The sequence below is a fragment of the Pseudomonas sp. R3-41 genome (genome assembly GCF_054161485.1).
In genome coordinates, this window is the sequence record NZ_CP096421.1 from 3,157,400 (window position 1) to 3,215,070 (window position 57,671).

39 protein-coding genes and 1 pseudogene (2 of these 40 running past the window's edge) are annotated in these 57,671 nt (G+C 63.1%); 16 read left to right on the top strand and 24 right to left on the bottom strand.

Annotation, left to right across the window (positions count from 1 at the left end; genetic code table 11):
• The 12 genes from M1D99_RS14140 to M1D99_RS14195 form a co-directional block, all read right to left on the bottom strand.
• Positions 1-610, bottom strand: partial view of a VWA domain-containing protein gene (locus M1D99_RS14140; RefSeq protein ID WP_434576005.1) — the start only. The gene continues 1,127 nt to the left of window position 1, outside the view; 610 of the gene's 1,737 nt are visible here — the first part of the coding sequence; its start codon is at positions 608-610; its stop codon lies beyond the left edge, outside the window.
• Entirely contained in the window at positions 607-1,686 is a 1,080-nt protein-coding gene (locus M1D99_RS14145) for a vWA domain-containing protein (RefSeq protein WP_434576007.1), read from the bottom strand. The genes M1D99_RS14140 and M1D99_RS14145 overlap by 4 nt, the downstream gene beginning before the upstream one ends.
• Entirely contained in the window at positions 1,679-2,173 is a 495-nt protein-coding gene (locus M1D99_RS14150) for a DUF4381 domain-containing protein (RefSeq protein ID WP_186704893.1), read from the bottom strand. The genes M1D99_RS14145 and M1D99_RS14150 overlap by 8 nt, the downstream gene beginning before the upstream one ends.
• On the bottom strand, positions 2,170-3,114 hold the full coding sequence (locus M1D99_RS14155; protein WP_434576009.1) for a DUF58 domain-containing protein: 945 nt from the start codon (positions 3,112-3,114) through the stop codon (positions 2,170-2,172). Before M1D99_RS14155 ends, M1D99_RS14150 begins: the two co-directional genes overlap by 4 nt.
• Positions 3,115-3,123: 9 nt before the next feature.
• Positions 3,124-4,083, bottom strand: coding sequence for an AAA family ATPase (locus M1D99_RS14160; protein WP_039589986.1), 960 nt, complete (start codon positions 4,081-4,083; stop codon positions 3,124-3,126).
• A gap of 445 nt (positions 4,084-4,528) precedes the next feature.
• Positions 4,529-6,244 (bottom strand): ATP-binding cassette domain-containing protein, encoded by a 1,716-nt coding sequence (locus M1D99_RS14165; RefSeq protein WP_458132058.1) that lies wholly within the window; start codon positions 6,242-6,244, stop codon positions 4,529-4,531.
• Between the two features lie 33 nt (positions 6,245-6,277).
• On the bottom strand, positions 6,278-7,450 hold the full coding sequence (locus tag M1D99_RS14170) for a YcaO-like family protein (RefSeq protein WP_458132059.1): 1,173 nt from the start codon (positions 7,448-7,450) through the stop codon (positions 6,278-6,280).
• Between the two features lie 569 nt (positions 7,451-8,019).
• Positions 8,020-8,997: an NAD(P)-dependent oxidoreductase gene (locus M1D99_RS14175; RefSeq protein ID WP_186728545.1), complete on the bottom strand. Its 978-nt coding sequence runs from the start codon at positions 8,995-8,997 to the stop codon at positions 8,020-8,022.
• A gap of 15 nt (positions 8,998-9,012) precedes the next feature.
• Complete coding sequence (locus M1D99_RS14180) at positions 9,013-10,311, bottom strand: MFS transporter (RefSeq protein ID WP_434576014.1); 1,299 nt, start codon at positions 10,309-10,311, stop codon at positions 9,013-9,015.
• A gap of 85 nt (positions 10,312-10,396) precedes the next feature.
• A complete protein-coding gene (locus M1D99_RS14185) occupies positions 10,397-11,377 on the bottom strand; it encodes a sugar kinase (protein ID WP_434576015.1) in 981 nt (326 codons plus the stop codon).
• A complete protein-coding gene (locus tag M1D99_RS14190) occupies positions 11,370-12,152 on the bottom strand; it encodes a sugar phosphate isomerase/epimerase family protein (RefSeq protein WP_434576017.1) in 783 nt (260 codons plus the stop codon). The genes M1D99_RS14185 and M1D99_RS14190 overlap by 8 nt, the downstream gene beginning before the upstream one ends.
• An 86-nt stretch (positions 12,153-12,238) precedes the next feature.
• Positions 12,239-13,270 carry a LacI family DNA-binding transcriptional regulator gene (locus tag M1D99_RS14195; protein WP_458132060.1) on the bottom strand — a complete coding sequence of 344 codons (1,032 nt, stop codon included), beginning with the start codon at positions 13,268-13,270 and terminating at the stop codon, positions 12,239-12,241.
• A gap of 233 nt (positions 13,271-13,503) precedes the next feature.
• Between M1D99_RS14195 and M1D99_RS14200 the strand changes: the two genes are divergently transcribed.
• Entirely contained in the window at positions 13,504-15,657 is a 2,154-nt protein-coding gene (locus M1D99_RS14200) for a WG repeat-containing protein (RefSeq protein ID WP_434576020.1), read from the top strand.
• A gap of 206 nt (positions 15,658-15,863) precedes the next feature.
• Here the strand turns inward: M1D99_RS14200 and M1D99_RS14205 are convergent, their stop codons facing one another.
• The gene (locus tag M1D99_RS14205) at positions 15,864-16,217 is read right to left on the bottom strand and encodes a hypothetical protein (protein ID WP_434576022.1); all 354 of its coding nucleotides are present in this window, start codon (positions 16,215-16,217) and stop codon (positions 15,864-15,866) included.
• A 429-nt stretch (positions 16,218-16,646) separates the two neighbouring features.
• Between M1D99_RS14205 and M1D99_RS14210 the strand changes: the two genes are divergently transcribed.
• Complete coding sequence (locus tag M1D99_RS14210; RefSeq protein ID WP_434576024.1) at positions 16,647-21,515, top strand: NAD-glutamate dehydrogenase; 4,869 nt, start codon at positions 16,647-16,649, stop codon at positions 21,513-21,515.
• 186 nt (positions 21,516-21,701) lie between these two features.
• Here the strand turns inward: M1D99_RS14210 and M1D99_RS14215 are convergent, their stop codons facing one another.
• From M1D99_RS14215 to pdxR, 3 genes are all read right to left on the bottom strand, one after another.
• On the bottom strand, positions 21,702-22,106 hold the full coding sequence (locus tag M1D99_RS14215) for a cupin domain-containing protein (RefSeq protein WP_434576026.1): 405 nt from the start codon (positions 22,104-22,106) through the stop codon (positions 21,702-21,704).
• A gap of 301 nt (positions 22,107-22,407) precedes the next feature.
• Positions 22,408-22,701, bottom strand: coding sequence for a putative quinol monooxygenase (locus M1D99_RS14220; RefSeq protein WP_122566412.1), 294 nt, complete (start codon positions 22,699-22,701; stop codon positions 22,408-22,410).
• Positions 22,702-22,822: 121 nt separating this feature from the next.
• Positions 22,823-24,256: a MocR-like pyridoxine biosynthesis transcription factor PdxR gene (gene pdxR / locus M1D99_RS14225; RefSeq protein WP_434576028.1), complete on the bottom strand. Its 1,434-nt coding sequence runs from the start codon at positions 24,254-24,256 to the stop codon at positions 22,823-22,825.
• A gap of 195 nt (positions 24,257-24,451) precedes the next feature.
• Here pdxR and M1D99_RS14230 point away from each other — a divergent pair, with 195 nt between their 5' ends.
• On the top strand, positions 24,452-24,892 hold the full coding sequence (locus M1D99_RS14230; protein ID WP_186704905.1) for a carboxymuconolactone decarboxylase family protein: 441 nt from the start codon (positions 24,452-24,454) through the stop codon (positions 24,890-24,892).
• 136 nt (positions 24,893-25,028) lie between these two features.
• Here the strand turns inward: M1D99_RS14230 and M1D99_RS14235 are convergent, their stop codons facing one another.
• Entirely contained in the window at positions 25,029-25,370 is a 342-nt protein-coding gene (locus tag M1D99_RS14235; protein ID WP_434576030.1) for a hypothetical protein, read from the bottom strand.
• 205 nt (positions 25,371-25,575) lie between these two features.
• Between M1D99_RS14235 and M1D99_RS14240 the strand changes: the two genes are divergently transcribed.
• Genes M1D99_RS14240 through M1D99_RS14250 form a run of 3 tightly spaced genes read left to right on the top strand, consistent with a single transcriptional unit; the run spans position 25,576 to position 27,729 of the window.
• Positions 25,576-26,208: a secretin and TonB N-terminal domain-containing protein gene (locus M1D99_RS14240; protein WP_186704980.1), complete on the top strand. Its 633-nt coding sequence runs from the start codon at positions 25,576-25,578 to the stop codon at positions 26,206-26,208.
• The gene (locus M1D99_RS14245; RefSeq protein WP_053119708.1) at positions 26,205-26,750 is read left to right on the top strand and encodes a sigma-70 family RNA polymerase sigma factor; all 546 of its coding nucleotides are present in this window, start codon (positions 26,205-26,207) and stop codon (positions 26,748-26,750) included. The genes M1D99_RS14240 and M1D99_RS14245 overlap by 4 nt, the downstream gene beginning before the upstream one ends.
• Before the next feature lie 37 nt (positions 26,751-26,787).
• Positions 26,788-27,729 carry a FecR family protein gene (locus M1D99_RS14250; RefSeq protein ID WP_458132140.1) on the top strand — a complete coding sequence of 314 codons (942 nt, stop codon included), beginning with the start codon at positions 26,788-26,790 and terminating at the stop codon, positions 27,727-27,729.
• A gap of 211 nt (positions 27,730-27,940) precedes the next feature.
• Here M1D99_RS14250 and M1D99_RS14255 read toward each other — a convergent pair whose 3' ends face one another.
• On the bottom strand, positions 27,941-28,552 hold the full coding sequence (locus tag M1D99_RS14255; protein ID WP_458132061.1) for a PulJ/GspJ family protein: 612 nt from the start codon (positions 28,550-28,552) through the stop codon (positions 27,941-27,943).
• A 13-nt stretch (positions 28,553-28,565) separates the two neighbouring features.
• Positions 28,566-29,000, bottom strand: a pseudogene (gene gspH, locus M1D99_RS14260) (type II secretion system minor pseudopilin GspH); the annotation flags it as partial.
• A 117-nt stretch (positions 29,001-29,117) separates the two neighbouring features.
• On the opposite strand from gspH, the gene M1D99_RS14265 reads away from it, so the two are divergent.
• On the top strand, positions 29,118-29,561 hold the full coding sequence (locus M1D99_RS14265) for a type II secretion system protein N (protein ID WP_434576034.1): 444 nt from the start codon (positions 29,118-29,120) through the stop codon (positions 29,559-29,561).
• Between the two features lie 131 nt (positions 29,562-29,692).
• Here the strand turns inward: M1D99_RS14265 and gspI are convergent, their stop codons facing one another.
• Positions 29,693-30,067, bottom strand: a complete 375-nt coding sequence (gene gspI / locus M1D99_RS14270) for a type II secretion system minor pseudopilin GspI (RefSeq protein WP_434576036.1) — start codon at positions 30,065-30,067, stop codon at positions 29,693-29,695.
• A 148-nt stretch (positions 30,068-30,215) separates the two neighbouring features.
• Here gspI and gspG point away from each other — a divergent pair, with 148 nt between their 5' ends.
• From gspG to gspF, 7 genes are all read left to right on the top strand, one after another.
• Complete coding sequence (gspG, locus tag M1D99_RS14275) at positions 30,216-30,665, top strand: type II secretion system major pseudopilin GspG (protein ID WP_186704911.1); 450 nt, start codon at positions 30,216-30,218, stop codon at positions 30,663-30,665.
• Positions 30,666-30,673: 8 nt separating this feature from the next.
• The gene (gene gspK, locus M1D99_RS14280; protein ID WP_434576038.1) at positions 30,674-31,660 is read left to right on the top strand and encodes a type II secretion system minor pseudopilin GspK; all 987 of its coding nucleotides are present in this window, start codon (positions 30,674-30,676) and stop codon (positions 31,658-31,660) included.
• Positions 31,657-32,829 (top strand): type II secretion system protein GspL, encoded by a 1,173-nt coding sequence (gene gspL, locus M1D99_RS14285; protein WP_434576040.1) that lies wholly within the window; start codon positions 31,657-31,659, stop codon positions 32,827-32,829. Before gspK ends, gspL begins: the two co-directional genes overlap by 4 nt.
• Complete coding sequence (gspM, locus tag M1D99_RS14290; RefSeq protein ID WP_186704914.1) at positions 32,822-33,391, top strand: type II secretion system protein GspM; 570 nt, start codon at positions 32,822-32,824, stop codon at positions 33,389-33,391. Before gspL ends, gspM begins: the two co-directional genes overlap by 8 nt.
• Positions 33,388-35,754, top strand: coding sequence for a type II secretion system secretin GspD (gene gspD, locus M1D99_RS14295; RefSeq protein WP_434576042.1), 2,367 nt, complete (start codon positions 33,388-33,390; stop codon positions 35,752-35,754). The genes gspM and gspD overlap by 4 nt, the downstream gene beginning before the upstream one ends.
• Positions 35,755-35,923: 169 nt before the next feature.
• On the top strand, positions 35,924-37,342 hold the full coding sequence (gene gspE, locus M1D99_RS14300; RefSeq protein WP_186728561.1) for a type II secretion system ATPase GspE: 1,419 nt from the start codon (positions 35,924-35,926) through the stop codon (positions 37,340-37,342).
• A complete protein-coding gene (gspF, locus tag M1D99_RS14305; RefSeq protein ID WP_434576044.1) occupies positions 37,342-38,553 on the top strand; it encodes a type II secretion system inner membrane protein GspF in 1,212 nt (403 codons plus the stop codon). Before gspE ends, gspF begins: the two co-directional genes overlap by 1 nt.
• A gap of 496 nt (positions 38,554-39,049) precedes the next feature.
• Here gspF and M1D99_RS14310 read toward each other — a convergent pair whose 3' ends face one another.
• On the bottom strand, positions 39,050-39,556 hold the full coding sequence (locus M1D99_RS14310; RefSeq protein WP_434576046.1) for a toxin-activating lysine-acyltransferase: 507 nt from the start codon (positions 39,554-39,556) through the stop codon (positions 39,050-39,052).
• Positions 39,557-40,055: 499 nt separating this feature from the next.
• On the opposite strand from M1D99_RS14310, the gene M1D99_RS14315 reads away from it, so the two are divergent.
• A complete protein-coding gene (locus M1D99_RS14315) occupies positions 40,056-41,237 on the top strand; it encodes a substrate-binding domain-containing protein (protein WP_434576048.1) in 1,182 nt (393 codons plus the stop codon).
• 279 nt (positions 41,238-41,516) lie between these two features.
• Positions 41,517-53,978, top strand: coding sequence for a filamentous haemagglutinin family protein (locus tag M1D99_RS14320; RefSeq protein WP_434576049.1), 12,462 nt, complete (start codon positions 41,517-41,519; stop codon positions 53,976-53,978).
• 288 nt (positions 53,979-54,266) lie between these two features.
• Here the strand turns inward: M1D99_RS14320 and M1D99_RS14325 are convergent, their stop codons facing one another.
• The 3 genes from M1D99_RS14325 to M1D99_RS14335 form a co-directional block, all read right to left on the bottom strand.
• Positions 54,267-56,840 carry a bifunctional diguanylate cyclase/phosphodiesterase gene (locus tag M1D99_RS14325; RefSeq protein WP_434576051.1) on the bottom strand — a complete coding sequence of 858 codons (2,574 nt, stop codon included), beginning with the start codon at positions 56,838-56,840 and terminating at the stop codon, positions 54,267-54,269.
• A gap of 107 nt (positions 56,841-56,947) precedes the next feature.
• Positions 56,948-57,628, bottom strand: coding sequence for a DUF2238 domain-containing protein (locus M1D99_RS14330; protein WP_434576053.1), 681 nt, complete (start codon positions 57,626-57,628; stop codon positions 56,948-56,950).
• Between the two features lie 11 nt (positions 57,629-57,639).
• On the bottom strand, positions 57,640-57,671 hold the final stretch of the coding sequence (locus tag M1D99_RS14335) for a thiamine pyrophosphate-requiring protein (RefSeq protein ID WP_186704922.1). The gene runs 1,768 nt beyond the window's last position; only the last 32 of its 1,800 coding nucleotides appear in the window; its start codon lies off the right edge, out of view; its stop codon occupies positions 57,640-57,642.

The window sequence follows — 57,671 nt, forward strand, 5'->3', positions numbered from 1 at the left end:
TCAACGACGAACCGATCAGCAGGATCCGACCGTGGCCGAGTTCACCCTGGTCCAACAGGGCCATGGCCTTATGGACCGCCAGGTCGGCGCGATGACCGCCTTGGGGCATGATCGACGGCGCGAGGGCTTCGAGCAGGTTGGCGCTGGTGGCCAGGTCGTCGGACAGCGGCACCAGCGTGTGGGCGCTGCCGGCATAGACAATGATCGCGGTTTGGGCATCGCTGCGGTTCTGCAGCAGGTCCAGCAACTTGCGCCGGGCCTGTTCCAGGCGCGTCGGCGGGACGTCGGTGGCGAGCATTTCCGGGGTCAGCTCCAGTATCACCACCAGCGGATCGGCGGGTTTCTGGCTGGTCTGCTCGACCCGCGCCCAGCTCGGCCCCAGCAACGCCAGCACGATCAACAGCCAACCCAGTCCCAGGGCGATCCATGGCAGCCGGCTTTCCCGACCCGTGCCACCGCTGAGCAGCACGGCGTGGAAGGCCGGGGGCAAGATCATCTGCCAGCGGCCCACTCGCTTCTGTCGATGCCACAGTTGCCAGAGCAACCAGCCCAGCAACGGCAGCAGCAACACGAACCAAGGGCGCAGCCAGTGTGGCCAGAGGGCGATCATCGACGCCTCCGCAAGCGCAGCCGCTTGAGCCGTTGACGCCACTCGGTGTGTTGGGTCGGTTTGAACAGCGCCTGGTTGAGCAGGCGCTGCAGTGGATTGTCCGGCCAGCGCACCCGGGCCGCCAGCAGCACGCTCAGCAACAGCGCAACGGTCAGGGGCCAGTGATACAGCGCCAGGGCAGGGCGCGCTTGGGTCGGTTGCTGGGTCACCGGTTCGAGCTGGTCGAGGGTGGTCTTGATCGCCAGCAGTTGCTCACCATCCTGGGCGCGGAAATAACGACCGCCCGTGACCTGGGCAATGTCCTTGAGGGTCGGCTCGTCGAGGTCCAGGCTCGGGTTGACGCCGAGGAAGCCCGCCGTGCCGCTTTGTTCCGGGTCGGCACCGATGCCGATCGGGTAGATTTTCACGCCTTCGTCGGCGGCCAGCTGCGCCGCAGTCAATGGATCGATTTCGCCGCCGTTGTTGGCACCGTCGGTGACCAGGATCAACACGCGACTGTGGGCCGGACGCTGGCGCAGGCGCTTGAGGGCCAGGCCGATGGCGTCGCCAATCGCGGTATTCTTGCCGGCGATACCGATGCGCGCCTCGTCGAGCCAACGCCGCACGGTGCGACGGTCGAAGGTCAGCGGCGCCTGCAAGTAGGCCTGGCTGCCAAACAGGATCAGGCCGACCCGGTCACCTTCGCGGCCTTCGAGAAAATCCCCGAGCATGTGCTGGACCAGCGTGAGGCGGCTGACTTCTTCGTCCTTCCACTGCATGTCGGGAAAGTCCATGGAACCCGAGACGTCCACCGCCACCAGCAGGTCGCGACCGCTGGCGGCAATGGGCAACGGTTCCCCCAACCACTGCGGCCGGGCGGCGGCGATCAGCAACAGCAGCCAGAGCAGGATAAAGGGTGCCTGTTGTCGCCAGGTCGGCAGATTGGCCCGGGCCCGACGGCCCACCAGGCCTTCCAGGTCACCGAGGAAACTGACCTTGAGCGCCGGCTCGCCGCTGTCGGCCGCCGGCAGCACCAGGCGCATCAGCCAGGGCAGTGGCAACAGGGCGAACACCCACGGCCAGGCGAATTCAAACATGTTTGCGAATCCAGATTTCCACCGCCTGGGTCAGGCCGGCGATGGCTTTGTCGTCGAGCTTGCATTCGGGCTTGTAGGCGCCTTCCACCAGTACCATCCAACGCGTCAGGCCGGCGGCCGGGCAACGGTTGTCGAGGAAGGCCAGCCATTTGCGCCCGTTGAGGGTGTGGCTCTGGCTGTAGGGATAGTGATTGCGACACAGGCGCTTGAGCAACCCGTTGAGCTGCTGCAGCCAGGCACCGGCCGGCGCGCCGTCGTAGGGTTTGGGCAGCCGGGCGAGTTCGGCCAGGGCGGCCACGCGCACCGGGTCCAGGGGTTGCTCATTGCGGTCCGTGGTGCGCTTGGCGGGAATGAAGCGGCGCAAATGCCACAGCCCCAGACCCAACAGCGGCAACAGCACCAGCAGCAACCACCAGCCCGGCGCGGGTGGCCAGAAGCCGATGGGCGGTGGCGCCATCAACGGTTGCAGTTGATCGAGACTGCTCATCGGCTTTTCCCGGCCCGCTTGGGGTTCAGGTATTCGCGCAATTGCTCGACCATGTCACCCTGGGTGCTCAGGGGCATCATCAGGATTCGCAGCTTCTGCGCCAGCAGCTCCCAACGTTCCTGGCGACCGTCGGCCTGGGCGCGATAGGCCTGGCGCAACTCGACATTCAGGGTGTCGAGCTCCAGTTGGGCATCGCGCTGGGCGAAGCGCAGCAAGCCGGCGGCGGGCAGGGCGTGGTCCAGTGGGTCCGACAGCGGCAGCAGCAACAGGTCGCAATGGCGCGACAGCAGGCTCAGTTGCTGCTCGGCGCTGTCGGACAAGGCGCGCTCGTCGCAAATCACGATCACCAGGCTGCCGGGCCGCAGCACTTCCCGGGCTCGACGCAGGGCGATGCCGAACGAGTCGCGATCCGGCTCGCCCTCGGTGTGCAGCGATTGGTTGACCCGCACCAGCCGGTTGAGCAATTGCAGAAGGCTCTGTTTGCTGCGCCGTGGCTTGACCTCGTAATGGGTGTTGTTGCCGAACACCAGGCCGCCGACCCGGTCGTTGTGCCCCAGCGCGGCCCAGCCGATCAGGCTGGCGGCCTGGGCGGCGAGCACCGACTTGAACATCAACCCCGAGCCGAAGAACAGCCGGTGGCTTTGCTCGATCATGATGAAGATCGGCCGCTCGCGTTCTTCGTGGAACAGCTTGGTGTGGGGCTCCTGGGTCCGGGCGGTGACGCGCCAGTCAATGGTGCGCACGTCGTCGCCGGCCTGGTAGACCCGCACCTGGTCGAAATCCACCCCGCGTCCACGCAGCTTGGAGTGATGCAGGCCGATCAGCGGGCTGCGTTGGCCTGGTGTCGAGAACAATTGCACCTCGCGCACGCGATGGCGCATCTCGATCAGCTCCGAAAGGCTGACGCGGATGCCCGGTGCGGGCGCCAGGGGGTTATTCATGACGCATGCTCAAGCGACAGCGACGACGTCGAGAATCCGCTGCACGACCCGGTCCTGGTCGATGCCGGCGGCCTCGGCTTCGAACGACAGGATGATGCGATGGCGCAGCACGTCGAACAGCACGGCCTGGATATCTTCCGGGCTGACAAAGTCGCGTCCGGCCAGCCAGGCATGGGCGCGGGCGCAGCGGTCGAGGGCGATGGAGCCCCGCGGGCTGGCGCCGTAGGCGATCCACTCGGCCATCTCCGGGTCGAACTTGGCGGGGTTGCGGGTGGCCATGATCAGTTGCACCAGGTATTCCTCCACGGCGTCGGCCATGTACAAGCCGAGGATTTCCTTGCGTGCGGAGAAGATCGCCTGCTGGCTCACGCGACGTTCGGGCTTGGTCTCGCCGTTCAGCGCTTCACCCCGGGCCTGCTGGAGAATGCGGCGTTCCACGGCGGCATCGGGAAAACCGATCTTGACGTGCATCAGGAACCGGTCGAGCTGGGCTTCGGGCAGCGGGTAGGTGCCTTCCTGCTCGATCGGGTTCTGCGTGGCCATCACCAGGAACAGCGGCGACAGCTCATACGTGCTGCGCCCGACACTGACCTGACGCTCGGCCATGGCTTCGAGCAGGGCCGACTGGACCTTGGCCGGGGCGCGGTTGATTTCATCCGCCAGCACCAGGTTATGGAAGATCGGCCCTTGCTGGAACACGAAACTGCCGGTTTCCGGCCGGTAGATTTCGGTGCCGGTGATGTCGGCAGGCAGCAGGTCAGGGGTGAACTGAATGCGATGGAACTGCGCTTCGATGCCCTCGGCCAGCTCTTTGATGGCCTTGGTCTTGGCCAGCCCGGGCGCACCTTCCACCAGCATATGACCGTCGGCGAGCAGGGCGATGAGCAGGCGCTCGATGAGTTTTTCCTGGCCGAGAATCTGCGTTGAAAGAAAGGTTCGCAGCGCCAGCAGCGCTTCACGATGTTCCATCGATGACTGTTCCTGGAAAGGGTGGCCCCAGGCGTTCGGATAACGCCGGGGCTGGGGGCGTTACTTTAATGCATGGCAGGGGGTGGCGACTAACGGGATTTTGTCTGGTGTGCGGATTTGTGATCGGTTTGGAGTCGTTGTGGGAGCGGGCTTGCTCGCGAAGACGCAGTGTCAGACAACATTTTCGTCGACTGACACACCGCTTTCGCGAGCAAGCCCGCTCCCACAGGGATCTGTGGTGTACACCCGAGATCAGTGTGGGAGCCGAGCTTGCTCGCGATGATGGCGGCACATCCAGCATCGTCGTCCCAGGCAGACTGCCATCGCGAGCAGGCTCGCTCCCATAGGAGATCTGCGGCATATGCGAATCCTGAGGCCACTCCAAAACAACTGTGGGAGCCGAGCTTGCTCGCGATGACGGCGGCACATACAACTCCAATCTTCGCTAGTTTTGCATCCGAATCTCATCCACCAGCAGCTTGATTGCTGGTCTGTCGACCAGCTCCCGCCACGGACCATCCTCCACGATTGCCCCAGCATGCATCACAATGACCCGGTCAAACCGATGCAGGTGATCAACGTCGTGGGTGACACATATCAATCCCTGCCCGGCAAAAACCTCGAATAACAGGTCCCAAAGGGGCGTGGTCAACCTGGGTTCGATGGATGCGCTTGGCTCGTCGAACATATTGAATTTTCCAGGCTTGTTGATCAGGCGCAGTAGCGATAGGCGTTTGGCTTCGCCTCCGGAGATATTCGATGCATTTTCGCTGACCTGCCGTGTAGCCACGATCTCATCCAGTTCCAGTTGTCGTATGGCTCTGGATAAAATGGGCGATGCGCTGCTTCCGAACAGAACCGATTGTTCAAAAGAGCCTTCCAGGAACCGTGGTTGTTGGGGGCAGTATCTCAAGGCGCCCAAGTGAGCTTGACCGGTCAAAAGTGAGACCGGTACCGAGTCGATACTCAGTTGGTCACGCATTGATGCATCAAGCCCGGCGAGGACTTCCAGAAAAGTGGTTTTGCCTGCGCCGCTAGGGCCCGTAACAGCCACTGACTGCCCTTGGGCAAATGCCAGGGAGCGCTTGATCGACAGGCGAAGCGGTCCCGTTCCCGTCACTTCGCAGGGGCCGAGTTCCAGAACTGAGGACCGCTGGAAATCAACCCAGGCCAGCCGATTGCTGCGATCGAAATCCGGAAGCGATAGCAGACCCTGAAATTGACGCTGGTCTGCAAGAAACTGATCGAGAACACGATACCCTTCAGTCAAGGTTGAAATACTGAGCAGGTAGCTCCCCGCGATTGAAAAAATGGCAACCAGCTGCCCGACACTGATACTGGGCTGGCCCGAAAGCTGGTCCACGACGCCCCAGTAGAGCAATCCCCCAGTGGAAAGACTTACGAACAGTATCTTGGCGGTGCTCAGCAGGCCGCCAGATGATGCCGTAGTCACTGCGGCGTTGGCATAACGTCCGAACGCCGCGTTCAACGGGTGCAGGGCAGTAGGTACGGCACTTTCCAGTTTTATGATTTTTCCCGCGTTGAGGGTGTTGTAGAGGTGAGCGCTTAATTCATCTTCCTGTTCATTGACTGCGTCGATGTGCTTTCTCCGCCATCTGATGATTTTATGGGTGGCAGCCAGATAGATAATTCCGAACGCAGTCATGCTCAAAAAAATTTCACCGCCTCCAATGTAAATAAAAGCAGTTCCAACAACTATGAATTCCAAAAGTACGGGAAGTGCAATGGTCACAATGAAAGTGAGTAGTTGTTCGTGCGCAGTAATTCCGCGCTCGACCGATTTGATGAAATGGCCGATTCTCCAGGAGTTGAATGACGAAAACTCTTTGCCGATGAGTTCTGTGATCCACCCAATGGAAGCGTTCATGATAATGTTTTGTACCAACTTAGACAGCGCGTGGATTTGCAGAGGAGTGATGGCGGCATGAATGCATCCCGCGGCAATCAGGCCTGCCGTCAGTGCGAGCAGGGTGCTGGATGCTGGATTTACATTGCCTTGCAGCGTGTCGATGATGGTTCCGAGTAATAGCGGAGGGGCAAGTGTAATCAGTTTAAGTGCGATGATGGTGATTATAGTTATCATCAGAAGTTTGGTGTGTTCTTTATAGGCGTTTTTTATCATTGTCCTAATGCTGTGCATGCACTCGCTCCTGGTTGCTTTGTGTTCGATAGTTCAACCGCGTAATACGTACTGAGGCACCACCAGGCGACCGTTTCTAATGATATTGAAGCGCTCAAGTCCTGGGATGTAGATTTGAGTGACGATGCTGTTGCCTGAAAAGCGAGCCACCGTTCGGTGGAATATTTTCATTCTTTTGCTTGATAGGTTTTTTTGCAGTTTTTCTAATTGTTCGGAGACTGTCGGGGAGTCGATATGTGCAGGGGAGTCAATTGTGGGAAGTGTCGCTCTTATGAGTGGTGCGAAGTCAATCAGGTGTTTCAGATGCCTTGATTTAGATAGTAGGTCAAAGGTTTCTCTATCTATGGATTCTTCAGTGGCATCATATAATTCCTCGGACTGGAACTGTTCAGTAACTGCCCTCTGAATGGCGGTATGGATTTCAAGCGAGCATCCGGAACCGATGGGTGAAAGATGGTGACCTCCAGGGCCCGCCTTGGGAAATGCCACTGCAAAATAAACTGACAGTACGTCCTTGATGATGATCACTTGCAGTTTGTTCACTGACGCCAAGGCGGCGGGGTGGCTCCTCAGCGCTGTTTGGAGCAGCGCGGCAGAAGGTGTGTATAGTTTCATTGCCGGACCGAGGCCGCAGACAGTCATGTAGAGAAGAGACAGGATATGCCTCTCGATTGTTTCGTGGGCACCATGTAACAGTGCTTCGTTCTCTGTGCAACCAAAAGCAATTCCTGAATTTGATGAGTAGCGAGATAGAAAGCGCAGTGCGGAATTCGAATCTTCGTGGATGTTTTGTGTCGTTTCAGGGCATAGAAGGACGCACGGCGCGAATAGCTCTTCATTATTGTTGAGCGAGGTAAGTCTGAAACATTCGATTAATCTTTCGGTGTGAGGCAGGCTGGTAAAGATTCCATCGTCTGTAACTGCTTTTTGAGTAGCTATCTTATCGGAGCGGTATCGTATGGGAGCATCAGCAAGAGGCTGAAACGTGCTGAAGTGTTCAATGCTTTCTGCCAGCGCGCCTATTAGTGAGTCAGGCCCCTTGCCAGCCCCCGATTCAACGAGATTATCGTTGCCATCAAACAGTTCGGCAGTCGCCACTAGCTTGGATGGTGTCGTGTACCGTGTTACGGCACTGAGGCCCAGTGCATGGAGCGTGGACATTATATTGAATAGCGCTTCGGTGGGTGATAGTTCTCGTTCTGACATGTGGGTCTCCTTTAAAGGATGCCGAAAGGAGATCCTTTCGGCATCTGTTCGCCGATATTTAATCGGTCACTGATTTAGTTAGTCAGCGACGCAAAAAAATCGGCTTCCGTTGCGAGGAGATCCTCAGAAAGCCCTAATGCCTGTGGCAGGCCAAAAAAGGTGTTATTTATTTCAGAGCGTTTTCTGCCCATGTCGATTTACTCCAATGTAGTTAATGAGCGTCGCGACGCGAGCGCCCAACTTGCGTGTGTTCGCAAGTGATTAATTAATAACATTGGGGTTGGGTGAAGGCTATTGCGCGACTTCCGAGGCTGACGTAGGTTCGTTCTTGCCGTTTAGTAGGAGGGAGGCGTAGGAATGTAGCTGCTTTGTTGAAAGTGTGGTTTTTCTCTACTGTTCTCGCCGTTTGGGGTGTTTATATTATTTTAAGAAAGGATCAAAAGGGTAATCTGGCAGCGGTGTTTTAAGGCGGGTGCGCCCGGAAAGAGGTTGTGTTGCCTGCACCTCTAAATGAACACAGTTGCCATCGCGACCCTGCTCGCGATGGCCTATTCGAAGGCGGCAACATGTCAGCCTACCCACGCCCCCGCATTCACCAGATTCACCGGCCGCTCCCCCGCCAACGCCGCCAACAGGTTGTCCACCGCACAGCGTGCCATTGCCTCCCGGGTCTCATGGGTGGCCGAGCCCATGTGCGGCGTCGCGACCACGTTGTCCATCTGCAACAGCGGCGAATCGGCATTCAAGGGTTCGCGCTCGAACACATCCAGCCCCGCGCCACGGATCTGCTGGTTGCGCAGGGCTTCGATCAACGCCGCTTCATCCACCACCTTGCCCCGGGAAATATTGATGAAGATGCTCTCGGGACGCATCTGCGCGAACGCTTGGGCGCCGATCAGCCCGTGGGTCTCGGCTGTCAGCGGCAAGGTCAGGCAGATGAAATCCGCCTGCTGCAACAGCGTTTCGAGACTGCAATAACGTGCGCCGAACCGTTGCTCGACCGCAGGCTTGGGCGAATGGCTGTGGTAGAGCACCGGCATACCGAAGCCGAAGTGCCCGCGCTGGGCCAAGGCTTCGCCGATGCGCCCCATGCCGATGATGCCCAGGGTCTTGCCATGGACGTCGGTGCCGAAATGCTGGGGGCCGATGCTCTGTTGCCACCTGCCTGCGCGGACCTGATTGGCCAGCTCCACCACGCGCCGGGCGGTCGCCAGGATCAGCGCGAAACCGGTGTCTGCGGTGGTCTCGGTCAACACGTCCGGGGTATTGCTGAGCAGGATCCGGCGTTCGGTCAGGTAATCGATGTCGTAGTTGTCGACCCCCACCGAGACGCTGGCGATGGCTTGCAGGTTCGGCGCCAGGTCCAGCAGCGCCGCGTCGAGCTTGAGGCTCGCGCCCAGCAGGCCGTGGGCGCTGGGCAGGGCGTCGCGCAGTTGTGTCAGGCCCTGGGCGTCGAGGCGTTCGATGAGCGTGACTTGGGCCTGGGCTTGCAGGCGTTCCATCAGTTGCGCTGACAGTTTTTTGTACAACACCACGTGCTTTTTCATGGGATGGGTCTCGATTCAGGAACGGGCGGGCGCCGGGTTGGGCGTCGCGGGGTGGGAGACGGTCCGGTCGCTGGCGCCAGGCTTGAGGGCGAGGGTCAGGACCACCGACAGCAGCAACGCACCGCTCATCAGCAGGAAGGACATGCCGGGGGAGCCAGTGGTGCCGTTGAGGTAGCCCACCAGGTACGAGCCGCCGAACGAGCCCAGCGCGCCCATGCTGTTGATCAAGGCCATGGCACCGCCGGCGACATTGGCCGGGAGGATTTCCGGAACGATGGCGAAGAACGGCCCGTACGGCGCATACATGCAAGCGCCGGCAATCACCAGCAAGCCATAGGACCACCAGAAGTGCTCGGCCCCCAGCAGGTAGGAGGCGTAGAACGCGATGGAGGCGATCAGCAGCGGCGGCCAGACGAAACGCTTGCGCTTCTGCGCCTTGTCCGACGCCCAGGACACCACCAGCATGCCGATCACCGCCGCCAGGTACGGCAAGGACGACAGCCAGCCGGCCTCGACCATGTTCATCTGCAGGCCGGCCTTGAGGATCGACGGCAACCACAGCACAAACCCATAGACGCCGATGCTCCAGCAGAAAAATTGCAACGCCAGGATGATCACCTTGGGCGAGCGGAAGGCCTCGGCGTAGTTCTTCACTGCTTTGATGCCGACCTGTTCGGCCGCCAAGGCACTTTCCAGGTCGTGTTTTTCCTGGTCGTTGAGCCACTTGGCCTGGGCCGGGCGATCATCGGCCAGGCGCCACCAGACAAAGGCCCAGAGCACCGCCGGCAAACCTTCGATGATGAACATCCAACGCCAGTCGAATTGCTGCACCAGGTAACCCGAGACCACGGACATCCACAGCATGGTCACCGGGTTGCCAAGGATCAGGAAGGTATTGGCGCGCGACCGTTCGGCCCGAGTGAACCAGTGACACAGGTACACCAGCATCGCCGGCATTACTGCGGCCTCGACCACCCCAAGCATGAAGCGGATGACGATCAGCCAGTAGGCGTTGGAGACCATGCCCGTCAGGGTGGCCAGTGACCCCCAGAGGATCAGGCTGACGAAGATCAGCTTCTTCACGCTGTGCTTTTGCGCGTAGATCGCCCCGGGTATCTGGAAGAAAAAGTAGCCAAGGAAAAACAGTGCGCCCAGCAGCGACGATAGTCCTGGGGTGATCATGAGGTCCTCGGCCATGCCCGAGGCGGCGGCGAAGCCATAGTTGGCCCGGTCGAGGTAGGCCAGGCTGTAGGTGATGAACACGATGGGCATGATGTACCACCAGCGGCGGGTGGCGAGGTTGAGCGTTTGCATGTCATTGACTCCTGAGCTTGTTGTTTTTGTTGCAGCAGGTGCGTTTGTGGTGGCTTTATCGCGAGCAAGCTCGCTCCTACAGGGACTAACCCGAACCCATGTGGGAGCGAGCTTGCTCGCGATGGGCGGTTTCAAATTCAGCCAATAGCTCAAGGCGCGTCGGCAACCCCTCCATGTCCCCGCGGCTCTGCACCGCGCGGCTGCCAATCCAGTTGGCGCGCTGCACGGCCGCGGTGATGGCCTGGCCTTCGAGCAATGCGCTGATCAAGCCGACGGCGAAGCCATCCCCGGCGCCCACGGTGTCGATCACCTGGGTTACCGGCACGCCGGCAATGACGCCTTCGTCCAGCGGCGTGCGGTAATAAGCGCCGTCCGCGCCGAGCTTGATCACGACGATTTCGGCGCCTTGGTCCAGGTAGAACGCGGCGATGTCAGCCGGATCGTCGAAACCCGTCAGCAGCCGGCCTTCGCCGAGTCCCGGCAAGACCCAGTGGGCGAGGGCGGCGAGGCGATTGATTTCAGTGATCATCATCGACTCGCTGCGCCACAGGCTTGGCCTCAGGTTGGGGTCGAACGACAGGCTGCGGCCGGCCTCGCGCATACGGGTCATCAGCTCAAATGACATCTCGCGGGCCTTGTCCGACAGCGCCGGGACGATGCCAGTGGCGTGCAAGTGGCGGGCGTCAAGCAACGCCGGGGCGATGGAGTCGATGGACAGATGACTGGCCGCCGAACTGCGCCGGAAATACTCGACTTGCGGGTCGCTGCCATCAACCGTAAGGGATTTGAACTGGAAGCCGGTGGGGTGCTCCGGGTCGACCGCCACATGGCGACAATCCAAGCCTTCGTTCTCCAGCGTCTGCGTCACGAAGCGTCCCAGGGAATCGGCGCCGACCCGGCTTAGCCACGCGACCTTGAAGCCCAGTCGCGACAGCCCGATGGCCACGTTGCTGTCGGCCCCGGCGATACGCTTATGAAACTGGTCGACACTGGCCAAGTCACCGCGCTGATCCGCCACCAGCATCGCCATGGTTTCGCCGAACGACAACACATCGAATTCAGACATGGACAGGCTCCCGGCGCGATTGCCCGAGACGGGACAGGGTGGCGACATGGCGGGTGGTCAATTGCAGCAAGTCATCGCCTTGCAACGGATACTCGGCGGCGCGCATGACGCCGGCAGGCATGTGCTTGAGCAGTTGTTCCCACAGATGCAGATCGGTCATGGCCGGAGGCGCGGCGACGAGTTTGCCGTCGGCGCGCCGGGCCACGGCCTTGCAATGCACATAGGCCACATACCGTCCGAGTTGTCGGGCGGCCACGGCGGCCGATTGGTCCTGCCATTGCCAGTTGCCGATGTCGAAGGTCATGGCAACGGGCAACCCTTGGTATTCGACGGCGGTGAAGAACCGTTGCAACGGTTCGATCCGCCCGCCTTGCAAGGTCTGGTCGTTTTCCACCAATAACTGCACCGGGCTTGCGGAGAGCACCTGGGCCAATGCCGACAGGTCATTGGAGTCGGTGAAGTGACCGAGGGAGACTTTCAGCCAGGTCGAACCGAACGCCTCGGCGCGTTGCAGGGCGAGTGCCAGGGCAGGGTTGGGCATGGGCTGGCCGGCGAGCCACAGCTCCAGAGGCGACGAGAAGATACTGTGCAGGCCCCGGGCCCGGGCAGCGACGGCCAGTTCCGCAGGGTGTTCGGTGGTGAGCAATTCTTCGCGCCATTCGATGCGCGAAGCACCGGCGGCGGCCAGCAGATCGATGAAGCTGCCTTGGCCATGCTGGCGCACCAGGTCGGCGCCGTAGCTGGAAAGACTGATGGAGACGGGTGGGGTGTGCATTGTTGTTGTACCTCTGAAACCGGTTTCAGTTTTGTGCAAAAAAAGGTGGTTTGCTTTAGGGCCTCATCGCGAGCAGGCCCTCACCATCACCGACCATTCCCAAGCGTCGACCCACGCTCAATCAACCGCGCCGCAAAATCCAGGGTCCGCACCGGCCCGTTGTCACCCCGCAAGCGCTTGAGCAGGCATTCGAACGCGCTGGCGCCGATCTCCGCGGTCGGTTGGGCCAGGGCCGTGATGCCGCTGCCTACCAACGGGTACCAATCCAGGTCATCGAGGGCGAGCAGGCCCACATCGTCGAACAAGTGACAACCCAACTCGCGCAACACCGTCGTGGCGGCCAGGGCGGCAATGCCATTGGCGCAGAACAATGCCTTGGGGCCTGGGCCTGGGCCCGGCTGCGCAAGAAAGGTCTTGATGCGCGTGGTCAACTGATCGGAGGTTTCCACCACGGTGCCGGCCAGGGCAGGGCGCCGTTGGAGGCCGGCCTTGAAACTCTCGACCCGCTCGATCCGCGAGCTGGTGCCGTCGAACGGCTCGGTTACCAGCAACAGATCGCGGTAGCCCCGTTGTTCGAGGTGATCGAGGGCCATTTCGATGGCCGCCGGGTTGTCCAGCCCGACCAGGTCGCTGTCGAGCCGATCGACCTTGCGATCTACCAGCACCAGCGGCATTTCGCTGCGCAACTCGAACAGCTCGTCGCGGTGATGCCCCAGGGTGTTCACGATCAACCCTTCGATGTTGTAGGCGCGCAGCAGCGCCAGGTGCTGGCGTTCCTGCTCGTCATCGCGGTCGGTGTTGCACACCACCAGGCTGTAGCCATGGCGACGGCAGGCGGTTTCCACGCCATGCATCACGGCAATCGAATAAGGGTTGCGGATATCGGCCACCAGCATGCCGATCAGGCGTGTGCGCCCGCGCTTGAGGCCGCGGGCCATCTGGTTCGGCCGGTAGCCCAGTTCGTTGATGGCCTGCTCGATGCGCCGGGCGATGGCTTCGGAGAGCAGGGCACGGTCTTCGCCAATGAAACGCGAGACGCTGGCCTTGGAGACCCCGGCGCGTTCGGCAACGTCGAGCATGGTCACGCGGCTGCGCTGGGCGGCGGAGAAAGAATTCACGGATTGAAACCTGCTTATTGGATTTATTAGTGGCTCTGAAACCGGTTTCAGGAAACACCAGAACCCAATCAGTCGTCAAGAGCGAAATGTCAGAGGCACGACCGGCGGCTGTTTCACATCAGTCGCACGGTGACGCCGATTCATCAGCGCCGGGCCACCCGGCCGATTTGCAGCACGCCAGGCCGTGTGGTTAGCTGCCTGCCTTCCCCAGCCCTTTGACGACCGAACCCACCATGACCTTTACCCAGCCTCGTTTGAGATTGCTGTTGATACTGAGTGTGACCTTGTTGGTGGTGGGCTTTACGTCCTACATCCTGTTTCGCCACAGCGGCGCGCCAGCCGATGAAGGCTTCGCCGCCGAGCAATTGAACGAAGGGGGCATGGAAGACATCGGCACGTTGGCACTGCCGGAGGTGGAGAAACGCCTCAATTATTTGATCCAGGACACCGGTGAAACCCTCAGGTCCCTGGAGCGGGTCAGCGACGTGCAATTGAGCCTGACTGTCGAGACGACCGAGCCTGCCGGCGAACAGCCGTTGCAATACGAGCCGCTGTTCGTCCCGTTCACCAGCGCGCAACTGAAAGCTGAATTGGCGTCGATCCAGGACCTGCGTTTTGCTCAGAAACTGTTCGCCGACGGTTCCGAAGTGCGGCTCGATACCAGTCGCCTCGATCCTCTTTGGAAGCGCGCCGCCATGCCGGATGAGCCGACGGCCGAGCAGTATTTGCCGCAGCGCTTGGTTTTTCGCGATGGCAGCGAAAAAACTTTCGCCGAGCTCAAGGCGCCGCCCAAGGTCGAGTCCGACGACATGATCGCATCCCATGACGCCTTCGCACTTGCGGTGAACAAACCGCTGGCGAGTCTCGGCTTGACAGTCGCTTACCGCAGCTATCCGGCGTTCAGGAAAGTGGTGCTGGACAAGGACCAGCCGAAGGTGACCCTGGACGACGGCCAGTCCTTCCAGCTCACGGCCCTGGGTGATGGCAGCGCTTCCGTGCGCTTGAGTACGCTGAAATTGTCGACCTTCGTGGTGCAAGGGCTGGACGATGGAGGCAGGGCGCTCTACAGCAACGGGAACAGCTCCCGGGCGTTCCCCTCCGAGGGCGATATCGCGGCATTGCAGGACTATTACAACGCGCTGCTGCAGACCAAGGACGACCTCGAGCAGCTCAAGACCGGCCAAGCGGTGCAACAGCAACTGGAGCGCGTGACCGAGGCGCTGGTCGCTCAGGCGGGGCCGTTGCAGAACACCGAGGTCGACTACCGATTCGAGGCCACCCCGCAACGCATCGTCATCCATGTACTCGATCCGATGGAAGACAACCGCGTTGAGTTCACCCAGGTCGACAACGTCCTGGCAGCCCAAGCACGGTACATCGCCCAGGACCGCAAGGCCGAGCGCTATGGCTTCATCGACCAGGCCGGCCAATGGTTGATCAAACCCCGTTGGGTGCAGGTGCAAGACAGCCCGGTGGCCGATACCTACACGTTGTTTTACCCGGAGAAGTCCAGCGACCCGGAATCGGAGTGGCAGGCGTTGCGCAGCCAGCTCGCCTATTTCCCCGCCGGTAGCAACAAGCTCGTCGACCTGCCGTTCGAACACATCACCGAGGCGCTGAGCAATGGCCTGCTGTTGGTGGAGCGTGAAACCAACGGCCCTTATGGGCTCTACGATGCCAGGCATCATCGGTTTGTGTTGCCGATGAAATTCGTCAACCCCACCGTGACCGATAACCTGTTCATCGCCCGTCTCGGCAAGCGAACTGATCTCATGGAAGGCCTGTACGGCGCTTATACCCTGGACGGCAAGGAGATCCTGCCGACGCAATTCTCGGGCCTCGAGCACAGCGCGGGTCTGCTCTACGCCAGCTCGGCCGATCGGAGTCGTGAGGATGTTTTCGACCTGGAAGGCAAACGGATCAACCTCCCAGGTTACAACGTGATAGGCCGGTTTGTGGGGCAGCAGCCGCTGTTGGTGCAGGACACCAAAAGCAGGAAGTTCGCCTTTATCGATCGCCAGGGCGCGCGGCTACCGATCAAGTTGCCTTATGACGAAGTGACGCCGTTTTCCAACGGCATGGCGGTGGTCGGGCGCGATGACAGCTACGGTGCCATCGACATGGCGGGCCGCTTGCAAGTGCCACTGGATTACCAGCAGATCAACGCGTTCCAGACCCGTTATGCAGCGGCCATCCGGGCGGGTGGGGGGACCTCGCTGGTCTTGATCAGCCAGGACAACAAGGTGATCAAGGCGCTGGGGTCCTACACCAGCATGAAGGTGCCGGATAACGGCAATGAGGCCCGTTACTATGTGAGGGACCCGAAGAACGATGACGAGTATCTGGTCTATGACGCCGATGGCAATCTCGTGAAGAAAGACGAATAACCGCTGGTGCACTGAACCTGTGGCGAGGGAGCTTGCTCCCGCTCGACTGCGCAGCAGTCGCAAGGCGGCCTATGTAGCTTGCCCATCACATCGCAGCGCCTGGTTTTGGGGTTGCTGCGCAACCCAGCGGGAGCAAGCTCCCTCGCCACGGGGTGCCTTTGGATCAGGGGTGGCTGATGCCACAGGAGCGTGTTCGTGTCCGGATCTCAGAGCTGGCTTATATAGGTCCCCGTCCCCTTGAGGATGTTCTGCAACGTCAGTTCCACTTCCGCCAGGTCCGCCGCACCGGTGCCGTGGATGATCTCCAGCACATCGTCGCCATTCAACGCATCGGCATCCGCCGGGGCAATCTCAATCAGCAGGCGGGTCGGGCTGAGCGTGACCCTGACGCCGTCCAGGGTCGAAGGCTCTCCATCCAAGGCGATTTCCAGTTCGTCTTCGTCGGGGTAGCGCGTCATCAGGAACATTTCGCCCTGGGCGCTGTGGCAGCAGAGCATGGCCATGTTGTCTTCTTCGTCGTCGCACGGGTTGGCGATCAGAAGGGCGGTGGTCATTTGCATGGTGATGCTCCAGGATCGAGTGCACCGACGGGGTGCAAAAAGTGGATTTTGCCAGCCTGAAGGATTTTCTGCTGGTTTACCGCCTCGGGGTGCCGTTTGGTCCCCAGCCTGCTAGGGTTGTTCGGTGCGCACCGGCTGTTTAGCTAGCCGATGACCGAATATGTCGCAGCGCTGCAAGCAGGCAGGATGTCGCACTCGTTAAGCTGCGCAACGGATGTGCACCTGCAAAGTCCACCCCGGGGTGATTTTTGCAGGTGTCCATGACATGAAATTACATGGAAAAGGATGTGACCTGCCGGTCCTGTCCAGCTTCACCCACCTGTCATCCTGTTTCCTCTGCCCGAGAATCAGGAACGGGATGGCCGACGGCCCCGAAAGGGGTTGCACGCGACGCTACCATCAATAACAAGCCCAAGCGGAGTACCACAGATGGCGTTCTTCACCGCAGCCAGCAAAGCCGACTTCCAGCACCAACTGCAAGCGGCACTGGCGCAGCACATCAGTGAACAGGCACTGCCACAAGTGGCGCTGTTCGCTGAACAATTCTTCGGCATCATTTCCCTCGATGAACTTACCCAGCGTCGGTTGTCCGACCTCGCCGGCTGCACCCTGTCTGCCTGGCGCCTGCTTGAGCGCTTCGACCACACGCAACCGCAGGTGCGCGTCTACAACCCCGATTACGAACGCCACGGCTGGCAGTCGACCCACACGGCCGTGGAAGTGTTGCACCACGACCTGCCGTTCCTGGTGGACTCGGTCCGCACCGAGCTGAACCGTCGCGGCTACAGCATCCATACCCTGCAAACCACCGTCCTGAGCGTGCGTCGCGGCAGCAAGGGCGAGTTGCTGGAGATCCTGCCGAAGGGCACCCAGGGCGACGACGTGCTGCAAGAGTCGCTGATGTACTTGGAAATCGACCGCTGCGCCAACGCCGCCGAACTCAACGTCCTGAGCAAGGAACTTGAGCAAGTGCTGGGCGAAGTGCGCGTGGCCGTGGCCGATTTCGAACCGATGAAAGCCAAGGTCCAGGAAATCCTCGACAGCCTGGACAGCAGCGCCTACGCCATCGACGCTGATGAAAAGAGCGAGATCAAGAGCTTCCTGGAATGGCTGGTGGGTAACCACTTCACCTTCCTGGGCTACGAAGAGTTCGTGGTGCGCGACGAGGCCGATGGCGGCCACATCGAGTACAACCCCGATTCGTTCCTCGGCCTGACCAAGTTGCTGCGCGCCGGCCTGACCGCCGAGGACCTGCGCATCGAAGACTACGCCGTCAACTACCTGCGCGAACCGACGCCGCTGTCGTTCGCCAAGGCCGCGCACCCGAGCCGCGTGCACCGTCCGGCCTACCCGGACTACGTGTCGATCCGTGAAATCGACGCCAACGGCAAGGTCATCAAGGAATGCCGCTTCATGGGCCTGTACACCTCTTCGGTGTATGGCGAGAGCGTGCGGGTCATCCCGTACATCCGCCGCAAGGTCGCGGAAATCGAGCGTCGCTCGGGCTTCCAGGCCAAGGCGCACCTGGGCAAGGAACTGGCCCAGGTGGTCGAAGTGCTGCCTCGCGACGACCTGTTCCAGACCCCGGTGGACGAGCTGTTCAGCACCGTCATGTCCATCGTGCAGATCCAGGAACGCAACAAGATTCGTGTGTTCCTGCGCAAAGACCCGTACGGCCGTTTCTGCTACTGCCTGGCCTACGTGCCGCGTGATATCTACTCCACCGAAGTGCGCCAGAAGATCCAGCAAGTGCTGATGGATCGCCTGAAGGCCTCGGACTGCGAGTTCTGGACCTTCTTCTCCGAGTCCGTACTGGCCCGCGTGCAGTTGATCCTGCGGGTGGACCCGAAGAACCGCATCGACATCGACCCGTTGCTGCTGGAAAAAGAAGTCGTGCAGGCCTGCCGCAGCTGGAAGGACGACTACGCCAGCCTGGTCATCGAGAGTTTCGGTGAAGCCCAGGGCACCAACGTGCTGTCGGACTTCCCGAAAGGCTTCCCGGCCGGCTACCGCGAGCGCTTTGCCGCGCACTCGGCCGTGGTCGACATGCAGCACCTGCTGAGCCTGAACGAAAAGAATCCGCTGGTGATGAGCTTCTACCAGCCGCTGGGCCAGGTTTCCGGCCAGCGCGAGCTGCACTGCAAGCTGTATCACGCCGACACGCCGCTGGCGCTGTCCGACGTGCTGCCGATCCTGGAAAACCTCGGCCTGCGCGTGCTGGGTGAATTCCCGTACCGCCTGCGCCACACCAACGGCCGCGAATTCTGGATTCATGATTTCGCCTTCACCGCCGCCGAAGGCCTGGACCTCGACATCCAGCAACTCAACGACACCTTGCAGGACGCCTTCGTCCACATCGTGCGTGGCGATGCCGAGAACGATGCGTTCAACCGCCTGGTGCTGACCGCCGGCCTGCCATGGCGCGACGTGGCATTGCTGCGTGCCTACGCTCGTTACCTGAAGCAGATCCGCCTGGGCTTCGACCTGGGTTACATCGCCAGCACCCTGAACAACCACACCGACATCGCGCGCGAGTTGACCCGGTTGTTCAAGACCCGCTTCTATCTGGCGCGCAAGCTCAGCGGCGATGACCTGGAAGACAAGCAGCTGCGCCTGGAGCAAGCGATCCTCTCGGCCCTCGACGAGGTGCAGGTACTCAACGAAGACCGCATCCTGCGTCGTTACCTGGACCTGATCAAGGCGACCCTGCGGACCAACTTCTACCAGACCGACGCCAACGGCCAGAACAAGTCCTACTTCAGCTTCAAGTTCAACCCGCACTTGATCCCGGAACTGCCGAAGCCGGTGCCGAAGTTCGAAATCTTCGTCTACTCGCCACGGGTCGAAGGCGTGCACCTGCGCTTCGGCAACGTTGCCCGCGGTGGCCTGCGCTGGTCCGACCGTGAAGAAGACTACCGCACCGAAGTGCTCGGCCTGGTAAAAGCCCAGCAAGTGAAGAACTCGGTGATCGTGCCGGTGGGCGCCAAGGGCGGCTTCCTGCCGCGTCGCCTGCCACTGGGCGGCAGCCGGGACGAGATCGCGGCCGAGGGCATCGCCTGCTACCGCATCTTCATCTCGGGCCTGTTGGACATCACCGACAACCTGAAGGACGGCGCGCTGGTACCGCCGGCCAACGTCGTGCGCCATGACGACGATGACCCGTACCTGGTGGTGGCGGCGGACAAGGGCACTGCGACCTTCTCCGACATCGCCAACGGCATCGCCATCGACTACGGCTTCTGGCTCGGCGATGCGTTCGCCTCCGGCGGTTCGGCCGGCTACGACCACAAGAAAATGGGCATCACCGCCAAGGGCGCGTGGGTCGGTGTGCAACGTCACTTCCGCGAGCGCGGCATCAACGTCCAGGAAGACAGCATCACCGTGGTGGGCGTCGGCGACATGGCCGGCGACGTGTTCGGCAACGGCTTGTTGATGTCCGACAAGCTGCAACTGGTCGCGGCCTTCAACCATCTGCACATCTTCATCGACCCGAACCCTACGCCTGCCAGCAGCTTTGCCGAGCGCAAGCGCCTGTTCGACCTGCCGCGTTCGGCCTGGACCGACTACGACGCCAGCATCATGTCCGAAGGCGGCGGTATCTTCTCGCGCAGCGCGAAGAGCATCGCGATTTCGCCACAGATGAAAGAGCGCTTCGACATCAAGGCCGACAAACTGACCCCGACCGAACTGCTGAACGCCTTGCTCAAGGCGCCGGTGGACCTGTTGTGGAACGGCGGTATCGGTACCTACGTCAAGGCCAGCAGCGAAAGCCACGCCGATGTCGGCGACAAGGCCAACGACGCGCTGCGCGTGAACGGCAACGAACTGCGCTGCAAGGTCGTGGGCGAGGGCGGCAACCTGGGCATGACCCAACTGGGTCGCGTCGAGTTCGGCCTCAATGGCGGCGGTTCCAACACCGACTTCATCGACAACGCCGGTGGCGTGGACTGCTCCGACCACGAAGTGAACATCAAGATCCTGCTCAACGAAGTGGTGCAGGCCGGCGACATGACCGACAAGCAACGCAACCAGTTGCTGGCGAGCATGACCGACGAAGTCGGTGGCCTGGTGTTGGGCAACAACTACAAGCAGACCCAGGCCCTGTCCCTGGCGGCACGCCGCGCCTTCGTGCGGATCGCCGAATACAAGCGCCTGATGAACGATCTGGAAGCCCGGGGCAAGCTGGACCGTGCCATCGAGTTCCTGCCGACGGAAGAGCAACTGGCCGAACGTGTCGCGGCGGGCCATGGCCTGACCCGTGCCGAACTGTCGGTGCTGATCTCCTACAGCAAGATCGACCTCAAGGAAGCGCTGCTCAACTCCCTGGTGCCGGACGATGACTACCTGACCCGTGACATGGAGACGGCTTTCCCGCCAACGCTGGTGAGCAAGTTCTCCGAAGCCATGCGTCGTCACCGCCTGAAACGCGAGATCGTCAGCACCCAGATCGCCAACGACCTGGTCAACCACATGGGCATCACCTTCGTCCAGCGGTTGAAAGAATCGACGGGCATGAGCCCGGCGAACGTGGCCGGTGCCTATGTGATCGTTCGGGACATCTTCCATCTCCCGCACTGGTTCCGTCAGATTGAAGCCTTGGACCACCAGGTCTCGGCCGACGTGCAACTGGAGCTGATGGACGAGCTGATGCGTCTGGGCCGTCGCGCCACGCGCTGGTTCCTGCGCAGCCGCCGCAACGAGCAGAACGCTGCCCGTGACGTCGCTCACTTCGGTCCGCACCTGGCCGCGTTGGGCCTCAAGCTCGACGAACTGCTGGAAGGTCCGACCCGCGAAGGCTGGCAGACCCGCTACCAGGCCTACGTGGCCGCCGGCGTGCCGGAGCTGCTGGCGCGCATGGTTGCCGGCACGACGCACCTGTACACCTTGCTGCCGATCATCGAGGCGGCTGACGTCACCGGTCAGAACGCCGCCGACGTGGCCAAGGCTTACTTCGCCGTGGGCAGCGCCCTGGACATCACCTGGTACCTGCAACAGATCAGCGCACTGCCGGTGGAAAACAACTGGCAGGCACTGGCCCGTGAAGCGTTCCGTGATGATGTCGACTGGCAACAGCGGGCAATCACCATCTCGGTCCTGCAAGAGGGCGATGGCGCCCAGGACGTGGAAACGCGCCTGGCACTGTGGCTGGAGCAGCACCGCGAGATGGTCGAGCGCTGGCGCGCCATGCTGGTGGACATCCGTGCTGCCAGCGGTACCGACTATGCCATGTACGCGGTCGCCAACCGCGAGCTGCTGGACGTGGCAATGAGTGGTCAGGCGGTCGTGACGGCCAACTGATCCGACGTTGAATGAAAAAGCCCCGCATTGAGAGATGCGGGGCTTTTTTTGTTTTTAAGATCCACTGTGGGCCCCTGTGGGAGCGGGCTTGCTCGCGAAAGCGGTGGGTCAGTCAACAACGCTTAGACAGGGAAACCGCTTTCGCGAGCAAGCCCGCTCCCACAAGGGGGACTGCGTCTAGGCGAGTTAGTTTTTCAACGGAATCAACACCGCCTCATCCTCGCCCATCACCATGAACACCAGCAATTTAGCCGGTTGGCTCGCGCTGGCGTTTTTCGACACCAGGTGCTCGGAACCCGCCGCTTCATACCAGAATTCCCCGGCTTTGTAGGTCTTCGCCGCCTCGCCCTTGACCTGGGAAGTGATGGCGCCTTCGAGTACATAGGCCATGGCCGTGCCCTCGTGCTTGTGGGCAATGGACGCTTGGCCGGGGGCGTAGTTGACGGTCAGCATCATGGTTTTTTTACCTGGAACATTTTTCAGCATTTGCTCCTGCAGCACCGTGACCTTCTCCGAAGGCGCGGCTTCGTGGGCGTAGGCCTGGGTAATGGGCAGCAGGCTGAGGGCGGCGAGCAGACAGAGTGTTTTCATGGGGATGGCCTATTTGGTTTCGAGTGATTTCGCGCTGGCGCGGCGATGGACTCACCCTAAGCCCCGAGGCGGGGCAAGCAAACGTCCAATCTTTCGGAAGGTGGGTAGACCAATTGGCTGGGTCGATGAAGCCATTGGCCGATGGAGCTTTTGTGGCGAGGGAGCTTGCTCCCGCTGGGTGGCGAAGCCGCCCCAACACAGGCGGCGCATTCAATCAGAGTCTTGCGTCTGCTGCGCAGCCGAGCGGGAGCAAGCTCCCTCGCCACAGGGTGAAGTGCTTGGCAGGAATAGATTCGTGGTCTCAGACAATCGGAAAACTATTGAAATCCACGCTTCGAGCCAGGCGGTTGTCGATCAGGCTGATGAAACCTTGCACTTCCGGGCAGTTGAAGTGGGCTTGCATGGCCGCTTCCGATTGCCAGCGGGCACTGACGTTCCAGCGGTCGCCATCGTCGGGGCAACGGTCGACCAGATAGGCATCGCAGCCGGGCAGGGCGCGCAAGGTCTCGACGATTTGCTGCAATTGCCGGCCCAGTTCTTCCGAGCGACCGGCGGCGGCTTGCACCTGTACGGTATTGATCACTTGGCGAGACATTGTTCAGGCTCCTGAATCAAGTCGGACGGTGGTTATTCACGATCAATGACACCCGTGCAGGATAGGCCTGGCGGCGCAAGGCTCAAACAGCCAATGGGCGGATAAATGCCCAGTCCAATTCTCAAGCCACCTGCTGCAGAATGTCGCGCAAGCGGTCCAGGGCGACATCGATGTCCAGGGTTTCGATCGCACCGAAACCGAAGAACAGGCCCGGTCGCACAGGCACATCGTTGAAAAACCCCTCGAGGCTGTAGAGCCCGACCTCGGCTTTTTTCGCCAGCTCGATCACCAGCGCCAGGTCCATCGGCACCTTGCACAACACCGCCATATGAAAGCCCGCGGTGGTCGGCACGGCCTCGAACCAGGGCGACAAGTCCCCGGCCATGCGCGCCAGGATCCGCTCGCGGCGCCCGGCATACAGGGTGTGGCAGCGGCGGATGTGCTTGAGCAGGCAGCCTTCGGCGATGAATTTCGCCAACGCCCACTGGGGCAGGGTGGAGGTGTGCTGGTCGGTGAGGCGCTTGGCCAGGATCACCGCTTCAAGGATCGCCGGCGGCAGGATCGCATAACCGAGTCGCAGCTCCGGCAACAGGGTCTTGGAGAAGGTGCCGACGTACGCCACGATCCCGCGTTCATCCAGGCTCTGCAACGAATCGGCGGGCCGCCCTTCGTAGCGGAATTCGCTGTCGTAGTCGTCTTCGATGATGATCGCCCCCAACTCATAGGCCCGCGCCAGCAACGCCTCGCGACGGGCCTGGCTCATGGGCATGCCCAGGGGAAACTGGTGAGAGGGCGTCACGTAGATCAACCGCGTGCCGTCGGGGATCAGGTCCACCCGCAGGCCTTGATCGTCCACCGGCACCCCGGCCACCGTGGCGCCCTGGGAGCCAAACAGCAACCGCGCCGGCGGATAGCCGGGGTCTTCCATGGCCACCAGGCTGCCGGGACGGGTCAACACCCGCGAGATCAAGTCCAGGGCTTGCTGCGCGCCGTTGCACACCACGACGTCTTCGTCCTGGCAACTGACCCCGCGGGAAAACGCGATATGCCGGGCAATGGCATTGCGCAGCGCCGGCAGGCCTTCGGGCTGGCTGTAGAAGCCCTTGGCGCTGGCGATCTGGCGCAGCGCGTGGGCGGTGCAGCGCCGCCAGTCGTCCAGCGGAAACTGCCCTTTGCCGGTGGCGCCACCAATGAAGTCGTAGCGCAACGCACCTTCGAGGGTGGGATGGCGCATCAGGTCGGGCATGGTGCGCCAGGCCTCGACGACATCGGCACCGGCCAGTTCGCGGTGGCTTTGCTTGCGTACCACTTTGGCGGGCCGCGCATTGACGTAGGTGCCTTTGCCGATAATGCCAGTGAGGAAGTTTTCGTAGGTCAGTTGGGCGTAGGTGTCGGAAACGGTCTTGCGCGAAACACCCAGTTGCTCGGCCAGCAGGCGACTGGGCGGCAGCTGGGTGCCGGCGGCCAGGCGGCCGCTCTCGATGGCACTGCGCAATTGTTGATACAACTGGCCCGACAGGTCCTTGCGGCCGTTGATGACAACATGAAGTTCCATACCCGCAAGCTCCTGGGCGATTGTTCGGCGGCCAGCGTCAAAAGCGCAAGATTACCCGCATTGTGCGATTGCGTTGAAGTTGCGTGGGGAAAATCCCGTCGATTGGACTTGTCTCCGGTTTTTTCGCCGAATTGGACCTGTCATTGACCGACCCCAGGGCCTACCGTGGAACGCTCGAACGCCACGGAGCCCGCCATGAGCCCGCGTCTGGATTACTACGCTGCATCCCCCGGGGCGATGAGGGCCATGATCGGCCTGGAAGCCCTGACCAGTCGCCTGAGTATCGAACCGGCGCTGCTGCACCTGATAAAGATCCGCGCTTCGCAACTCAATGGCTGCGCCTTCTGCACCGACATGCATTCGGTGGAGGCGCGACGCCAGGGCGAGACCGAACGGCGGCTCTACGCGGTGGCGGTATGGCGCGACAGCGGTTTCTTCACGGCCCGCGAACGGGCCGGCCTGGCCTGGACCGAGGCGGTGACGCTGTTGGCGCAAAGCCAAGTCCCCGACGACGTCTACGCCCAGGCCCGGGCCTGCTTCAGCGAGGAGGAACTGGTGGACCTGACCCTGGCGATCAGCACCATCAACAGCTGGAACCGGCTGGCGGTGAGTTTTCGCCAGAGCCCGGGTGGCTGACTATCTGGATCAGGCTCTGAAGTGATCCCTGTGGCGAGGGAGCTTGCTCCCGCTCGGTTGCGCAGCGACCGCAAAATCTTGGGGCCGCTTCGCAGCCCAGCGGGAGCAAGCTCCCTCGCCACAAAAAGCAGTGTCGTTATTTGGGCAGCGGTGAGGTGTTGGCCGGCACCGGCGGCCGCTGGGGCTTGACCGAGGTGCCAAACGTATTGCCCATGCGCACCCCCGTGGCCGCCGGGGTCGCCAGGCCGACGCTGTTCGGCGCGCGTTCGTTGACTGGCACGTTCATGGTCTCCTGGGCCCGTTGCGCTGCGGTTGCGGCCTCGGGGTCATTACCCATCTGCCGGCTCAGGCAGTTGTAGTCGGGCGTCTTGTAGCCACCGACGGTCACCTCGATACAGCCCGGGGCTTCTTCGCCCTGGGCCCAGGGCATGGCCAAGAGCAACCCGAGGCCTGCCGCCATTTTCGTCCACTGTTTCATCACCGACCTCCTGGTCCGCCATGCAAGACGGTTCGTTGTCAGGGCATCAGTCTAGTGCGGCCTGGAGGATTTGTATCAGTTGTCATACGACATTCATAAACACCCCTCAGGATGACGATTTTCAACGGATACGTCAGTCGTGCAGCAGGGCAGAGCCGAGGGCGGACGAGGACGTGGATTGACCGGGGCGCCCTTGGGGTGGCTGGTGGTGTTGCTGTGTCTGCTGAGTGCGCCGGCCCAGGCAGTCGACTGGGTAGAGCTGGACATCGCGCCCCAGGAATTGACCACGGCGCTGGAACAGTTCAGTCGTTTTACCGGCATGGCCGTGCTGGTTGACCAGCAGCTATCGGACCAGCGCCATACGCTGGGCGTGCGGGGGCGGTTCACGCCTTCCGAAGGGTTGCGGGTGTTGCTCAGCGGCACCGGGCTGGCGGCGCATTATGCCCGGGCGGATGCGTTTACGTTGCAGCCGGTGCGGGTCCGCGAGGTGCCGTTGCCTGCCGGCGTAACCCCGGGCTTGGGCGACAGCAATTACGCAGCCGCCATCCAGACGGTCATACAGCGCAATTTATGTGGTTCACCGTTGACCCGCCCGGGCAGTTTCCGGGCGGTGCTGCAAATGTGGATCGGCCGGGACGGCGTGGTCCAGCACAGCCGCCTGGTCAGTTCCACGGGCGACCTGATGCGGGACAAGGCCCTGGTCGATAGCTTGCAGAACCTCAGGATCGACCGCCCGGCGCCCAGTTCGCTGCGCCAGCCGGTGACCCTGCTTTTGTTACCCGACTCATCAGGAAGAAGCATGGAATGCACAACAGGGGAAGGGGTGCCCGGGCGATGAAAGACATCGGCCGCAGCCCGTTGGTGAAGCTGTTCCTCACCTCCTATGAGGATTTCCGGGTGCGCTTGCGCCGGCGCCTGGGTTCCGAGGAGCTGGCCAACGATGTGCTGCATGAAACCTACCTGCGGGTCGATCGCATGGTCGACACGTCGGACATCGCCCAGCCCAATGCCTATTTGTATCGCATGGCCCTGAACATTGCCGCTGACCGTCGGCAGGCCGATGCACGCTTGCTCACGGGGGATGAAATCGAGGAGTTGCTGCAGGTCTCGGATGAAGCGTTGGACCCGGCACGGGTGGTGGGTGGGCAGAAGGAGTTGCAGACGTTGCTCAAGGCCTTGTACGAACTGCCGGCGCGGCGTCGCAGGATTTTCATCGCCGCCCGCCTGGAAGAAGCGCCGCACTTGGAAATCTCCCAGCGCTTCGGTATCTCCACCCGTATGGTGGAGAAGGAAATCAAGGCGGCGCTGGGGCATTGCGCCCTGCGCCTGGAAAGAAAAGTCATTCAGCGGTTCGGTCCCGGCGCGGGAAAACCGTCTTGAGAGTAGAGACCCGACCCTTTCATGAGTGTGTGTGCGCTTGAACATCTTCAGCATCGCTTCCCCTGACGCCACGCCCCAGGCCCGATTGGCCAGCGAGGCCCGAGATTGGCTGATCCTGCTGACCTCGGGACGTGCCACCGTGGCCGATGCCAAGGCCTTGCGCCAATGGTGCGGGCAAAGCCCCGAGCATGCGCGGGCTTTTGAGCAGGCCAAGGCGTTGTGGCAGGGGCTGCAACCCGCCGCCACCGCATTGCAGGCGCCCCGGCATTTTGGCCGGCGGGCGTTGTTGGGTGGGGCAATCGCTGCATCGGCGGCATTCCTGTTGATCCGCGCCACGGTGCCCGGCGGTGTCTCCGGGCTGGGGGCCGACTACATCACGGACGTCGGCGAACAGCGCCGGGTGGAACTGGCCGAGGGTGTCAGCCTGGAACTCAATACCCAGACTCGCCTCAGTCACCGTTCGCTGGCCGATGGCGGGCAAGGGTTGGAATTGCTCAGTGGCGAGATTGAAGTGCAGGGGCGCAGTGCCCAGGTGGTCAGCGTCCAGGCCGGCGCCGGTTGGATCAGCGCCGCCCGGGCACGCTTCAACATCCGCTACACCGACCAGAGCGTCTGCGCGACTTGCCTGGAGGGCGTGGTGCAGGTCGAGGTGCAAGGCCAGCGGTTTCGTTTGGAGCCGGGCATGCAGTTGACCTACGACCCGCGCCAGGTGGGCACTCCCGAGCGTGCCGATGTGTCGGCGGCCGTTGCCTGGCGTGAGCAGGTCTTGGTGTTCAACGACGCGACCCTGGCCAGCGTCATCGATGAAATCAACCGCTATCGTCCCGGCATGTTGCTGCTGCTCAACCGCGAGCTGGGCCAGCGCAAGGTCCAGGCACGCTTTCGCCTCGACCAACTGGCGGGCGTGGCGCTGTTGATCCGCGATGCCTACGGCGCCAAATGTACCGAATTGCCGGGTGGGGTGGTGGTGCTGAGCTGAGCCTCGCGGTGCCTGGGCGAGCCTCATCGCGAGCAAGCCCGCTCCCACAGTGGATTTGTGTTGTGCCCAAATCTTGGGTTCATTCAATAACCCTGTGGGAGCGGGCTTGCTCGCGAAGGCGGCATCACAGTCGACATTGATGTCGAGCCTACAGGCCTCTTCGCGAGCAAGCCCGCTCCCACAAGGACCAGTGCTAGGGTCCAATAACTACCTACTCCAGCGGTCCAAGCACCTGTCGATAGGTTTCAGGCCCCTGAGGCGTCTGGCGAGTCAGGCTGATCTCGATGCCCGCAGGGTTTTCCTGGCGGTTGCCGCTGAGTTTGCGCCAGCCTTTTTCCGTGTCCCAGTACCGCAGCCCGGCATCGCTGACGTCGCTGAGCACCGCCACGCCCGGGCCGGGTGCGGGCAGGGGGTAGCGATTGCGGGCCTGGCCTTGGGCGCGGTAAAGCGTGTCGCCCTTGAGCCACCAGCGCACCCGTTGCAACTCGCCTTCCTGGGCCGCCGCCACGCGGATCACATCCAGGCGAAAGCCCTGACCCTCGGTGCTGCGCACGGTGAAGGCGGGTGGGGCGGTGGAGGGCTCGTCGTCGACGCCGGGTTTGACCGGTTCACTCAGCTCGATGCTGGCGCGCAGGTCGACGTCGCGCTCCAGTTGATTCAAGACCCGCAGCAACGCTTCGGTCTGTTCGGTGCTGGCCTGCAAATGGCTGTCGGCCCGAGTCACGCTGTCCAGCCCGCGCCAGGCGATCAGGCTGACCACCGCCATCAGCAGGATCGCCACCATCACTTCCAGCAAGGTGAAGCCGGTCTCCCGCGCGCTCATTGGAGTTGCACCCGCCGGCGGCACTGCGTTGCACGGTGAGACTGTTCTGGCCGTCCGACAAACGGATCTGCAAGGGTTCGCCGATCCATTCGGCATTCAGCACGACCCGCTGCCTGGGCTCCACGCGAACCTCCATCGACGGGCTCTGCCAGCGCCGACGACGCAGTTGCGGGTCGTCCTCGAAGCGATCGGCCCCAGTGCCTTGATCCGCGCGGCGACTGAAGCCAAAGCCCTTGGCGTCCCAGCGCCAGGTAATCGGCCGCCCGTCGGTTCGGGCTTCGGTCTGGGCCAGTTGCAACAGCTGCACCAGTCGTTCGCCATCCTGGCGTAGCAATTTCAACGGGTCCGGCTTGATGCTCAGGCTTACGGCGGCGCTGGCGATGCCGACAATCACCAGCACGACCATCAGTTCGATCAGGGTGAAACCGCGTTGCTTGCCGAGGTTCATGGGCGCTCCTTTGCGTGAGCCTCATCCTGCACGGCGAAGATGATAAGGATGTGAAATAAAACGGAGAGAATTGCCGCGTACGCTGCAAGCTGGAATCAAGACAAGGAGATTCAGGCCATGGCGTTCATCGAGCGTGTATCCCCGGCGCAAATCGTCCAGGTCGTGGGCTTGTTGGCGGCGTTGGCCGGGGTGGCGACCTGGTCGTCGCTGCTGCTCACGTCGGCCGAGTCGCGCACGCCGGACGTCGCCCCGCAACGCATGGCCGAGCGTTCCGATAACCCGGCGCTGCAATGGTTCTCCAACCAACCGGCACCGGTGGACATCAAGGTCAGCGGCGTGATGGCCGGCAGCCACGCTTCCGTGGCGATCCTCAGCCTCAACGACGGACCGCCGCGCAGTTTCCTGGTGGGTGAGCGCGTGGCCCAAGGGGTACGCTTGGTGGCGATCGAGGCGCAGGCGGTGGTCATCGAACGCGGCAACGAACAGACCCGACTGGTCCTGGCGCGGTTGCCGGATTCAGTGAGTTTGCCCTCGCTGACCCACTCCGAAAACCAGCGCTGACCTGTGGCGAGGGAGCTTGCTCCCGCTCGGTTGCGTAGCGACCGCAGGATCTTGGGGCCGCTTCGCCCGAGGCGTCGGACCGGCCCAGCGGGAGCAAGCTCCCTCGCCACAGGGGATCGCATTGCCTCTCCTTATTTCTCCCGGCTGACCAACGTCTCCAATCGAGCCAACGGCGGTGCTTCACGCGTGCGGTCCGACACGCTCAGTTCAACCCGCAGCAACCGACCGTTTTCCGCCGGCCGCAGGGTCTGTTCGCAGCGCAGCCGCAAGCGCCCCTGGTCGCACTCGAACACTTTCGAGCCCGGGGCAAAACCGCCTTCCAGACGCAGTTGTGCCAGTTGGCTGCGGGCGGTGAGCAGGGCGATGGATTTGTCTCGCAGCAAGCCGCTGCTCTGGGTCATCACGGCGGCCACGCGCACGGCGGCCGACATGGCCACGGCGATGATCGCCAGGGCCACCAGCACTTCGATCAGGGTGAAGCCGGCTTGCGGAGCAGGGCGTGGCATGACACGGGCTCTAGAGCGAGGGCAGCCTTCAAGGCTAGCCGGCGTTCGTGACCGATTGACGACGCAAGCTCCTGAGCAATTTCAATATCACTGACATATTTTCTTGCAACACTGCGCCTCGAATCGAATCCAGCGAAGGACCGTCGAGATGCAGATTGCCCGTTACAACGCCCGTTCCCAAGGCCCTCGTGGGCAGTTGGGTTTCACCCTGATCGAAATCATGGTCGTGGTGGTGATCCTCGGCATCCTGGCGGCGATGGTGGTGCCCAAGGTGCTTGACCGTCCCGACCAGGCGCGGGCAACGGCGGCGAAACAGGACATTGGCGGCCTGATGCAAGCCTTGAAGTTGTACCGCCTGGACCACGGCAGTTACCCGAACATGAACCAGGGCCTCAAGGTGCTGGTGGAGAAACCGGCCGATGCGAAAAACGGCACCTGGCGCTCCTACCTCGAACGCCTGCCCAATGATCCGTGGGGACGCCCTTACAACTACCTCAACCCCGGTGCCAACGGTGAAGTCGATATATTTTCCCTGGGGGCCGACGGCCAGCCTGACGGCGACGGCGTGAATGCCGACATTGGCTCCTGGCAGTTATAAGGGCCGTGATGCGAACGGATTCGCCCCTCGCGGCGAAGCAGCGCGGCATGGCGGTGATCAGTGCCTTGCTGATCGCCGCTGTGGTGGCGGTGATCGCCGGGGGCATGTTGACCCGCCAGACCCTGTTCACCCGCAGCCTGGAAGCGGAGCAGTTGCGCGTCCAGGGTACGGCGCGCTTGCAGGGCGGTTTGCAACTGGGTCGCCAACTGCTCTGGGACGCTCGTCAGCGCGATCCCCTGACGCGTTTCGGCCAACCTTGGGCGAAACCCATCGTGATGCCGGGTTCGGATCAAATCGACACGCCGTTCGAAGGCCAGTTGGAAGACGAACAAGGCAAGTTCAACCTGCGCAACCTCGTCGCCAATGAGCGCGTGGACGAGGAACAAGTGCAAGCGTTCGAACGCCTGTGCCAGCAGTTGGGTGTGGCCGCGACGGTCCGTACGCGCATCGTCGAACGGGTGGTCGAGGCGTATCCGCGCTTGTTGAATCCGCAGCGGTCGGACCAGGCACCACAGGGCAATACCTTCGACAGCGGCCGCGAAACGTCGCCGTTGGCCGCCAACAAGCCGCTTTCACCAACGCGCCCGATGCTGCGCACCTTGCAAGACTTGCGCAGCGTCAAGGGCGTCACCCCTCGGTTGCTGGACACCCTGGCGCCGTACGTGACGATCTTGCCGGCCAACACCTGGATCAACGGCAACACCGCCAGCGCCCCGGTGTTGGCCGCCTACGTGCCGGGGCTGTCGCTGCAACGGGCCGAGGCGCTGGTCAGGGAACGCGACGGTGGCCATTGGTTTATCAACCGCGGGGACTTCGTCAATCGCCTGCGCATGCCCGAATTGGACACCGCCAACGTCAAGGTCGGTATCACCAGCGACTGGTTTCGCCTGAGGGGCCAGGCGCGCAGTGGTCAGCGCCGGGTCGAACTGGAGGCGTTGCTGCAACGCAGCGAGGACCGCTTGCCCCAGGTGATCTGGTCAAGGGTGGGCGTATGACCCGCTTGCGCATTGGCCTGGCGCCGCTGGGCAGCCTGGATCTCGACAGTGTGGTGGCGTTTGCCTGGCTGGATCGCCAGGGCCAGGTCCGCGAGCAAGGCCAAAGCAGCCTGCGGGCGTTGGGCCAGGGCAGTAAAAATCTATCAGTGGAATGCTTCCTTCATCCCCGCGACAGCTTGCTGACCCGCCTGGAGTTGCCGCTGTTGCCGGCGGCCAAGATCACCGCAGCGGTGACGTGCGCGGCCCAGGCCTTGATGCTCGGTGCCAGCGAACAGATGCAGGTGGCCCACGGTCCGCGTGACGTCGACGGGCAGGTGCAGATCGCCTGGCTGGACCGTGAATCCCTCGCCCACCTGGGGCGGCTGGTGCAGCAGGCCGGTTTGAAGCTAAGTGGCCTCTACCCGGCGGCCTACGCCTTGCCGGTGCTGCCGGGGCCGGTGGCCTGTATCGAGGACGATCATCTGCTGGTGCGCCATGGCCTGCAGCACGCCGTGGTGCAACCGTTGCAGGAGGAGGCGCTGGACGAGTGGCTCCTGGAAATGGGGAGCGGGCTGCATTGGGTGGGCAAAGTTCCACCGCAATCTTCCCTCGACCCCTTGGCTGACAGCCAACGCTGGATTGGCCCTGCGCCGGGTTGGGGCTTGCATGCCGGCCTTTCCCGCAGCGCGGCCGAGCGCGGTGGTTGGGGGCGGGCGGCGGCAATCTGCGCGATAGCGCTGGCGGTGTGGGTGGTCGGGCTGAACCTCTACGCCGCCCGCGAAGCGGCCCAGGGCCAACGGCTCAAGGCGCAGATGAGCCAGCGAGTGAAGCAGGCGTTTCCCGAATTGCCGGTGATTCTCAACCCGCTGCAGCAGGCGCGCCAGCAAATCGCAGCGCGCCAGAGCGGCGCGGCGACTGACCCGGCCCAACGCTTTGCCAGCCTGGTGCAGCAGGCGGGCAGCGCCATGCCGTTCATGAGCGGCAATGTCCAGGCGCTGGCGTTCGAGAACGGTGAGTTGCGCCTGAATGTCGTGGCCGAGGCGCAGAAGCCCGCCGCCGACGATGATTGGAAAATCCCCCTGGCCCAGGCCGGCATCGACATCGCCGCCGTCGACCAGGGCTGGGTCCTACGCGTGGCTCCAGCGGGCCAGGACGCCCCCGACGAAACCCCGGAAGCCGACGATGAATAAGCACTCCCTGGCCCTGGCGCGGGTCCGTTGGCAAACCTTTCGCACGCAATTGCGCACGTTCTGGCAGGGGCTTGCCGCCCGCGAACAAGCCGCCGTGGCCCTGGCTGCGCTGGTGCTGGGTGGCTGTCTGGTCTGGCTCGCACTGATCCAGCCGCCGCTGAAGACCATCGCCTATTGGCAAGCCGAAACCCCGAAGCTGCGCTCACAGACCGAAGCCCTTGAGGTGCTGTTGCGTGACGTCGCGGGGCCTGCCCAAGACCAGCCCCTCGAAGCCGCCTTGCGCCAGAGCCTGGACGCCAGCGGCTTGAGCCAGCACTACCAATTGCAAATGTCCGAGGGCCCCGGTGCCTGGCAGCTTACGTTCGACCAGGCCCCGGCGGAGGCGGTCATCAGTTGGCTGCTGGGTAACCCACGGCAATTCTCCCTGGAGGTGATCGAGGCTCGTTTGCAGCGTTCCGTCCCGGCCAATACCGACACCCTCGACAACCACGACAACAGCGCCGGCACCTTGTCCGGAACCGTTCGTATGGATCAGGCGCACAGCGCTAAGGAAGCTTCATGAAAGGGGCCCGATACCCACGTCATTGGCGCAAGGCTGCACCGCTGTTGTTGCTGGCGTTGAGTGCCTGCAACAGCACGCCGCCCGCGTCGCAGCCACCGTTGCTGGTGGACAGCGAACTGGGGATTCCGTTGGGAAGTACCCAGCGCAGCGGCGATGCATTGCTCGATCGCCAGCGGGCCCAGGACGGGCGTGAACGCAAGCCGGCAGTGCGGCATCAAGTCGACCTCACCGCCCGTGCCCGAGAGCCGCGCGGCAATGCGTCGGCGCGCACGCCCCTGGGGGATCAACCGGTGACGCTGAATTTCGTCGAGGCGGACATCCAGGCGGTGGTGCGGGCCTTGTCCCGTTCCACCGGCCAACAGTTCCTGGTGGACCCGCGGGTCAAGGGCAACCTGACGCTGGTCTCCGAGGGCCAGGTCCCGGCCCACCAGGCCTACGACATGCTGCTGGCCGCGCTGCGCATGCAAGGTTTCAGCGTGGTCGACGTCGGCGGCGTGGCCCAGGTGGTGCCGGAGGCGGATGCCAAGCTGCTGGGTGGGCCGATCTACAGCGCCGACAAACCGGCCGGCAACGGCATGCTGACCCGCACCTTCCGCCTGCAATACGAAAACGCCGTGAACCTGATCCCGGTGCTGCGCCCGATCGTGTCGCCGAACAACCCGATCAATGCCTACCCGGGCAATAACACCATTGTCGTCACCGATTACGCCGAGAACCTGTCGCGGGTGGCGCAGCTCATCGAAGGCATCGACACCCCAAGCGCCATCGACACCGACGTGGTGCCCATCCACAACGGCATCGCCGTCGACATCGCGCAAATGGTCTCTGACCTGCTGGAAACCCAGGGCGGCGACCAGACCCAGAAGATCAACGTGATCGGCGACCCGCGCTCCAATTCCATCATCATTCGCGCCGGCAGCCCCGAGCGCACGGAGCTGGCGCGCAACCTGATCTACAAACTCGACAACGCCCAGAACAACCCGAGCAACCTGCACGTGGTGTACCTGCGCAACGCCCAGGCCGGCAAACTGGCCCAGGCCCTGCGCGGCTTGCTCACCGGGGAAAGCGAAGGCGAGGGCAACGACAACTCGCGCTCGGTGCTCAGCGGCATGGGCGCCAGCACCAACGGCCAGGGCGGGCAGGGCAGCAGTGGCGACGGCACCAGCAGCACCACCAGCGGCAGTGTGTCGAGCAGCGGCAATGGCTACGCCCAGGGCAGCAACGGTTCCCCCAGCACGACGTCGACGAACAGTGAGCAGGGCACCGCCTTCAGCGCCGGCGGCGTGACCATCCAGGCCGACGCCACCACCAACACCTTGCTGATCTCCGCGCCGGACCCGCTGTACCGCAACCTGCGGGAAGTCATCGACCTGCTGGACCAGCGTCGCGCCCAAGTGGTGATCGAGAGCCTGATCGTCGAGGTCGGCGAGGACGACGCCAGCGAATTCGGTGTGCAATGGCAGACCGGCAACCTTGGCGGCAGTGGCGTGATCGGCGGGGTCAATCTCGGCGGCACGGGGCTCAACCTCAATGGCAAGACCAGCATCGACGTGTTGCCCCAGGGCCTGAACCTGGGCTTGGTCAACGGCACCGTGGACATTCCCGGCATCGGCAAGATCCTCGACCTCAAGGTCCTGGCCCGGGCCTTGAAGAGCAAGGGCGGCACCAACGTGCTGTCGACGCCGAACCTGCTGACCCTGGACAACGAAGCGGCGAGCATTTTCGTGGGCCAGACCATTCCGTTCGTCAGCGGCAGCTATGTCACCGGCGGGGGCGGTACCAGCAACAACCCGTTCCAGACCGTGACCCGTGAAGAGGTGGGCTTGAAGCTCAACGTCCGGCCGCAGATTTCCGAAGGCGGGACGGTCAAGCTCGATATCTATCAGGAAGTCAGCAGCGTCGACAACCGCGCTTCGAGTACCACGGGCATCGTCACCAACAAGCGCGCCATCGACACCAGCATCCTGCTCGACGACGGGCAGATCATGGTCCTGGGCGGGCTGCTGCAGGATGGTTACAGCCAGAGCAACGACGCGGTGCCTTGGCTGTCGACGATTCCCGGGATCGGCGCGCTGTTTCGCAACGAACGGCGGCAGGTCACCAAGACCAACCTGATGGTGTTCCTGCGGCCCTATATCATCCGCGACACGGCGGCGGGGCGCGGCATCACCCTCAATCGCTACGACTTCATGCGCCGCGCCCAGGGCCTGTTGCAACCGGAGCGCAGCTGGGCACTGCCGGACGTCCAGGCGCCGCAACTGCCGGCCTCGGCCCGGGCGATTCCGGGCGCCGCGCCGGTGAGCTTGCAAACGCCCAGGGCGGTGATCAAGGCGGTGCCGGCAACGGAGCCGGTAGGACAATGAGCACCGTGGCGAGGGAGCTTGCTCCCGCTGGGCTGCGCAGCAGACCCGAAACCTGGCGCCTCGGTGCGTCAGGCAGATCGCATTCAACCTGTTTGGGGTCGCTTCGCAACCCAGCGGGAGCAAGCTCCCTCGCCACAGGAGCCATGTCAGTCAGAGAGGAGGTGTCGGCATGACCACCCTCCCATACGCCTGGGCCAAGGCCCAGCGCCTGGTGTTGCGCCAGTCCGAAGACGGCGCGGTGTTGATGGTATGCCCGTCCACGCCGGGCTGGTCCATCAGTGAAGTGCGCCGTCAGTTCGGTGAGGTGCGGCTGGAACGGGTGCGCGACGATGAACTCGACGGCTTGCTCAACAGCGCCTATGCCGACACCGGCAGCGCTGCCGCAGTCGTGGGCGCGGCGGAAAACGAAGTCGACCTCGACCGGCTGATGCAGGACATCCCCGAGATCACCGACCTGCTGGACACCCAGGACGGCGCGCCGGTGATCCGCATGATCAACGCCTTGCTGACCCAGGCTGCCCGGGACGAGGCCAGCGACATCCACATCGAACCCTACGAGAGCCATTCGGTGGTGCGCTACCGCGTCGACGGCACCCTGCGGGATGTGGTTTCGCCGCGCAAGGCCCTGCACGGCGCCCTGGTGTCGCGGATCAAGATCATGGCCCAGCTCGACATCGCCGAAAAACGCCTGCCCCAGGACGGCCGGATCGCCCTGCGCGTGGCCGGGCGCCCGATCGATATCCGCGTCTCGACGGTGCCCACCGGCCATGGCGAGCGGGTGGTGATGCGCTTGCTGGACAAGCAGGCCGGACGCCTGCAGCTGGAAACCCTGGGGATGGACCCGGGCGTGCTGGGCAAGCTCGATCACCTCATCCGCCAGCCCCACGGCATCGTCCTGGTCACCGGCCCCACCGGCAGCGGCAAGACCACCAGCCTCTACGCCGCCCTGGCCCGGCTGGATGCCAGCGTGCACAACATCCTCACCGTGGAAGACCCGGTGGAGTACGACTTGCCAGGCATCAGCCAGATCCAGGTCAACGCCAAGATCGACATGACCTTCGCCCTGGCGTTGCGGGCGATCCTGCGCCAGGACCCGGACATCATCATGATCGGTGAAATCCGCGACCTGGAAACCGCGCAAATCGCCGTGCAGGCCTCCCTGACCGGTCACTTGGTGCTGGCGACGTTGCACACCAACGACGCGGTGTCGGCCATCAACCGCTTGATCGACATGGGCGTCGAGCCATTCCTGCTGGCCTCGTCGATGCTCGGCGTGCTGGCCCAGCGACTGGTGCGCAGGCTCTGCCCGCAGTGCAAGCAACCCGACCCGGCGACGCCCGGCACCTGGCGTCCGGTGGGGTGCCCAACGTGTAACCAGACCGGCTACAGCGGCCGCACGGGTATCCATGAATTGTTCTGCATTGACGACGACATTCGCACGCTGATCCACCAAGGGGCAGGGGAGCAGGCACTGCGCGCCGCCGCCCGCCAGGCTGGCATGTTCAGCATGCGCGAGGACGGCGAGCGTTGGGTGCGCAGTGGCACCACGGCCCCTGAAGAAATCCTGCGCGTAACACGGGACGCCTGATGAATCGCTACCGTTTCGAGGCCGCCGACGCCCAGGGCAAAATCGAGTCTGGACACTTGGAAGCCGACAGCCAAGGCGCCGCTTTCAACCTGTTGCGCAGTCGCGGCTTGACCGCCTTGCAGGTGCAGCTCGAGCGCAACACGGCGCAGACCAGCGGCGGTGGTTTGTTCAGCGCCAAGCTTTCGGACAACGACCTGGCCTGGGCTACCCGCCAACTGGCGAGCCTGCTGGGAGCCAGCCTGCCGCTGGAAGCGGCGTTGAGCGCCACGGTGGAACAGGCCGAGCGCAAGCACATCGCCCAGACCCTGAGCGCGGTGCGCGCCGATGTGCGCAGCGGCATGCGCCTGGCCGAAGCCCTGGCGGCGCGGCCGCGGGACTTCCCAGAAATCTATCGAGCGCTTATTGCCGCGGGCGAAGAGTCCGGCGATTTGGCCCAGGTGATGGAGCGGCTGGCCGACTACATCGAGGAACGCAACAACCTGCGGGGCAAGATTCTCACGGCGTTCATCTATCCCGGGGTGGTGGGGCTGGTGTCGGTCGCCATCGTGATTTTCCTCCTCAGCTATGTGGTGCCCCAGGTGGTCAGCGCATTTTCCCAGGCCCGGCAAGACCTGCCCGGGCTGACCGTGGCGATGCTCACCGCCAGTGACTTCATTCGCGCCTGGGGTTGGTTGTGTTTTGGGGTATTGGCCGGGGGCTTCTGGAGTTGGCGGCTGTACCTGCGCAAACCGGCGGCACGGTTGAACTGGCACGCGCGGGTGTTGCGCCTGCCGCTGATCGGGCGTTTTGTACTGGGCCTCAACACCGCGCGGTTTGCTTCCACCCTGGCGATTCTTGGCGGCGCCGGGGTGCCGTTGCTGCGAGCCCTCGAAGCGGCGCGCCAGACGTTGTCCAACGACCGCCTGAGCCAGAGCGTCAGCGAGGCCACGGCCAAGGTCCGCGAAGGGGTCAACCTGGCGGCGGCGCTGCGGGTGGAAAAAGTCTTCCCGCCGGTGCTGATCCACCTGATCGCCAGCGGCGAGAAAACCGGCTGCCTGCCACCGATGCTCGAACGCGCCGCGCAAACCCTGTCCCGCGACATCGAGCGCCGCGCCATGGGCATGACCGCACTGTTGGAGCCGCTGATGATCGTGGTCATGGGCGGCGTGGTGCTGGTCATTGTCATGGCTGTATTGTTGCCGATCATTGAGATCAACCAGTTGGTTCAATGAATCGTCAACGCTGAAACTACGCTCCGGTCGCTCCAAGACCACCAAAACCACCAAAACTTCCTGCTGGAGGTATTCCAGCGACAGGAATCTGACTCCTAGGCATCGGCTTGACGTTGGAGAGGCCACCCACAAAGTTACCCATCGCCCCGCCTACAATGCCACCCACTGCGGCGCCTGCGCCTCCGAATCTACTTCCAACACCTGCTCCGATTGACGCTCCTACCGTTTCTGCTGAGACAACGGTGTTGCCTGTGCCGAAAATCATAAGTTGTTCTTCTTCGGTGAGATCTCTCATGTCGATGTCCTGCCTTTAAATGAATAAATTTCAGTTATGTTTGTTTTGATCTTTTTTGATTAATTCCAAAAAAACAAAATGATGCATGTACTGCAAGTCCAATGACCAAGCCTTTAATGTATAAATTTAACTCCCAGTGATCAGCGATCACACCTATAGAAATGCCGAACAATAATGAAACTAGAATGGCAATTATTTTTTTCATGAGATTGATACGCTCAGCCCGTCCGTCGATGATTTCGACAGGCTATAGCATCTGGTTTTCTTGATTGTGAAATCAAAGTTCCTGCGTGCCCAAAATACTTGAGGGATATTGTTCCTTCGAAATATTGTCTTTAAGGTACTGATGGCATCTTTAGCGCCGCCACTGGGAAAACAAAAATCGATTATCCACGTCCGCCCCCCTTCATTCCATTCCGACGGGTGCAGCAGAAAGTTGGGATCCGTCAGCATTCGCTGCTCAGCATCCGGTGCTAGATATGCCCACGTAACATAGCCCATAGGCCTTGCTGTGGAGTCAAAGAAAAACACAATCTGCTGATGATCAATCGCGGGTACCAACCAAAAATGCAGTGTACGCATCTGAAACGTATGAGAACGGCTACACATGAACATAATCAAGTTGGCATAGCCGAGTGCTGCGGCCTTCTTTTCAATAGTGTTGTTTAGGCACTGAGTAACCAGACGAAAACGGTTTGTCATTGACATGAAAAGGCTCCTAGCCTTAGTGACTCCATCCGACGCTCCCGGATGCCACGAGAATTCCAGCTGCACAAGCATGGTGGAAACTATTGATGGATACATTAGCGTCGAAAACCGATTGCTGACGACCCTACAGGTGTAGGGGTTCATCGTTAAGTTTTTTCCTGTATAGCCTCACCTCCCGAGCCTTCCCGTTGCCGAACTCGGGTTCCTCGTTCTGTCATCTTCCGCCGCCCGGCAACCGTGCGCCGCCACCTCCACGGCCAGCCCTTGCCGTCCTCCTGGAAAATCCGCCTGGATGCCCGGTCCAGAGCCCTCGAACACCCGAGGAAAAAACTCGAAAAACAACCCTCGGCTCCCGAGGTTTTTTCCTTTATCTGTCACCGGAAGCTGCGAATTTCTAACCCATGGCCTCACCCCATCGCCATCGGCACAGGACCGAGCGCCATGACGGCAAGCATGCGTCACTCAACCTACGTACGAACACGACGAAAGGAGATTCTTCATGTTTAAGCGCACTATGATCGCAGCGTCCCTGGCAGTAGCCGCCCTGGCTTCGGCCCAATCGATGGCCGCGGTTGTCGGTGGCGGTGCCACCCTGCCTGAGAGACTCTACAACGGCGCTTCGCCTCTGCCACGTCTGTTGCCGACAGACTTCAGCTACACCGGTGTCGGCAGCGGCGCCGGCAAGACGGCTTTCCTGACCAACGCACCTGCTTCGATCAACCAGCCTGCCGGTACCCCGGTTGACTTCGCCGGTAGCGACTCGGTCATCAACCAGACTGACCTGACCAACTACAACAACGCCTTCGGTGCCACCTTCGGCAAACTGATCCAGATTCCATCGGTAGGCACTTCGGTCACCGTTCCGTACAAAAAAACCGGCACCACCACCCTGCAACTGACCGGTGCCCAACTGTGTGACATTTTCTCCGGCACCGTGACCACCTGGGGCCCGATCCTGGGTAACAGCGACGCCACCCCGATCAAGGTCATCTACCGTTCCGGCAGCAGCGGCACCACCGAATTGTTCGCCCGCTTCCTGAATGATTCCTGCCCTACCCAGTTCGGTGTCAGCAGCACCTTTACCACTGCCAAAGTAGGCGCCGAGCCTGCCAACTGGCAAGCCGTTGCCGGCAGTGCTGACGTGGTGACCGCGGTCAACGCCACCAATGGCGCCATCGGTTATGTCAGCCCTGACTTTGTTTCTCCCAACAACAACGCCGTGGTTGCTCGCGTCAGCAAGAACGCCGTAGCCGCCGGCACCGCGCCACTGCCAAGCCTGGCCAACACCACCGCCGCCCTGGGTACCGCGCCAATCCCGGCTACCGCTACCGATCGTGCCAACCCATTGAAGTGGGTGCCTACCTTCGGTTCCGCCGCCAATGACACCGCTGTTCCCACTGGTGCCAACCAGTACCCGATCGTGGGTTACACCAACCTGCTCGTGGGTCAGTGCTACAAGACCGCTGCCGATGCCACCGCCATCCGCAACTTCCTGACCAGCCTGTACACCGGCACCAAAAACACCGTCATCAACGCCCACGCCTTCGCCATCGTCCCTGGCACCAGCGCCACACCGACCAACCTGGCTGGCGAAATCAAGAAAACCTTCCTCGACAACGCCTATGGCGACGGCCTGGATATCGCCAACATCAGCGTCTGCAACGGCAAAGGTCGTTTGTAAGCCGCACGCAGGAAGCCGCTCAGGCCGCAGGATGTGGCCACTCTGAAAACAGCATCGGTAGCGGCCAGGTTGGCGCTGCCGATGTTGTTTTTCTGCGCCTGGAAACCGTGCGCGCGTCGCTGTTCCGGAGGATTTCGCTGCCCGGCCAGCACGCAGATGAACTTTGTATGACAAGCGTTCGGTCGCGCACCGTTGTAACCGCCTATCAGGTATCGATACGGCCACCTCGGGGCGGCTGTGTGACCTAACTCTGTGCTTTGGGAAAAGGATCGGATAGTGATGCGTCTGTCTAAAAAAACTTCGAAACCGACGCCTCGCGGCTTCGCCCCTGAATCCTCTCGCTCGGTACTGGAGCAGGGCGCGTTGTACCTGACCCCCCTGGCCCAGGCGATTGGCTTGCTGGTGCTCACGGGCACGGCCCAGGCCGCGCAGCCGGCGGCTTTCAGTTCGAGCTGGTTTGCCGCCAAGGGCGCGGCCCAGGCTACTCATGCCGCTCGCCCGGGCGGGCAGGTTCCAGGCGCGCCGCCACCGCTGGCGCAACAGCAGACGGCCAACCAGCAATTGCAGCGCTCGCTGAGCAACCTCAACAACACGGTGGCGGCGATCGCCGCGCAGCAGGCCTTGCAGGCGGCGGGCCGTGCGTCAGCCTTCGCCAACCCGCAAACCATTCATAACGGCCTGGGTGGCAATGGCCTGAACCTGGTGATCGGCGCCGATGGCAAACCGGTCTTCAGCAACGTCGAGGCGCCGGTGCAGACCGAGGCGGGCGGCAAGACCCAGGTCTCGATCAAGCAGACGGCCGACAAGGCGATCATCAACTGGGACACTTTCAACGTCGGGCGCGATACCACCGTCAATTTCCAGCAGAACGCCGACTGGGCGGTGCTCAACCGGGTCAATAACGCGACCTCGCCGAGCCAGGTCCAAGGTGCGATCAAGGCCAATGGCACGGTGTTGATCCTCAACCAGAACGGCATCGTTTTCAGCGGCAGCAGTCAGATCAACGTGCGCAACCTGGTGGCCGCCGCCACCGCGTTCGACGACAACCAGTTCAAGAACAATGGCCTTTACAGCCCCGGCGCGGCGCCGACCTTCACCAACGCCGGCGGCAAGGTGCGGGTCGAGCAGGGCGCGCGGATCGAAACCCACGCGCCTGCCAGCTCCACCGCCGGTGGCGGTTATGTGCTGTTGCTGGGCAACGAAGTGGACAATGCCGGGACCATCAGCGCCCAGAAGGGCCAGGTCGCGCTGGCCGCCGGCAGTGATTTCGTGATCAAGAAAGGCCAAGGCACCGACGGTAATGCGCAATCGTCGGTGCGCGGCAATCAGGTGGTCGCCAGCGGCACGGGCGAAGTCAGCAACAGCGGCCTGCTGCAGGCAGCATTGGGCGACGTGAGCCTGACCGGCCAGGACGTGCGGCAAAACGGCGTGGCGCTGGCCAGTACCTCGGTGGATTCGCGCGGCACCCTGCACCTGACCGCCAGTCGCAGCGTGACCCTGGGCGAGGGCGCCACCAGTGCGATCCTGCTCGATAGCAGCAGTGCCCTGGACAGCCAGCGCAATGGTCTGCTGCAACCGCCCAGTGCAAACACTTCGCCTATCGTCGCGGTCGACGGCTATCGCCGCGACCAGTCGTTGATCGCCATCGACAGCGCCGGCACCGTCGACTTCCAGAAAGGCTCGATCACCCTCGCCAGCGGTGGCCAGGTCGGCGTCCGCGCGACCCAGCGCAGTCGGGTCGGCGATGGCGCGGTCATCGACGTGTCCGGTGCGCTGGGCGTCAAGGTGGCGATGGAATCCAACAGCATCAAGATCAACGTCCAGGGCAACGAACAGCGCGACGCCCCCGGTAACCGCGACAAGGGCGGCCTGAACAGCAAGGACGTGTGGGTCGACACCCGCGACCTGGTGTTCGTGCCCGCCGGAACCAACGGCTACGCGACGGATCGCTGGTACACCGCCGGTGGCCTGCTGGAGGTCAGCGGCTACCTGGGCACCCGCGTGCACAGCGTGGGTGAGTGGATGGCCCAGGGCGGTACGGTGTCCTTCAGCGGTAACGATGTGGTGACGCAGAAGGGCTCGCAGATCAACCTGTCCGGCGGCACCCTCGATGTGCAGTCCGGCATGGTCAAGCAAAGCTGGCTCAAGGGTGCGAACGGGCGACTGTATGAAATCTCCAGCGCCCCTGGCGACATCCTCTATGAAGGGGTGTACCAGGGTTACGAGGATCACAGTACGCGTTGGGGCCAGAGCCGGTTCTACTACAGTCCGCTGATCGCACCCCGGGAACGTTTCGAGCAGGGCTACAGCGTCGGTCGCGATGCCGGCTCCCTGGTGATCGGCACGCGCAACGCCGTGCTGGAAGGCCAGGTGGTCGGCGACACCTTCCAGAGCGACCGCCAGGTGCAGGCCGCCCAGGTCGGGCTGGACGGTTACAACCAGTCGGCGAAGGCGGTGGCCCGTGGCGCGCAACTGATCGTTGGCAACTACGTGCCTTACTACGTGAAAAGCAGCGGTACCCTGCAATACGCCTTGCGCGCCAACGCCGGCACGCTGCAGGACATCGTCCTCGGGACCGAGGATCAATCCCTCGCGGCCGGAGTGGGGCTCCAGGACACCGTGGCTGAAGGGCGCGAAGGCCGCCTGTACCTGAACAGTGAACAGCTCAACGGCTTCGGCCTTGGCGCCGTGAAGATCGCCGCCACCGGCAGCATCAAGGTCGAAGGAGACCTGCAGGTCGCGCCGGCCGGCAGCATTACCCTGTACGGGCCGCAGGTCCAGGTCGACGCCAACCTGACGGCGCGGGGCGGCGAGATTGCCCTGGGCAACGTGTTGCAGCAAATCAGTGAGAGCGCCCGGATCGAGGACACCCGGATCGATGCCGTTGACGGCAGTCGCGCCGCCGTTCGCGTGGGCAAGGGCGTGACCCTCGATACCCGTGGCCTCTGGAGCAATCAACTGCACAATCCGAATGACAGCAGCGCGCTGCCGTTCCTCAATGGCGGCAACGTGTCCCTGCGCAGCAGCGGCGACCTGACGCTGGCGAGCGGCAGCCTGATCGATGTTTCATCGGGCGCCGCGCTGCTGGCCGATGGCAAGCAACGGGGTGGCAAGGGCGGTAACCTGACCCTGGCGGCCAACGCCAATACGTCCGCCGGCGAAGGGGTGCTGAGCCTCGACGGTGAGCTGCGCGGCCATGGGGTCAATGGCGGCGGACGCCTGAGCGTGCAGGCCGGCAAGGTGACCCTCAGCGACCACCCAGTGGCGGACGCCGACGCCGGCCTGGTGTTGGGCAATGACTTCTTCAACAAGGGCTTCTCGGCCTACGACATTACCGGTAACCAGGGACTGACCGTCAGCGATGGCACCCAGCTGGACGTCAGCATGCCGGTGTACCACTTCGGCGATAACCTTCAGGACGCAGCGACCGGCAGTGACCCGCAGACGCTGTTGTCGCTCTGGACCCCTGAGCTGTACCAGCAGGATGCGATCAAAGGCGTGTTGAGCCAGCGCAAGGGCGCGAACCTGAGCCTGCAGGCCGGCAGCATCCTGTCCACCGCCAGCGAGCGGGAAACGGCGGCGCTGGTGGTCGGTACGGGCGCGCGGATCAGTGTCGATCCAGGCAGCACTCTGAGCCTGGCCAGCGTTGGTCAGTTGAGCGTCGACGGGCAACTCGATGCTTGGGGCGGGAAAATCCTGCTGACCCAGATCAAGCCGGCGGGGTTGACGGATATTCCGGTGGTCGAACGTCCCCATCAGCGTTCGATCCTTTTGGGCGAACATGCACGGCTGGACGTCTCGGCCCGCGCGGTCACGGCAGTGGATGCCCAGGACCGGCGTTACGGCCGGGTGGATGACGCCGGCAGCATTGTCATCGGTGGCAGCGTCGACACCGACAAAGGCACGGCCAGCGCGCCGGACCTGTTCGTGGTGGTGAAGCAGGGCGCGCGGCTGTTGGCCAACGGCGCCCAGGCCGAGCTGGATATCCGTGGCCAAGGCGCCACGACGCTGAGCAGCGCGGGCGGCAGCATCGCCTTGAGTTCGAACAATGGCTTGCGTCTGGACGGCGAGTTCCAGGCGGCTTCCGGCGGTGTGGGCGCTGCCGGTGGCAGCCTGTCGGTGGCGCTGGAAACCCCGCTTTACGATCGCTCGACGGTGGACGATCAGGTGCGGGTGCCGCGTGAGTTGATCCTGTCCCGGGGCACCGGCAGCGCTGCCACCGATGGCCTGATGAGCTACGGCCAGGGCCGCCTGGACGTCGATAAAGTCAGCCGCGGTGGGTTCGCCAACCTGACCTTGCTCAGCAACGGCATCCTGTCGTTCGCCGGTGATGTGAACCTGAACCTGGCGCAGAGCCTGCAAATCTATACCGGCTCCCTGGCGCTGGCCGAGGGCGCGCCGGGTGACAGCCGGATAGCCTTGAACGCCCCTTATGTGCGTCTGGCCGGGGCCGCGGCGCGAGGCGCCGACGTGCATGTACGCCCGACTATCCAGGGTGGTCTGTCGGTGCAGGACAGTGCCGCCCAATTGCAGGTCAATGCCGATCTGCTGGACCTGCGCGACGTCTTGACCCTGGGCGCCCATGGCGTGCTGGCGCGCCAGCAGGGCCCGGCCCTGGAGGTCGATCGTCGCGGTTTTGCCCAGGCGCAGTTGAGCAGCCGGGGCGACCTGCGTTTTCTTGGCGGCTCGCCGCTGAATATCGAGAGTACGGCCACGCAACTACTCAGCAACGCCGACCTGACCCTGCTGGCTGCGCAGATCTATCCGACCACGGGGGCCACGGCGCGGGTCAAGACCACCGCCGATTCGACCCTGCGGATCGGGCGTACCACCGACACGTTGCCGGCCCAACCGTATTCGGTGTTCGGTTCGCTGAGCCTGGACGCCGGCACCTTATTGCAGGGCGGCGTGCTGCGGGCACCGTTGGGGCTGCTCAGCCTGGGCGAAGAAGGGGGCGATATCCAGACCTTGAAGTTGTTGCCGGGCAGTGTCACGTCGGTCAGCGGGGCCGGTTTGAACATGCCTTATGGCGGCACGGTCGACGGCTTGTCCTATCGCTACAACGGCAAGGACGTCCAATTGATCGGCGCGGGGGGCAGCACGTCGGTCAACGTGTTGTCGGTGGGCGTCTCGATGATCGGCCACAGCATCGACGTGCAACCCGGTGCGGTGCTGGATCTGTCCGGTGGCGGCGAATTGGCCGGTGCCGGTTTCATTTCCGGGCGGGGCGGCTCTACCGACGCGCGCTACAACCCGTTGGTGCAGATCGGTGCGGACGGTAGCCTGGTACTGCCGGGGTTGGACACCAACCCGGTGTACGCCATCGTCCCCGGCGACCAGCGCGGCTATGCGCCGCCGTCAGGGGAGGCCGGGGCGCGCGATCCGCTGATCGGCCAGCGCATTACCCTGGACGCGGGTGTTCCAGGCCTGCCGGCGGGCACCTACACCTTGCTGCCCTCGACTTATGCCTTGTTACCGGGAGCGTTCCGGGTCGAACTCAATGGCCTGGCTGGCAGCGGAAGAATGGCCAGCAGCCTGGCCATGCGCAACGGCTCCTGGGCCACCTCGGGAGGGTTGTCGATTGCCCATAGCAATATTCGCGATGCGCTGTCCAGCCAAGTGATCCTGACCTCGGCGGCCGTGCTGCGGCGTTATTCGCAATACAACGAAACCGGCTACGCAGCGTTCGCCAAGGCCGACGCCACGCTCAAAGGCGTGCCGCGGGCGATGATCGAGGCCGATGGCAAGACCCTCAAGCTCAAATTCAAAGGGGTGGGCGACCCTGCCGAGACGTTCCGATTCAACGGAACAGCCCGTTTCAAACCGGCCGAGGGCGGCCTGGGCGGCAGCGTCGGCATTTTCGCCGACGCCACCCGCCTCGAAGTGCTGCCGGTCGGCCAACAGGCCACGGCAGGGTTCGCCGGTGCCTCGCTCCATGATCAGGCGCTCAATGCTCTACAGGCTCCGCGCCTGTCGATCGGGATGCTGCCCGGCGTCATCTACGGCCAGGGCGGCAATCTGGTGACCTTCAACTCGACGCTGTCCGACATCGTTCTGCGCCAGGGCAGCAGCCTCAAGGCCGGTGAGGTGTTCCTTGCCACTAACGTCAAGGCCGGTGCCATCGTGGTCGAGCAGGGGGCAAGCATCAATACCCTGGGCCAAGGCAGCGCACCGTTCGATTCCCGCAGCGGTTTCGTCTACGACCCGGGCCTGAACAGCTTGCTGGCGGTGTCCAACGGCTGGCTCGATGTGCTGCCGCCCTCTGCGGGCGCTTCGGGAAGAGGTCCGGGCTCGATCCTGATCGGCCAATGCGACACCGGCCATTGCAGCGGCACCACCGAACTCTATTCCCAAGGCACCATCACCGCGGCGACCGACAATGCCTTCAACCTCGATGAGTCGGTGCGCTTCGGCACGCGCAACCTGACGCTGGCGGTGGGCGCGATCAACATCGGTTCGGCCCAGGCGCTGGCGGCGGCCCAACAACGCCAGGCGCTGCCCAAGGGGCTGACCCTCAACCAGCAGGTGCTTGACCGCCTGCTGCGCGGCGATCGCCTCAAGGGCGCGCCCGCCCTGGAAAACCTGGTGCTCAATGCCCGGGATTCGGTGAACTTCTACGAAAGCGTCGAGCTCAGCACCCTGGACCCCTTGACGGGCAAGTCCAGCCTCCAGCGGCTGGTCCTCGGCACGCCGGCGATCTACGGCTACGGCGCGGCCGGTGACCATGCCAGCATTCGCACCGGCACCCTGGTGTGGAACGGTGCGCTGACGCCGGCCGGCGCGCCGCTGCTGGCCGGACCTGGCAACGGCAGCGGGGTGCTGGATATCCAGGCCCAGGTGCTGGAATTCGGTTACGGCCCGAATGCCCAGGCCAACAACCTCGACAACCCGCAGCGCCTCACGCTGGGCTTCAGCCAGGTCAACCTCACCGCCAGCCAGCGCATCACCGCCAACCACAAAGGCGCGTTGCAGGTGTACCAGTCCCGTGGCGACTATGTCAGCGGCAAAGGCTACAGCTACAGCGGCGGCGACCTGCGGGTGAACACACCGCTGTGGACCGGCGAGGCAGGCTCGGTCAACCGCATCACCGCCGGTGGCGCGCTGACGGTGGCGGGCATTGCCGGGGTGTCGGCCGCAGCCGTCGAGAACGCGGCGCTGGGGGCTGAGTTGCAGCTACAGGCCGGCAGTCTGTTGCTCGACGGCACGGTCCGCCTGCCCAGCGGCAAGCTCACCCTCGGCGCCAGCGGTGACGTGGTGCTGGGTGACAACGCCCGGATCGACCTGGCCGGGCGCGAGGTGGTGCTCAACGATGTGCGCAAATACAGTTGGGGCGGTGATCTGTTTCTCGACAGCCGCACCGGCAATATCCGTCAGGCCGCCGGTTCGACCGTCGACCTCAGCGCCCGCAACAACCGCGCCGGCCTGCTCAGTGCGATCGCCCTCGACCCCGATGCCGGCCTGATCGACCTGCAAGGCCGCATCCTCGGTTCCGCCACCGGCACCTATAACGCCGGCGGCACCCTGGTGCCCTATGCCAGCGGCGCGGTGGACCTGCGCGGGCAAACCCTGGGGGATTTCGCTGCGCTGAACGGGCGGCTGAACCGTGACCAAGTGTTTGGCTCGCGCAGCTTCCAACTCAAGCAAGGCGACCTGGTGATCGGCAACGAACTCAAGGCCAATGCCATCAATGTCTCGGTGGACAACGGCAGCCTGACCGTGCTCGGCACTGTCGATGCCAGCGGGCAAGCGGTCGGGAGTATCCGTCTGGCGGCGAAACACGGGCTGACCGTCGCCGGCAGCGCGCTGCTCGATACCCACGGCAGCATTTTGCGGGTCGACAGCTACGGCAAAATCATCGACAGCCCCAACCGGGCGCTGATCGAACTCAACTCCGGGGACGGCCAGTTGACCCTGGCCCGCGGTGCGCGCCTGGACCTGCGCCACGGCACCGGGGCGCCGCTGGGCAATGGCCCGGGACAATATGACGGCCGGGCCCGTGGCACCCTGGAGCTCAATGCCCCGCGGCTGCGGGTCGATGATCCACGGTACGGCGATATCGCCATCGATGCCTCCGGCAACGTGTCGGTGCTCGGCGCGCGTTCCATCAACGTCAACGCGATCGCCCGCTACACCGATGCCCGTGACGGCACCGTGCCGGCGGTGGATGGGCGGCCTTATCAAGTGATCGATCAGCGATACCTGAACGACAAACACAATGACAGCGAGGCGTTCATCAAGGCCGCGCTGGTCAATGGCAATCTGCTCAACGGCAAACTGGCCGGGCTGAACAATGCGGCTTACGCCGATGCGCTGCACCTGCGGCCCGGCGTGGAAATCCTCAGCAAGACACCGGACGGCGACCTGGTAGTGGAGGGTGACCTGGACCTGTCCGGTTATCGCTACGCCAGCCTCAACCGTCATACGCAAAAGACCGATGTGTATGGCTCCGGCGAGGCGGGCAACCTGGTGGTGCGCGCCGGTGGCAACCTGAACATCTATGGCAGCATCAACGATGGTTTCGCGCCGCCAGACGCCGGCGACCCGACGTTGCGCACCGATGGCAATGGCTGGTTGCTGATCGCTGGGAAACAGCCGTTCGGTGCTGACCTGGTGGTGCCGGGTGCCGGTGTCGAATTGGCCGAGGGCACCCTGTATCCGGCCGGCAGCCTGCTCAACTATGACGTGCCCTTCAAGGGTGGCAGCCTGCCGGCGGGGCTTGAGCTGCCGACCACGCTGAGCCTGGGCGAGGCACTGAACCTGCCGGCGGGTACGCTGTTGCAGGCCGCCATCCGCGATGCCAGCGGCAACCTCCTGTATGCCGCCGGCGCCTTGCTCAAAGAGGCGGTCAGCTTGCCGGTCGACACGCGCCTGGAAGCCGGTACCCGCCTGCCGATGGGCATAACCGTCAAGGACGGCACCTGGCCCAAGGGGGTCGCAGTGCCGGGCAGCGGGCTGACGTTGCGTAGCGCCCTGGCGTTGGGCTCCGGCGCGCTGATTCCTTCCGGTACCGATGTCAAGCTGGCCGAGGGGGTCGACCTGATCGAATTGCGCCCGGTCGATAACGGTATCCAGGGCCGAAATTGGGCGGTCGCAAGCCTGCTGCCGGACGGCTCGCAATCCTGGTCGATGCGTTGGGTGGCGGGGGCCGATACCGAGGCGGCTGATACCCGCATCACCCGCCCTCATGCAGAGGCGGGCAATTTGCAATTGGCCGATGGGCATTACCTGGCCAAGCGCGAGCAGACCGGTGGCGGTGGCGGAGGGGGGGGCGGAACGGGGCTGGTTTGGGCGCCAGGCAGCAATATCGGCGTGCCAGGAGAGCCCGTACCACCCGATATGTTGGATTTTTGCACCTGGATTCCAGGTGAATGTATCCCAGCACCGCCCAAAACGGTTTTGGTCTGGTCTCCGACCAACAATTATGGTGTACCAGGGGAGCCTGTGCCGCCTGATGCGCTGGATTTCTGCACCTGGTTTCCTGACTGGTGCGTGTTGGCTGTGGTTCCCGACAACCCTCCGGAGCCGATCCGCACCAAGGTCACTCCCGGCAGCCAGCTGTTCAGCGTCTTGCGCACCGGGACCGGCGATCTGGAACTGCTCAGTGCCGGTGATTTCACTATGCGGTCGCTGTTCGGGGTCTACACCGCCGGCACCCAGTCGGCCTCGTTGGCGCCGGGCGCCAACGACCCCTATCAGCAGGCCCGTGGCCGACAACCCGATGGCAGTGTGCTGGGCACTGCGGGTGCCGCCTATGAATCGCTCACCACCGGTGGCGCTTACCAGGCCTGGTACCCGGAGCAAGGCGGTAACCTCAAGCTGACGGTGGGCGGTGACCTGCACGGCGATTCGTTCTCCAAGAGAAACGTCGGCAGTGGGGCACAGAACACGTCTGCGGCAATGGGCAACTGGTTATGGCGCCAAGGCACAGGCACCACGGCCGATCCGGCCGCGCAAATCCCTACCGCGTGGTGGATCAACTTCGGCACCTTCGCCCAGCAGCCTTCCACCGAGGCAGGAGATCCCTACCTGACGGGCTTTACCGGGATCGGCACGTTGGGCGGCGGCAACCTGAGCGTCGATGTGGGCGGCGACGCCGGCTTGATTTCCCAACAACTCGGTGTCCTGGGCGCCGATGTGGAGCGCAGCCAGGGGCTGGTGCTGGCCGTGGGCAGCAGTGGCCGGGTTGCCGCCGATGGCAGCCTGGTGTTGACCGGTGGCGGCGACCTGCGGTTGCGCATCGGCGGTGAACTCAACCCTTCCCAGGCGGCACGAGAGAGTGTCAGCGCGGCGGCTGATCTGAACGGGATGCTGGCCAACCTGCGCGGTTCATTGCAGTTGCAGGCTGGAGCGATCGGAGCGTTGGGCCTGACCTACGGCAGCTATGACGCTTTCCAGGATCCGAAAGAGTCTCGGGCCTATGACGCTTACGTTTCCACCATGGCCACCGCTCGCGGCGGCGTGACCCTGATGCCGGGGGATGCCGGCGTCAGCCTGGACAGCCGTGGCGACCTGGTGTTGCAGGGAGTGGGCGATCCGGGACGGGTGTTGATGCAGAACTCCACCGGCTACACCGACCGCGAAGGTGCCTATCGCAGTGGCGGCGGCCTGAGCCAATTCTCCCTGTGGACCGGCAATACCGCCATCGACCTGTTTAGTGTCGGCGGTAACCTGACGCCCATCGTCGCCATTGAAAAACTGGCCGGTCTCAATGCCTCAGTCTCCGGCGGACGTTTTGTCTACCCCTCGATCCTGCGGGCCGTCGCCGCCAATGGCAGCCTTTACTACGGACCATCGGCCCGTGGCGTCAGTGACGTGGCATCGGGGTTCTCGTTGATGACCGCGCCCTCGGCCAATGCCGAGTTGCAACTGATCGCCGCCGATTCGATTTATGCCGGCGGTTATGCGGTCACGCAGTCGGGGGCCGATCCGGCCCTGTTGTCCAGTCCGTTGCGCCCGGCCTTCGCCGGCTACAGCGGGATCAACAGCAATCCGAACTATGATAATTACGGCACTGGGGTCTATGTCGGGCCGAGCGAATTCCCGTTATTCAGTTTTGGCGCCAATACCTTCAGCGTCCAGCCGTATACCCGGCGCGAGCCGGTGCGTTTTTATGCGGTGAAGGGCGATATCGTCGGCCTGCGGACCGGCGAAGTGATTCGTTATCCAGCGTCGGGTGACGAGGTGCGCTACGAAGGCAGCGGCCCGCTGCGAGTGATGGCTGGGCGTGACATTGTCAACTCCGGCTTGCCGTTGAACACCGCGACTGATGTGCCTGCTGCCGTCAGTGGTTCGGCTGGCGGGCAATCCACCGGTAACTTGATCGTGCACAGTCGAAGCGATGAAATTTCCCAGGTTTCCGCGGGGCGTGACATCCGCCTGAGCACCTTTAATATTGCCGGTCCCGGCCTGCTGGAGGTCAGTGCCGGGCGCAACCTGTACGGGTCGGGCCCGGGCGTGGGGCAGTTGTACCAGGAGAGCGGCTTCAACAGCATTGGCAATGTCGACCCGGCGGCGCAGGTCCGTGACGGTGGCGCCTCGATCGCGCTGATTGCCGGGGCTGGCCCCCAGGGGCCGAACTATCGGGGTTTGCTGGCGCGGTACCTGCAACCAGGCGCGGCGCTGAAAGATTATCGCGGCGAACTCAACCAGTGGCTGAGTCAACGCTTCGGCTACAGCGCTGGCGAAGACCAGGCCCTGGCGTTTTTCGCCGGCCTGCCGACGGAACAGCAGAACGTCTTCGCCCGGAAGATCTACTTCGCCGAACTCAAGGCCGGGGGGCGTGAATACAACACCGTCGGTGGCGAGCGCAGTGGCAGTTACCGTCGGGGTCGCGAGGCGATCGAAGCGTTGTTCCCCAGCAAGGATGTGGCGGGCAACACCATTCGCTACGACGGTGACATCACGCTCTACGGCGGTTCGGGGATCCACACCGACTTTGGCGGCGATATCCAGGTGCTGACCCCGGGCGGGCAGCAGGTATTCGGGATCGAAGGTGACGCGCCACCGGCCTCGGCCGGGGTCATCACCCAAGGCCGGGGTGACATTCAGTTGTACGCCCAAGGCAGCATTTTGCTGGGCCAGAGCCGGATCATGACCACCTTTGGCGGTTCGATCCTCGGCTGGTCGGCCGGGGGCGATATCAACGCCGGGCGTGGTTCGAAGACGACGGTGGTCTACACGCCGCCAAGGCGCGTGTATGACACTTGGGGCAACGTCACCTTGTCGCCATCGGTACCGAGTACCGGCGCGGGTATCGCCACCCTCAACCCGATTGCCGAAGTGACGCCGGGAGACATCGACCTGATCGCGCCGTTGGGCACCATCGATGCGGGCGAGGCGGGGATCCGGGTGTCGGGTAACGTCAATATCGCGGCCTTGACCGTGGTGAACGCGGCCAACATCCAGACCCAGGGCAAGTCCACCGGCGTGCCGTTGGCGGCTTCGGTGAACACCGGGGCCATCACCTCGGCCAGCTCGGCGGCGTCTTCGGCGACGCAGGCGGCTGAGGATGTGGCCCGTCAGCAACAGAACGCCGCGCGGCAGAACCAGGCGTCGGTGTTCACCGTGCAGGTGGTGAGCTTTGGCTCCGAGCAACTGGCCCCGTCCCGCGATGGCGCCAGTCGCGAAGCCCCACGGGCCTACGACCCGGCCAGCCCGGTCCAGGTCCTGGGCGCGGGGCCTTTGGATGAACAGAGCCGCCAGCGGCTGACGGAGGAGGAGCGGGGGCGGTTGAGTTTGTAGGGGAATTCAGCTTGCGGTGATGTTGGCAGTGCCGCCGTCTTCGCGAGCAAGCCCGCTCCCACAAGGGGGGACTGCGGTGTTCATGAGCTTTTGCATGCACCGCAGGTCTCAGTGTGGGAGCGGGCTTGCTCGCGAAGACGGCGGCACAGCCAACATATATGCCAGCAGGTCCACCGCCTTCGCGAGCAAGCCCGCTCCCACAGGGTTATTGGGTGACCTTGAGGTTTGGGTACGACACAGGCCCCTTTGTGGGAGCGAGCCTGCTCGCGATAGCGGTGGAGCGGCGGGTTACAGCCACCTCGGCGTAGTGAAGAACGAGGCCATTTCCGAGCGGGGCAGTGCCGCGCCGAAGTAGGGACCTTGGACATGGTCGCAGGCCACGTTGCGCAGTTGGCTGAATTGCCGGGCGTTTTCGATACCCTCGGCGGTGACCATGAGCCCGACGCTGCGGCTCAACCGGATCATCGCCAGGACACCTTCCTTGTCGTCCTCCAGGCCCAACTGCGAGAGGATGTTGCGATCGAAGCGGATGCCATCGAACGGCTGGTCCAGCACCTCCCGCAGGGAGGCGATGTTGGTGCCGAACTTATCGATGTTGATCCGCACCCCAAGATCCTTGAGCGCATGGAGGGTGGCAGCGACGGCCTTGTGGTCGGCCAGCAGCACCCCTTCGGCCACTTCCAAGGTTAACCGGTGAGGCGCCAGGCCACTCGTTTCGAGCGACTCCTGCACCTGATTGAGCAGGAAGCTGCTGTTGAACCACCGGGGTGAAACCGCGAGAGAGACATTGACATCGCTCGGCCAGGTCACGGCTTCTTCACAGACGTTGATCAAGACCCAGGTGCCCAGTTCTTCCAACTGACCCGAGGTTTCGGCCACGGGGATGAAGTCGGCCCCACCCAGCTCACCCTTTTCGGGGTGGTGCCAGAAGATCTGGGCTTCGAAACCGTGCAGTTGCTCGGCGATCACGTCGAAGCGAGGCAAGTAGCGCAGTTCCAGTTGGTCGTGTTGCATGGCGTTGCGCAGTTGCTGCTCGTATTGCCGCCGGTCGCGGGCCAGGTTGCCCATGGCTTCCACATACACGCGCCAGGTGTTGCGGCCCGCCGCCTTGGCCGCATACAAGGCGATGTCGGCGTGGCGCAACAGCTCATCGGCCCGTTCGTCACCGGGCCGCGACCAGGCGACGCCGATGCTCACCCCCAGGTACAGCGTGTTGCCGTCCAGGTGCATGGGCCGTTGCATGCAGTCGATCAGTCGTGCACAGAGTTGATCGAGATCGTCGGGATCGCCGGGATCGGGCATGACAATGACAAACTCATCACCGCCCAGGCGCGCCACCAGATCGGTTCCACGGACGTTTTGCTGGAGGATATGCGCCACTTCCCTGAGCACTTTATCGCCCACGGCATGGCCCAGGGAGTCGTTGACCGGCTTGAATCGGTCCATGTCCAGGTTCAGCAGCACCAGGGGCGGGCGATCAGGTCGATCCAGGTGTTCGCGAAGGCAATCGAACAAACGGTTGCGGTTGGCCAGCCCGGTCAGCGGGTCATGCAAGGAGAGGTGCTTGATCTGGGCCAGCGCCCGCAACTCGTCGGTGATATCCGTGGCGGTGCCGCGAAAACCCAAGGTGCCGGCTTCGATGGCCCGTACCGACAGCTTGCAGGTGCGGATGCGCTGGTTGCGCGCGGTGTACTCGCACAGCAGCGGTGCCGAAGAGAGGCTGTTGGCGCCGCCGAGTAACCATTGGGCAATCGAGATCGAGCCGCCATGGGGGTGGAGCAGCCGGTGCAGCGGTTTGCCGAGCCATTCCGTGGGGCTGAAGCCGGTCACTTGTTCGAAGCGTTCCGACAGGTAGGTCAGCGTCCCGGTCGAGTCGACCTCCCACAACCAGTCGGAGGAGACTTCGGCAATGTCGCGGAAACGTTCTTCGCTGCGCTCCAAAGCCTTGCGGTGGGCCAGCAGGCTGGCGTATTGGCTTTCCTGGGCGCGCAGCATCGTCAAGGCGTGGCGCAGAACGGCCAGGGCCAGGATCGCCAGCACCAGTAACGCCACGGCCAGCAACGGCAGCAGGACTTTGCGCAGATCCTGGCCCGGGGTCTGCGGTCGCCACGCCAGGGCCTCTTGGGTCAGATCGTCGAGCAGCAACTGGGCGGTATCGGCGGGGCCCGGGGTCCTGGCGATATGGGCGTCGGGCAGGGCGAAGTCCCGCGCCAGGTTTTCCAGGGCGCCGGGGTCCAGGACCTTGACGAAGAGCATCAGGCTGGGCGGGCCGGGAATTTGCGCCACGCTGTTGTCCGTGCCAGTGGTGATGGCGGACACGGCGACAAACGCCGGAGCGTCGTCGTGGTGCAGCAGCTCGACGACCACTTCGTCGTGATTTTCCGCCGTGCTGGCTTTGTTCCGCAGTGCTCGCAGGTCGCCGGTCAGCCAGGTGTCGGCATCGACCTCGCTCATCTGGCCATCGATCACCGAATAAACGGTCTTGCCGGTCGGGGAAATGACAAATACCGCCTGGTAGCCATAGAGCGAAAACACGCTGCTGCCGACGTTTTCCTGGTCATAGGCCCATTCCTTGTCGACGTCGATATGCAGGTGCCGGTAGGCGTCGCTCCACTTGGAATAGTCGCTCAGGTCGCGGCCGATGCCGGTGCGGATGCCCTCGATGGCCCGTTGGGCGAAAAACAGGCTCTGTTCGCGGGCGCGCCGGTCCTGGGCCGCGGTGATGTTAATCAGCACGGCGATCGCCAGTGCGGACATGACAAACAGCAGGAGCATGATGGCCGGGAACGTGCGACGGGTGAAACTACGGGTTGGCGAGCCCGGGGAAAGGACAGTCGATTCATTGCCAGCATTTTCAGTCATAAAAAAGTCATCAGCCAAAAGCGATTTCACCCGCACCTGTCTTGTATCGGCGGGTGGGCTGATTTACTTAGTCGTGTTAACGAAGCAGCCGACAGACTGCGTTGTTGTCATGTGCGGGCCTTGAAGCGGGATGCCCATTGGAGGGCGACGTCCCGTTGGCGCAGGTAGCTGACCCCGGCGGCGGCCAGCAGGGCGATGAACGCGGCAAGCGCGGCCAAGGCCATGTCCTTCTGTGAATCCCACGGGTCCCGTTGGGCGCCGACAAAGGCCTTGGCGGTATCGCCGCCGATATAGGCACCGCCCAACCATTCAATGATCTCGTAAATGGCCGACGACGCGAGGATCAGGCTCCAGGCCAGCAAATAGCCCGTGAACCCCTTTGCGGGCATTACCCGCAGCAAAACCTCCCGCAGGGGATAGGCCAGCAGCAGGCCGTAGCTGAAATGCACCAGCCGATCGAATTGGTTGCGTTGGAACCCCATGAGCTGGTCCAGCGAAGGGCCCCCGGTCAAGGCCTGCCACCACTGGTTGTAGGGCACCTTGGCGTAGCTGTAGTGGGCGCCGATTTCATGGATGCAGAGAAACACGAACAGCAGTGTGGCGGACAGCCGGGAAAAGCTGAATCGCCGATGAACGGCCACCAGCACGACCAGCAACACAACCACCAGCAGGTTTTCCGCCAGCCAGTCGCTGCGTTTCAGGGGGGCGATGGCCAGCCAGCCCCAGACCACGCAGAACGCCAGCAGCAGGGACCTTTCATAGCGACGATGCAGCTCAACGGTGGGCATCGTGTCACGCCTCACTCTTTATCCGTGCGATGGCCCGGCAGCA

What these genes read in the sequence shown, in the direction of transcription:
- M1D99_RS14175 (WP_186728545.1), bottom strand. Translation starts at nt 8,997, where the DNA reads ATGAAAAAGCACGTGGTGTTGTACAAAAAACTGTCAGCGCAACTGATG.
- M1D99_RS14160 (WP_039589986.1), bottom strand. Translation starts at nt 4,083, where the DNA reads ATGGAACATCGTGAAGCGCTGCTGGCGCTGCGAACCTTTCTTTCAACG.
- M1D99_RS14220 (WP_122566412.1), bottom strand. Translation starts at nt 22,701, where the DNA reads ATGTCTCGCCAAGTGATCAATACCGTACAGGTGCAAGCCGCCGCCGGT.
- M1D99_RS14235 (WP_434576030.1), bottom strand. Translation starts at nt 25,370, where the DNA reads ATGAAACAGTGGACGAAAATGGCGGCAGGCCTCGGGTTGCTCTTGGCC.
- gspF (WP_434576044.1), top strand. Translation starts at nt 37,342, where the DNA reads ATGAATCGCTACCGTTTCGAGGCCGCCGACGCCCAGGGCAAAATCGAG.
- M1D99_RS14230 (WP_186704905.1), top strand. Translation starts at nt 24,452, where the DNA reads ATGAGCCCGCGTCTGGATTACTACGCTGCATCCCCCGGGGCGATGAGG.
- gspI (WP_434576036.1), bottom strand. Translation starts at nt 30,067, where the DNA reads ATGCCACGCCCTGCTCCGCAAGCCGGCTTCACCCTGATCGAAGTGCTG.
- M1D99_RS14330 (WP_434576053.1), bottom strand. Translation starts at nt 57,628, where the DNA reads ATGCCCACCGTTGAGCTGCATCGTCGCTATGAAAGGTCCCTGCTGCTG.
- gspL (WP_434576040.1), top strand. Translation starts at nt 31,657, where the DNA reads ATGACCCGCTTGCGCATTGGCCTGGCGCCGCTGGGCAGCCTGGATCTC.
- M1D99_RS14165 (WP_458132058.1), bottom strand. Translation starts at nt 6,244, where the DNA reads ATGCACAGCATTAGGACAATGATAAAAAACGCCTATAAAGAACACACC.
- M1D99_RS14150 (WP_186704893.1), bottom strand. Translation starts at nt 2,173, where the DNA reads ATGAGCAGTCTCGATCAACTGCAACCGTTGATGGCGCCACCGCCCATC.
- M1D99_RS14180 (WP_434576014.1), bottom strand. Translation starts at nt 10,311, where the DNA reads ATGCAAACGCTCAACCTCGCCACCCGCCGCTGGTGGTACATCATGCCC.
- pdxR (WP_434576028.1), bottom strand. Translation starts at nt 24,256, where the DNA reads ATGGAACTTCATGTTGTCATCAACGGCCGCAAGGACCTGTCGGGCCAG.
- M1D99_RS14255 (WP_458132061.1), bottom strand. Translation starts at nt 28,552, where the DNA reads ATGAGCGCGCGGGAGACCGGCTTCACCTTGCTGGAAGTGATGGTGGCG.
- M1D99_RS14200 (WP_434576020.1), top strand. Translation starts at nt 13,504, where the DNA reads ATGACCTTTACCCAGCCTCGTTTGAGATTGCTGTTGATACTGAGTGTG.
- gspE (WP_186728561.1), top strand. Translation starts at nt 35,924, where the DNA reads ATGACCACCCTCCCATACGCCTGGGCCAAGGCCCAGCGCCTGGTGTTG.
- M1D99_RS14265 (WP_434576034.1), top strand. Translation starts at nt 29,118, where the DNA reads ATGGCGTTCATCGAGCGTGTATCCCCGGCGCAAATCGTCCAGGTCGTG.
- gspG (WP_186704911.1), top strand. Translation starts at nt 30,216, where the DNA reads ATGCAGATTGCCCGTTACAACGCCCGTTCCCAAGGCCCTCGTGGGCAG.
- M1D99_RS14210 (WP_434576024.1), top strand. Translation starts at nt 16,647, where the DNA reads ATGGCGTTCTTCACCGCAGCCAGCAAAGCCGACTTCCAGCACCAACTG.
- M1D99_RS14325 (WP_434576051.1), bottom strand. Translation starts at nt 56,840, where the DNA reads ATGACTGAAAATGCTGGCAATGAATCGACTGTCCTTTCCCCGGGCTCG.
- M1D99_RS14170 (WP_458132059.1), bottom strand. Translation starts at nt 7,450, where the DNA reads ATGTCAGAACGAGAACTATCACCCACCGAAGCGCTATTCAATATAATG.
- M1D99_RS14205 (WP_434576022.1), bottom strand. Translation starts at nt 16,217, where the DNA reads ATGCAAATGACCACCGCCCTTCTGATCGCCAACCCGTGCGACGACGAA.
- M1D99_RS14215 (WP_434576026.1), bottom strand. Translation starts at nt 22,106, where the DNA reads ATGAAAACACTCTGTCTGCTCGCCGCCCTCAGCCTGCTGCCCATTACC.
- gspD (WP_434576042.1), top strand. Translation starts at nt 33,388, where the DNA reads ATGAAAGGGGCCCGATACCCACGTCATTGGCGCAAGGCTGCACCGCTG.
- M1D99_RS14185 (WP_434576015.1), bottom strand. Translation starts at nt 11,377, where the DNA reads ATGTCTGAATTCGATGTGTTGTCGTTCGGCGAAACCATGGCGATGCTG.
- gspM (WP_186704914.1), top strand. Translation starts at nt 32,822, where the DNA reads ATGAATAAGCACTCCCTGGCCCTGGCGCGGGTCCGTTGGCAAACCTTT.
- M1D99_RS14245 (WP_053119708.1), top strand. Translation starts at nt 26,205, where the DNA reads ATGAAAGACATCGGCCGCAGCCCGTTGGTGAAGCTGTTCCTCACCTCC.
- gspK (WP_434576038.1), top strand. Translation starts at nt 30,674, where the DNA reads ATGCGAACGGATTCGCCCCTCGCGGCGAAGCAGCGCGGCATGGCGGTG.
- M1D99_RS14320 (WP_434576049.1), top strand. Translation starts at nt 41,517, where the DNA reads ATGCGTCTGTCTAAAAAAACTTCGAAACCGACGCCTCGCGGCTTCGCC.
- M1D99_RS14155 (WP_434576009.1), bottom strand. Translation starts at nt 3,114, where the DNA reads ATGAATAACCCCCTGGCGCCCGCACCGGGCATCCGCGTCAGCCTTTCG.
- M1D99_RS14310 (WP_434576046.1), bottom strand. Translation starts at nt 39,556, where the DNA reads ATGTCAATGACAAACCGTTTTCGTCTGGTTACTCAGTGCCTAAACAAC.
- M1D99_RS14145 (WP_434576007.1), bottom strand. Translation starts at nt 1,686, where the DNA reads ATGTTTGAATTCGCCTGGCCGTGGGTGTTCGCCCTGTTGCCACTGCCC.
- M1D99_RS14190 (WP_434576017.1), bottom strand. Translation starts at nt 12,152, where the DNA reads ATGCACACCCCACCCGTCTCCATCAGTCTTTCCAGCTACGGCGCCGAC.
- M1D99_RS14315 (WP_434576048.1), top strand. Translation starts at nt 40,056, where the DNA reads ATGTTTAAGCGCACTATGATCGCAGCGTCCCTGGCAGTAGCCGCCCTG.